This is a genomic window from Pedobacter kyonggii, assembly GCF_004310665.1.
In the GTDB taxonomy this organism is placed as follows: Bacteria; Bacteroidota; Bacteroidia; order Sphingobacteriales; family Sphingobacteriaceae; genus Pedobacter; species Pedobacter kyonggii.
Genome location: NZ_SIXF01000001.1, coordinates 288,358 through 346,028, shown reverse-complemented (window position 1 = coordinate 346,028; position 57,671 = coordinate 288,358). Strand labels below are relative to the sequence as shown.

The following is a 57,671-nucleotide window of genomic DNA, read 5'->3' as shown; positions in this document are numbered from 1 at the left end:
TTAATGCAATACCTTTTAAATATTAATCCAACAACTGGTAAAGTGAGCATGTCAATTTTTGGTTATGTAGCCATGTTTGCACCACTCGGGCTGGTTTTATTAATGGGATTCGGTTTAAGTAGATTATCATTGCCAGCGTTAATTGGCGTTTTTGTACTTTATTCCGTATTAACTGGAGTTAGTTTAAGTTTTATCTTGTTAACTTATACTTCAGGTTCAGTAGTGAGCTGTTTTGCAGGAGCTGCCGGAATATTTGGAATTATGGCATTTATGGGTTACACAACCAATATCGATCTAAGTAAATTTGGGCCGATTTTAATGGTTGGGGTAATTGGTTTAGTGATTGCCAGCGTAATTAATATGTTTATTCAAAGCGAACAGTTCAGTTTGTTTATGGCATTCATTGGTATTGCAATATTTACGGCATTAACGGCCTATGATGTACAAAAAATTAAAAGAATTGGCGAAGGGATCGAAGCTAGCGGCGAACAGGTTCTTCAGATTGAATCTAAAAAAATGGCTATTGTAGCCGCATTGTCTCTATACTTAGATTTCTTAAATATCTTCCTTTTCTTACTTCGTATTTTCGGAAGTAGAAAGTAGTCATTAACAGAACAATATTCTTAAGGCCGTGCAGAATTGCATGGCCTTTGTAATTTTATTTGGCAGCAAAGCGATAAATTTTGGAATTGATGTTGCTTTGTTGCATTTTTGTATGCTTATTAAGAAAGACGGAGGGATTAGACCCAACGAAGTCTTAGCAACCTGTAACCATACAAGGTGCTAAATTCTATTCTGCAAATAGCGGAAACAGATAAGTTTAGGATTACGATTCACGTACCAACTTTTTCAATAGGCCTTTTAGAGACTTGAGACAATAGACTTGAGACAATAGATTTGAGACAATAGATTTGAGATTAGAGACGTAACGTCTAGCCAATCTCATATCTAACAGCTCTTATATCTAATATCTCATATCTCACATCTCACATCTCAAATCTTACAACAAGAATGAGCATAAGAGAAGAATTAGAAAAACGTATTTTGGTGATTGATGGTGCAATGGGTACCATGATTCAGCGATATACCTTAACCGAAGAAGATTTTAGAGGGGAGCGATTTAAAAACCATCCCTGTGATGTAAAAGGCAATAACGATTTGCTCAACATTACACGTCCGGATATTATTAAAACAATACACCTGGAGTACCTGGCCGCTGGTGCCGATATTATCGAAACCAATACGTTCAGTACACAGCGCATTTCCATGGCCGATTACCAGATGGAAGACCTTTCATACGAAATGAGTTTTGAAGGTGCGCGGGTGGCAAAAGAAGCCGTAAACGAGTTCATGGCTGCAAATCCAGACCGTAAATGTTTTGTTGCCGGTGCTATTGGCCCAACCAACCGTACCCTTTCCATGTCGCCGAATGTAAACGATCCTGGTTTTAGGGCCGTTTATTTTGATGAGTTAGAAGAAGCTTATTATGAGCAGGTGCGTGGCTTGGTAGATGGTGGTTCTGATGTATTATTAATCGAGACCATTTTCGATACTTTAAATGCTAAAGTGGCTATTGTAGCCATTAAAAAATACGAAGAGGTAATTGGCCGTAAACTGGAGATCATGATTTCTGGTACCATTACCGATGCATCTGGAAGAACACTTTCTGGCCAAACTGCCGAAGCTTTTTTGAACTCTGTAATGCATGCAAAACCATTAAGTATCGGTTTTAACTGTGCTTTGGGTGCTAAAGAAATGCGCCCGCATATTGAGGAGCTTGCTGCAAAAGCGGGCTGTTATGTTTCGGCTTATCCAAATGCTGGTTTGCCAAACGAGTTTGGTGCTTACGATGAACAGCCGCATGAAACAGCACATTTGGTTGATGATTTTATTGCATCTGGTTTTGTGAACATTGTTGGTGGCTGTTGTGGTACTACACCACAACATATTGGCTGTATTGCTAAAAATGCAAGGAAAGCTGAGCCCCGCAAAATCCCTGTAATCGAACCTTATATGCGTTTAAGCGGATTGGAGCCTGTAACCATCACTCCAGAAAGCATTTTTGTAAACATTGGGGAAAGAACAAATATTACCGGATCTCCTAAATTCTCTAAACTGATTTTGGGCGGCGATTATGAAGCCGCATTGGCCGTTGCTTTGCAACAGGTTGAAGGTGGTGCGCAGGTAATCGACGTAAACATGGATGAAGGGATGTTAGATTCGGAAGCGGCAATGACCAAATTTTTAAATCTCATTGCCTCTGAACCTGATATTGCCAAATTGCCCATCATGGTCGATTCATCTAAATGGTCGGTTATTGAAAATGGCTTAAAATGTTTGCAGGGAAAAGGAATCGTAAACTCTATCTCTTTAAAAGAAGGTGAAGATAAATTCCGTGAAAGCGCTCGCAAAATTATGCAATATGGCGCTGCTGTAGTAGTAATGGCTTTTGATGAGCAGGGACAGGCTGATAATTACGAGCGCAGGAAAGAAATTTGCAAAAGAAGTTATGATATCCTAGTGAATGAAATTGGTTTCCCGGCAGAGGATATTATTTTCGATCCGAATATCTTAACCGTTGCAACCGGATTAGAAGAACATAATAATTATGCTGTCGATTTTATAAATGCTACCCGTTGGATCAAAGAAAACCTACCTCATGCAAAAGTGAGCGGAGGGGTTTCTAATATTTCTTTCTCTTTCAGGGGGAATAATACCGTTCGCGAAGCGATGCATTCTGCATTTCTTTATCACGCCATTCAGGCTGGTTTAGATATGGGGATCGTAAATGCAGGGATGTTAGAGGTTTATCAGGAAATTCCACCCGAATTGTTAGAAAGGGTAGAAGATGTACTCTTAAACCGAAGAGACGATGCTACGGAGCGTTTGGTAGAATATGCCGATACCGTAAAATCGAAAGGTAAAGAGGTGGTTAAAGATGAAGAGTGGAGAAAAGGCGCTGTTGAAGAGCGGTTATCTCATTCTTTAGTAAAGGGAATTGTAGAATACCTGGATGATGATGTGGAAGAAGCCAGACAAAAATATGCCCGCCCGATTCAGGTAATCGAAGGACCGTTGATGGATGGGATGAACATTGTGGGTGATTTATTCGGTGCCGGAAAAATGTTCTTGCCACAAGTGGTAAAATCGGCAAGGGTAATGAAAAAAGCTGTAGCCTATTTATTGCCATTTATCGAACAGGAGAAGCTGGATAATCCCGATCAGGATCAAAGTTCATCTGCAGGAAGAGTTCTAATGGCAACCGTAAAAGGCGATGTGCACGATATTGGAAAAAATATTGTGGGTGTAGTATTGGCTTGTAATAACTTCGAAATTGTTGATATGGGCGTGATGGTTCCTGCACAGGAAATCATCAAAAAAGCCAAAGAAATAAAGGCCGATATTATTGGTTTAAGTGGATTGATTACACCATCATTGGATGAAATGGTCCATTTTGCCAAAGAAATGGAACGCGAAGGTTTTACCATTCCCTTAATTATCGGTGGAGCAACTACTTCAAGAATCCATGCTGCGGTAAAAGTAGCGCCAAATTATTCGGGACCCGCTATCCACGTATTAGATGCTTCCAGAAGTGTTACCGTTTGCAGCACCTTGATGAATCCTGAAACAAAAGACGATTATGTGGCAGGTATCAGGGCAGAGTATGACAAAGCCCGCGAAGCGCATTTAAATAAACGATCGGATAAACGTTTTAAAACCTTAGAAGAAGCGCGTGCAAATAAATTTAAGATCGATTTTCAACCTAACCTACCCGTTCCGGAATTTACGGGTACAAGGGTTTTTTATGATTACCCTTTAGAAGAACTGGTTCCCTATATCGATTGGACGCCGTTTTTCCATACCTGGGAGCTCCGTGGCAGTTATCCTAAAATTTTCGACGATAAAAATGTAGGCGACGAAGCGAAGAAACTTTTTGATGATGCACAGACCTTATTAAAACGTATCCTCGACGAAAAACTGTTAACAGCAAGAGCTGTAATCGGTTTCTGGCCAGCAAATGCAGTAGGAGACGACATCGAGTTGAAAGTTGAGAGTGCTGAGTTGGGAGACTCTAAACTCCAAACCCCAAATTCCAAACTAGTCAAAATTCACACCCTCCGCCAGCAGGCCGAAAAAGTAGATGGGCAGCCTTATTATGCTTTGTCTGATTTCATCGCGCCCAAAGAAAGTGGTATTCAGGATTATTTTGGTGGTTTTGCCGTAACCGCAGGTATCGGGATTGATGAATTGGTAAATGAGTTCGAATCCAATTACGATGATTACAATAGTATCATGGCCAAAGCATTGGCCGATCGTTTAGCTGAAGCTTTCGCAGAACGCTTGCACGAACGTGTACGTAAAGAGTACTGGGGTTATGCACAGGATGAAAACCTGAGCAACCAGGAATTGATTAAGGAAGAATACGCAGGTATACGTCCCGCACCAGGTTATCCCGCCTGTCCGGAACACACCGAAAAGGGAACTTTATTCCAATTGCTTGATGCGGAGAATAAAATTGGATTACACTTAACCGAAAGTTATGCCATGTATCCAACAGCAGCGGTAAGTGGGTTTTATTTCGCACACCCCGATTCGAGGTATTTTGGATTGGGAAAAATTACCAAAGATCAGATTGAAGATTACGCCATCAGAAAGAATATGCCGATTGAAGAAGTGGAGCGGTGGTTAAGTCCAAATTTAGCTTATTAATCCCCAGCCCCTAAAGGGGAGGGAATCGTTTACAAATTAAAATTTAAAGCCCCTTTAGGGGTAGGGGTATGAAGATTACAGACCATATAAAAAACGCAAAGGGTAAAACCTTGTTCTCTTTTGAATTATTGCCGCCTATTAAAGGGCAAAGTATACAATGGATTTATGATGCGATAGAGCCATTATTAGAGTTTAATCCCCCTTTTATTGATGTAACTTCGCTCCGCGAGGATTACATTTATAAAGAACAGGCCAATGGTTTGCTACAAAAGGTATCTTATCGTAAGCGTCCAGGAACCATTGCCATTTGTGCGGCCATTATCCATAAATATAAGGTTGATGCCGTTCCACATCTCATTTGCGGTGGATTTACCAAAGAAGAGACTGAAAATGCATTGATCGACCTACAGTTTTTGGGAATCGATAACGTATTGGCTTTGCGGGGCGATGCCCGTAAGGCAGATGGGAATTTCGTACCAACTCCTGGTGGACACTGTTATGCTACAGATTTGATCGAGCACATCAAGAACCATAACGAGGGTAAATTTCTCCACGAAGATGTAGAAACCTTTAAAAGCGATTTCTGTATTGGCGTGGCTGGCTATCCTGAAAAACATTTCGAAGCGCCTAACATGAGTACCGATTTCAAATTCCTGAAAAAGAAAGTTGAAGCAGGGGCAGAGTTTATTGTTACGCAGATGTTCTTCGATAACCAGAAGTATTTCGACTTTGTAAAAAAATGCAGGGAAAACGATATCAATATTCCAATTATACCAGGTTTGAAACCGATTAGTACCTTATCTCAGTTAAATGTGCTGCCTAAAATATTTCACATCGATTTGCCTGATGAGTTAACGGATGCGCTATCGCACGCAAAAAACAATAACGAGGCAAAAGAAATTGGTACCGAAGCCATGATTAAACAATGTAAAGAACTGATTGATTTTGGTGCACCGGTATTACACTTTTACACCATGGGCCGCCCTGAGCAGACCAAAAAGATCGCGAAGGCTATTTTTTAGTCTAAAAAGCGTCGTCATTGCGAGGCACGAAGATAACCGAACGAAGTGAGCTCATGAATGCCTTTAAAAACAACTGCAAAATGAATAATCCTACAACGATCGCTAATTAACCTAGCGCTTTAAGATTGCTTCGTGCCTCGCAATGACGTATTTTCTTTATTACTTAAAATTATCATCATGAATAATTTAAATATCGACCAACAAAACCTTGATGTCATACTAACAGAAGTTAAACAACAAGGAATAGATTATTTAAACCATATTCATGAACGGTCTACAGCAAGTTCCACTGAAGTAGAGATTATCCGGGATTTAAGTGAGCAGGGTTTTGGTACAGTTGAAGCCTTAAAACAATTTAATCAGCGTTTTGAACCCATTATGGTGGCCTCGTCTGGTCCAAGATACTGGGGTTTTGTAACCGGTGGTACTACACCTGCTGCTATTGCTGGCGATTGGCTGTCGACTATCTACGATCAAAACACGCAAAGTGCAAAAGGTAACGGCGATGTTTCGGCCATCATCGAACTCGAAACCATCCAGTTATTAATTTCGTTGTTTAACCTTCCCAACGACTTTTTCGGAGGGTTTGTAACTGGAGCAACCTTATCTAATTTTACGTGCCTAGCTGTTGCCAGGCAATGGATTGGTAAACAATTTGGGAAAGATTTTGCCAGAGAAGGTATATCAGGTACGGTAAAAGTACTGTCGGCTACGCCACACTCATCAGCCATAAAATCCTTATCGATGCTGGGCTTGGGAAGTGGCAATTTTATTCAGGTAAACGTAATGCCAGGCAACCGCGAAGCATTGGATATTGCCGATCTTGAACTGAAAATCCAAGCCTTAAATGGCCAATCTTTCATGCTGATTTCCAGCGCCGGAACCGTAAATACGGTTGATTTTGATGATTTTGAAGCCATTAATACTTTAAAAGAAAAATATAATTTCTGGTGGCATATTGATGCAGCCTTTGGTGGCTTCGCTGCCTGCTCACCCAAATACTGTCATTTGCTTAAGGGTTGGGGAAACGCCGATAGCATCACAGTTGACTGCCACAAATGGCTAAACGTACCTTACGAAAGTGCGGTGTTTTTGGTGAAAGAAAAACATCAATTGTTACAGGTAGAAACTTTTCAAAATTCTAATGCGGCATATTTGGGCAATCCGATGGAAAATTTCAGCTACTTAAATTTCTTGCCAGAAAACTCTCGTCGCTTAAAAGCTTTGCCCGCATGGTTTACCTTAACAAGCTATGGAAAACAGGGTTATCAGAAAATTGTAGAAAGTAACGTTGAAGTGGCCTTACTGTTTGCCGATTTCATTAATGAAAATCCAAACTTCGAGCTCATGGCGCCTGTACGTTTAAATACTGTTTGTTTTTCGTTAACAGATGAAAGTTTAGTTGCAACATTTCTGAATAAGTTAAACGCGGGCGGAAAAGTTTTTATGACCCCTACATTTTATAACGGGAAGAAGGGGATTCGTGCTGCTTTTGTAAACTGGCGGACCTCAGCGGCTGATGTTGAGTTGGCTAAGGCAGCTATGCTCGAAATTCTTACAGAACTTTAACCTTAAATTATTGTTTTAATGTTGTAGCGTTTTATCTTTGTACCGATGAAATTAGATGGTCTTAAATATGTACTTATTGCCTGCACTGCGATTGCTCTTTTCTTAAAAGTGAGCCATGCAGTTTCGTATTTAAGCTATTCTGACAATAACATTGAAGTTTTATCTACAAATGATGACGCGACAGAGAAGGAAGAAAAGAAAGTAGAAACCGAATATGCGGTGCAGCAAATCGTGTTTCATGGAGCTTTATATTTTCCTCTTCAAACTTCAAAAAAGGTGCTCATTCCTGATCATTCTTTCCAACTGGCTTACTTCCCAGAGGTTTTAACACCGCCACCTTCCGTATAAGCATATCCTTTTATGTTTAAACTCCGTTTCGCAAAAACGGAACCAATTGTCTATTTTAAAAATTACAAATAATATATATGAAACGAGCAATTTCATTTGCAGTGTTATTAATCGCTGCTTCTTTAAAAATCAGTGCACAAGAAGTTGTACAGAACAATGTTAAACCAGTAGAAAATGCCCTTATTCAGGTAACTAAGCTACAGCCGGTAAGTTTTAATTACGATAAAACCTGGGCAGAAAAACTAAAGTTATCCACCAAACCGCAATATGGTTTTGTAGGTACTGAAGCTAAAACAGCTGTTCCTGAAATTGTTTCTGTACAGGCAAAAAGTTATGCATCAGGTAAAAACGCATTTAGAAATGCTACTATTACCAAGGTAGATTACGACAGTTTAGTCCCGCTTTTGGTCGCCAGTATAAAGGAGCAACAGCAACAGATAGAAGCCCTGCAACGCGAGCTTAAAACATTAAAATCGCAAAACACTAAGTAAAAAGGAATCCCGATGAAAGTCGGGATTTTTTTAATCTCTGTTTTTTAAGTTGGTCCGGTATTTTGTTCTAAGTGCTTAAAAGGGAATACACAGAGAAGTATGAAATAGGGACATTATTTTATAGATACGTCATTCCCAACTTGATTGGGAATGACGAACTTTCGAAATAGAAGTATATTTTACTTACTATCCTTTAAGCAAATACTCCTTAAATCCTTCAAAATCCACCCCTAATTGGTCAGCATGTTTTGGTTTGCTTTCTAAAGCTTTTACCTGCTCAGGGATTTCGATTTTAGCAGCAATATCTGTAGGGAAAATATCAGGGAACTTACAGGCGTGTGCTGTAGATAAGAAAACTGCTGCACTTTCATCTGTAGGGTTTTCACTTCTGTATTTTTCAACCGCCAAATAAGCAATTGCAGTATGCGGACAAGCTACATAGTTTAACTTGCTGTCAATTTCTTTGATGCCTTTTAATGTTTCATCATCAGTAAAACGATAAGAAGTAACCACTTTTTTTATGGCCTCTACATCCTGACTAAACAGATCCATAATGCGTACCCAATTGCTTGGTGCCCCTACATCCATGGCGTTCGAGTAGGTTTGTGTAGATGGTTTCGTTTCATATACACCACTTTCCAAAAAGCGTGGAACGGTATCGTTAACATTGGTAGCCGCGATAAACTGTTTAACAGGTAATCCTAATTTATAGGCCAATAAACCGGCGCCAATATTTCCGAAATTTCCACTTGGTATTGAAAACATCACGTCTTTTAAACCTTGCTTTTTCAGTTGGGCGTAAGTATTGAAATAATAAAATGTTTGCGGAATTAATCTCGAAATGTTAATCGAATTGGCAGAAGTCAATCTGAATTTAGCATTCAGCTCATCATCTGCAAAAGCCTGTTTCACTAAAGCCTGGCAGTCATCAAAAGTACCTTTAACTTCAACGGCTCTGATATTTTCGCCATTGGTGGTTAACTGCAGTTCTTGTATCGGGCTCACTTTCCCTTCTGGGTAAAGAATAGTTACCCTCGTATTCGGCACACCTAAGAAACCTAAAGCTACTGCGCCACCGGTATCGCCAGAAGTAGCAACGAGAACATCTAAAAGTTGTTCGCCGTCTCTTAAGAAATAAGCCATCACACGGCTCATAAAACGGGCGCCGAAATCTTTAAAGGCCAAAGATGGACCATGGAACAATTCGAGCACAAAAGTTTTGTCATCAAGTTTAACGGCAGGAGCTTCAAAATTAATGGCATCATCAATTAAAGCCTTTAAATCTTCAGCCGGAATCTCATCTTTTAATAAAGCAGAAGCTACTTTATAAGCTATTTCTGGTAAAGTGTACTGCTCAATATTCTGGATGAATTCGGGATCAAGCTGCGGGATTTCTACAGGCATATATAAGCCTTTATCCTGCGGCATGCTGTTAAAAACGGCTTCTTTGAAAGAAACACGTAAATCCTTATTGTTGGTTGAGTATAGTTTCATTTTGAGGTTTAGGTTTAGGGGTGTAAGGTTTAGGATTATGGCGCCGAGTACAACCCTCAGCCTTTATGCCTTCTACCTTCCAGCCTACTTTAAAGTACTCTCGGTCCTTCCGCGTTAACCGGAGATACAAAAGCTTTGCTGTTAATATTTATCTTATGTAAATGTTGTTGTTGCGATTTGGTTATTTTTCTGGCTGTTTCTTCATCTTGAGTTAGTGCAAAAACAGATGGACCCGAACCTGAAATTCCGAAACCGATTGCACCGTTTTCCATCGCCAGTTTTCTCATTTCTTCAAAACCAGGAATCAAAATCGAACGTGTTGGTTCTACCAGAACGTCTTTCATGCTCCTTCCAATTAAATCAAAATCATTCATGAACAATCCACTCACTAAACCTGCAACATTTCCCCACTGGGTAACCGCATCTTTTAATGCTACTTTACTGCGGATCATTTGGCGTGCATCTTTGGTCGGTACATCCACTTCTGGATAAACAATTGCTGCATACATGCCAGCTGGGGTAGGTAAAGAAATTACATCAAGCGGTTCGTAACTTCTCACCAATACAAAACCACCCAATAATGCAGGGGCAACGTTATCGGCATGGCCATAACCACAGGCAAGTTCTTCACCTTTCATGGCAAAAGGAACCAGCTCTTTAGTGGTTAATAAATCACCCATTAATTTGTTAATGGCAAACAAACCAGCTACTGTACTGGCCGAGCTTGAGCCCAATCCACTGCCAATGGGCATTTTCTTGTGCAGTTCAATTTCTACACCAACATCCAAACGGTTTATATGCTTTAAATAATGTTGAACACTCGAACTTACGGTATTTTTCGCTGCATCTAAAGGCAAACGGCCATCATCGCCAGTAATTCTTTTGATCACCACACCAGGTGTATCGGTAAATCGCATTTCAACTTCATCGCCAGGTTCGTTTACAGCGAAACCCAGTACATCGAAACCGCAAACTACGTTTGCAACGGTTGCCGGAGCGAAAACTTTTATACTATTTTTCATTATTAATTGGCTTAGCTATTTGTTAAGCGTTATTTGGTTTAAATGATATTTCAAATGCACTAAGTAATCATCGATAAAAAAAGAAAGGGTGTGCATTTCTATTTTCCCTTTTCCTGTGTCACAGGTATTTTGAAGCTTTTCCTCTGGAACATTTTCAATAACCCGGCTAATCTGATAGTTTAACAACTTCCAAAGCATTATAACTTCTGCAATAGCTGCCCCCTGGTAGTTTTGGTAGTTTACCCATTCATCCTGATGATAAATAATTTTAACCCCTTCTTCGTATTGTCCAACAACCAAACGACGGATGTTGTTAACTGCACTATCTACCAAATGACCCAACAATTCTTTTTTAGACCATTTTAAAGGCTGTGGTTTATCATTCCAGGCCTCATCCGAAATATTTTCGAAATCAATCATCGCCTGATTAACCAGGTGAAGGATCTCGTTCTTTTTGTCTAAAACCGAATTCATCCCGCTATTTATTTAAAGTACCTACGTTAATGATGTCCGCAAAAACTCCGGCAGCGGTAACTTCTGCACCAGCGCCCGGGCCCTTTACCACCAGTGGACGGGTTTTGTAACGATCTGTAGTAAAAGAGATAATATTATCACTTCCCGAGAGCATATAAAAAGGATGACTGTCATCAACCATTTGCAGACTGATTTCTACATTTCCGTTTTCAAGCTTACCGATGTAACGCAAAACTTTTCCATCGTTGGCTGCGGTATTCTTTAAATTTTCGAAGTAGGCCGCGTTAGCCTGTAATTCAGAATAGAAATCTTCAACCGATGTAGCATTTAAGCAGGCTTCTGGCAAAATGTTGTCGATTTTTACATCACTGGCTTCTAACGGATAACCAGCATCACGGGCAAGGATCAGCATTTTACGCATAAAATCTTTTCCATTTAAATCGTCGCGAGGATCTGGTTCGGTATAACCCAGTTCCTGTGCTTCCTTTACTGTTTCGTAAAAACCGGCGTCACCTTTAAAATTATTGAAGATGTAAGAAATCGTTCCTGATAAAATCGCTTCAATCCGGGCTACCTTATCACCGCTCATCATCAGTTCGCGCAGGGTACGGATGATTGGCAGGCCTGCACCAACATTGGTTTCATAATAAAAATCAACACCAAATTTACGGGCTGTATCTTTAAATGATTTATACTGGGCAAAATCGGCAGAGTTACCTTTTTTATTACAGGTTACTACCGAAATGCTGCTTTCGAATATGCCCTGATAAAATTCTATTGGCGATTCTGCAGCTGTGTTATCCACAAAAACGCAGTTTGGTAAGTTTAGTGCTTTCATTTTGGCAACAAAACCCGCTAAATCTGCCTGTTCACCATTTGTATTCAATTCCGCTTCCCAATTTTCTAACGACAGACCGTCAGTATTGAAAATCATTTTCCGTGTATTACTGATACCCGTTACCTTAACCTGCAGATCGTTGTTGGCCGCTAAGAAAGGCATCTGTTCTTTCAGTTGGTTAAACAAGGTTTTGCCAATGTTTCCAGTGCCCAGGCAGAAAACGTTTAATGTTCTTTTCAGATCAGTAAAGAAAGCATCGTGAACCGCATTAACCGCTTTCGATAAATCGTCTTTGCTGATGATTACCGAGATGTTATATTCTGAAGAACCCTGAGCAATAGCCCTTACATTGATACCGTTGCGGCCTAAAGCGCTAAACAAACGTCCGCTCATACCTGGGGTGCGTTTCATGTTTTCACCAACAATAGCCAATACAGCCAAATTATTTTCAACTTCTGGTAATTCTAGTTTTTTAGCGTCTAATTCCAGTTCAAACTCTTTTTTGATTAAAGAAATGGCCTGTGAAGCATCCGTTGGTTTAACAGCGAAAGTAATGCTATGTTCTGATGAAGATTGGGTAATCAATACTACATTGATCTGTTCGCGCGAAAGCAGTGAGAATAATCTTCCGCTAAAGCCTGCCTTACCCACCATACCACTACCAGTTAGGTTAATAATGCTGATATGATCGATAGAGGAAATTCCTTTTATGGGTAAACTTGATGCTTTAACATCACTTTTGATACAAGTTCCTGCGAAATCAGGTTCGAAAGTGTTTTTGATCACAATCGGAATCTTTTTCATAAAAGCAGGAATCATCGTTGGCGGGTAGATCACTTTTGCTCCGAAATAACTCAGCTCCATGGCCTCGGTATAGCTTAACTCCGGTAACGAGAAAGCCTTTTTCACAATGCGCGGATCAGCCGTCATCATGCCGTTTACATCCGTCCATATTTCTATTTCTTCCGCATTTAAGGCTGCACCCCAAACCGCTGCAGTATAATCAGAGCCGCCACGGCCCAGGGTAGTTACCCGCCCTGCTGCATTGCTTGCTATAAACCCAGTAACAAAAAGCACTTTGCCTTTATTTTCCTGGTAAAAATTGTTGATCAGCATTTCAGTCAATTCGGTATCTACTTTCGCTTGACCGAAGTTGCTGTCGGTTTTAATCAGGTCAGAACCGTTAACATAAAGCGCATCGCCAAAATTTTGAGAAGCAATGTGGCTGATCATAAAAGTAGAGCAGCGTTCGCCATAACTCAAAATCTGATCTTTGGTCTGCAAACTCAGTTCGCGCAGATTGGCCACAGCCTGTAACAGATCTTCCAATTCGTTAAAAAAGATCTTTAGGCGTGTAAACACAGGGTTTTGTGCAGCCGCAGGTAAAAGCGAGCGGATTACAGCAAAGTGTTTTGCTTCGATTTCTTTTAAATGGGCATCGTAATCTTCTCCACGCTCGGCCATTTCGGCCATATCGGTAAGTAAATTGGTTACACCACTCATTGCCGATAATACAACTACCGGACTGTTCTTCTGTTTTTCTTCGCCAACCAGGCGTAAGAGGGTTTTAATGTTCTCGGCCGAACCTACGGATGTGCCGCCGAATTTGAGTACTTTCATTAGTCTATATTGGTTTTAACTGTTTGGTGCTGTGCGGATAATTCATGGTTGCTCGTACAGGTTTCATTCAGCATGGGTTTAAAAAAAAAGCGTCCCGACTTTCATCGGGACGCTTTCTGTGTTTTATGTTTTTTCAATTTACAACAAATTAGCCCCGCTGGTTTATACCGGTGGTAATAATAATCGTTGTAATAATCGAAGTGTTAAAATTCATCTTGTCTTTGTGTACTTTGTACACCGTAAAGTAGGAGATTATTTTTTTAAAATGCAAATGTTTTTTGATTTTTATTTCGAAATTTCTATTAAAACGTTTAAGTGGATGAAATAGCCGCATTTTATGAACCCAAAACCGGTATTGTTTTTACTACGACTGATCCAACTCTCCTCCTTTTTCCAAGGAGGGGCGCCCGTAGGACGGGGTGGTTGATCAGTAAATTTTAATCTTTAGAAAAATGCTGTAGTCGTTCCTTAGATGGTGCAGCCCTGCTAACCGCTATAGTCCCGATGGGAGTGCTGTTTTGTTGTTAGTGAGATCGGGAGCTGCCGCTTTTTTCAGGTTTACTTTAATATGGGCTTGTGCTTCTATTTAAGTGGGTTACCTTCCAGCGTATAATTCCCCTCCTTTGGAGGGGCGCCCACCTGGCGAAGTGGTAAACGAGTATAATTAATTCAAAAAAATATATACTCCATGAATGCAAAAAGCAATACTACCCAAAATAATCACTGGTAAATATTTCTTTAGAAAGAATAATAGAAATGCTATAATGTTAGCAAAAACCAAAACAGAACTGATGTATATATAAGGTTTTGCGAGGTCATAAATAATACTGCTAGGGATAAAATCGCTAACTAACTGCATTCTAGCCTGTATTATTGGAACTATATTCCAGATTAATAACAATAATAATATTGTTAACGAGATAATGGATAAGCTTTTTAAGCTATTGTTGCCTGTCATTTTTTGATATTCAATATTTGCCTCCAATAGGATGATCTGAAAAATCAAGCTCAATTCCGTTTTCATTAACAATAATTAATTTCTTGTCTTCTTCCGAATAATTTTCTGGAGTTAGCATAACTTCTTTGCCTAAGCAGGTAGAAATATCTTTTAAATAATCTACTAACCTGTTATGGTCTTCGATCGAATTAATTTCTGTAGGGGTAATATCATTTTCAATTTCATTGCCACCAAAGAAATGGCATTTAACCAGAATATTTCCTAAATATATAGTAACATTATTAAGTAGGTCGGTTTTTCCATTCCAATAATCAAATACAATGCTTTTATTAATACGGCTTTCAATTTCACCCGAGAGCACATTATAAAATTTCACTTCATATTTGGTGTTGATGAGGTCTATCCATTTTTCCCAATCTCCCATACTTGTATCTTTAACATAGATATCCCTTAAGGAGCCATCAATATAATATATCTTTTTTCTAAGTATTTCCCAGTTCATTATTGATCATGTTACTACATAAAAGTATAATCTTTAATTCATTTCCGAATAGATGTTAATCTTTTAACGCTGCTATTAAAGATTTATGGGCACTTAAAGCCTTATCTATTAAAAGTTTAAACTAGCCAAAACCATTTAGCAGATTTTACTTAGTGTAATTTTTTAATTTTTTTTATACTGTAAAATAGCGTGTAAATAGCTGTAAATAAATTGTTTACATAATAGTGTATTTGCTACAATATGTAAAAAATTACGCTTCAAAACTAGTTTTTGTGGAAGATAAGTATTTACCTTTGCTGTACTAACTAACTTATTGTTATGAGCAAAAAGAAACTGCAAACGCCAGATTTAAGCTATTTAAATCTAGGTGGAAACATTGCTGTAAAGTACCAATTATCTCCAACGGAATTAATTGATGATGCCTTATTAAATAAAGAAGGTACGCTGGCTGCTTCAGGAGCACTGGCGGTTGATACCGGAAAGTTTACCGGACGTTCTCCTAAAGACCGTTTTATTGTATGCGACGAGGTAACCGAAGACCAGGTTTGGTGGGGTGATGTAAACATTAAAATTTCTCCGGAGAAATTCGATCAGCTGTTTTATAAGCTAACAAATTACCTTGAAGATAAGCAAATCTATGTCCGCGATTCTTCGGCCTGTGCCAATCCGGATTACGATATATCCATCCGGGTAATTACAGAAACGGCTTATCAGAATCTTTTTGCTCATCATTTGTTTATCCGCCCGGAAGAGGATGGTTTAGGGAGCACACCAGAGTGGACCATCATTGCTGCACCAGGTTTCTTGGCCGATCCGGCTATTGACGGAACCAGACAGGAAAACTTCTCCATCATCAATTTCACCAGGAAAATGATTTTGATCGGGGGAACTGGTTATACCGGCGAAATTAAAAAAGGAATTTTTTCTGTTTTAAACTTTATCCTGCCAGTAAATAAGAATACGCTATCCATGCACTGTTCGGCCAATGTGGGTAAAAATGGCGATACCGCTATATTCTTCGGCTTGTCAGGGACGGGAAAAACCACCTTGTCTGCCGATCCAGAGAGAGGATTGATAGGTGATGATGAACATGGCTGGGGTAAAGATTCTGTATTTAACTTCGAAGGCGGTTGCTATGCAAAATGCGTAGACTTAACCGAAGAGAAAGAGCCTCAGATCTTTAAGGCGATCAAATTTGGCTCGTTGCTAGAGAATATCAATTTTTTTCCAGGTACGAAGGAGGTTGATTATAGCAACATCAGTAAAACGGAAAATACCCGTGTGGCTTATCCAATAGATTATATTGACAATGCGATTTTACCATCAATAGCGGCTGTTCCGAAAAATATCTTTTTCTTAACTGCAGATGCGTTTGGTGTATTGCCTCCAATTTCAAAATTGAATGTAGAACAGGCCATGTTCCACTTTATGAGCGGATATACAGCCAAGGTTGCAGGAACAGAAACGGGGGTGACAGAACCTCAGTTAACGTTTTCGGCTTGCTTTGGTAAAGCCTTCTTGCCATTGCACCCATCTAGATATGCCGCACTATTGGGCGAGAAGATGGAAAAACATCAGGTAAACGTATGGTTAGTAAATACGGGTTGGAGCGGTGGCGCTTACGGCGTAGGTAGAAGGATGAAATTAAGTTATACCAGAGCGATGATTACGGCAGCGTTAAATGGAGACTTAGATCATAATAAATATAAGCAACACCACGTATTTAAATTGATGATGCCATTAAATTGTCCTGGGGTACCGGACGAAATTTTAGACCCCTCTAAAACATGGAGCAATCAGGAAGAATACTTTTTAAAAGCATACGAACTGTCGGATGCCTTTAAAGAGAATTTCAAGCAGTTCGAACTGACAAAAGTACCAAAAAGCAGACACGAAGCGTTAAAATTATGTTAAATGCACTTTAAAATGCATTTTTTGAGCGAAAAATTTGCAATTCGATTTTTTTTTAGTTTTTATTGTGAAAGAATTGCCTCGGCTGGGGCAATTTTTTTGTTATACACCCTTGGTGATTTACCGAAACTAAATTCTAAGTAACGATTTAATTGCTTATTGATTTATTAATTTGTAATTTAAAATCAATTTATAAATTTGTTTTTCGCAACAATTTCGGATATGAAACGTTGAGTGTAGTACAAAAGAAAAAAACAGCTAAAAATTAAAAACAAGAACTAAAACTAAAATTTCAAAAAAAATGGCAAACGCACCAAAACCAACAACTGTTAAAAAAGAGAGCTCTTCTAGTGCATCTAACATTTTCGCAACATTGGTAATTCCTATCTGTATTATTGTCGGTTTCACTATCTGGAAATTCGTATTAGGGGATCCGTCAAACTTTATCGACAACAATTCTGAAAACCTACCTTTGCCAAATAACTATCCTGGTACAGCTTACAAAGGTGGTCCAATCGTAGCGGTATTGATCGGACTATTATTAACTACTATTGTATTCTCTATTGAACGTATCATCGTTATTGGTAAAGCAAGTGGAAAATCTAGCTTAGATAGTTTCATTCGCAGAGTGCAAGGTTTATTAAGCGCAGGTAACATCGAGGCTGCAAAAGCTGAGTGTGATAAACAACAAGGTTCAGTTGCTAACGTAATTAAATCTGGTTTGAAAAAATATAGCGAAGTTGAAGCTGATACTAATATGGATGTTGAGCAATCAATCGTTGCTATCCAAAAAGAGGTAGAAGAAGCTACAGCTTTAGAAATGCCAATGTTAGAGCAAAACTTAACCATCATTGCTACATTGGTATCAATTGGTACTTTGATCGGTTTATTAGGTACGGTAACAGGTATGATCCGCGCATTCGCCGGTTTAGCAAACTCTGGTGCTCCAGATCAGTCAGCATTAGCGGTAGGTATCTCTGAAGCCTTGATTAATACGATGACAGGTATTGCGGTTTCAACATTAGCAATTATCATGTACAACATTTTAACCTCTAAAATTGATAAATTAACGTATGCTATTGATGAGGCAGGTTTTAGCATCGTTCAAACTTACGCTAGTTCGCATAAATAATTTTTTGAAAATATTTTTACCGGCTTTATGGAAAACCGGAAAAAAGATCATCATTATTAAAAAGTTAAAATATTATGCCTAGAATTAAAGTTAAAAGAACCAGTACCGTAACAGATATGACCGCCATGTGCGACGTAGCTGCACTGTTACTAACGTTCTTCATATTAACTGCTACGGCAAGACAACCAGAACCTCTGGCCGTTTCTACCCCCTCATCTACGTATGAGTTTAAAGTACCGGCAGAAAACAATGCAATTTTAACCATTGGTCAAGGTCAGGTTTTCTTTGAAGTGGCAGGCACAAAAGTTAGGGCTAAAACCTTAGAGTTAATGGGAGAACAATACAAAATGACCTTTACACCTGAGGAGATTAAAAGATTCTCATCGATTGGTAGTTTTGGTGTTCCTGTTGCAAGCCTAAAATCGTTTATCAAAATGGATGGTGGTGAGCGTATGAAACCAGGTGTACAAAGAGGTATTCCTACCGATTCTACAGACAACCAGCTTAACTCATGGGTTTTAAATGCTCGTAAAGCAACTAAAGAAATAAATAATCAGGATATGCGTGTAAGTATCAAAGGTGATGCTAAAGAAGAATATCCGGTTGTGAAAAAGATTATTGATGTGCTTCAGAAGCAAAGTGTAAACAAATTTTTATTGGTTACTAACGCTGAAGCTAAAAAGAAATAAGAAATGGCAGAATTAAATACAGGCGGGAAGAAAGCCACACCAAGGGTTGATATGACTCCAATGGTGGATCTAATGTTTCTTTTGGTAACATTCTTTATCTTAACTACATCAATATCTACTCCACAGGCGATGGATATTGCAAAACCAGATAAAAACGAGAAGTTACCTGAAAACAGATTGGAACTGAAAGCAAGTAAAACCATGACCATCTTATTGGGTAAAAAAGATAAGGTAGCTTGGTACATGGGCGTAGCAGGTGAAACTGCTCCAAATATCGAATCTGTATCACAAGTTGGAGAATCTATTGTTAAAAATAGAAAAACAGCTGATGCTTCGGGTGTTGCTGGAGACTTTGTTGTATTGGTAAAACCAACTTCAGGATCTACTTTCCAGAACTTTGTGGATATTATGGACGAATTGGAAATTCTTAAAGTTAAGGTTCGTCAGATTGATGACGATAATATCCTTGATAACGAGAAGCAGGCCATGAAGGAACAAGGAATTTTATAATCAATAAAAACCAATAGTTATGTCGAAGTTAGATATATTCAGAAAAGAATGGCTTGAAGTGGTTTTTGCGGATAAAAACAAAAGCTACGGTGCGTACCAATTGCGTAAAACCAATGGTGCAAATACCACAAGAGCATTAATTATTGGCTCTGTAATATTTCTAGTGTTATTTTTCTCACCTAAAATCTTTAGCCTGATTAAAGGCTCAATGGACCAGGAAGAAGAGCAATTAAAAGCACAGGAAGTAATTTTAGCGCCACCACCACCAGTAGACCCTAAAACACCACCACCACCACCGGTAGAGCCACCGCCACCGAAAATTGACCAGGTGAAAATGCCACCTCCAATTGTAAAACCCGATATCGAGGTTCGTGATGAACCACCAACGGTTGAAAAGTTGAAGGAAGCAGATCCAGGCCAGAGAGATATTAAAGGTGATCCAACAGCTGATATTGTTATCGCTGAGCCAGTAGGTGAGGGACCAAAAAGAGAAGCTGCTGTTGCGGTTGATGATAATAAAGTTTACGACTTTGTTAGTATCGAGAAACAACCGGAATTTCCAGGCGGTATTGCTAAATTCTATAAGTACTTAGGAAACGCAATTAAATACCCGCCAATGGCACAAGAAAATAACGTACAGGGTAAAGTGTTTTTATCCTTCGTTGTTGAAAAAGATGGTAAATTAACTGATATTCAAGTTACCCGTGGTTTGGGTAGCGGAACTGATGAAGAAGCCATCCGTGTATTAAAAGCTAGCCCACGTTGGAACCCAGGTATCCAAAATGGTAAGCCGGTAAGGGTAAAATACAACATCAACGTTAACTTTACATTGAACTAATAGTAGATGTTAAATTTTGATATCTTTAAGCAAAAATCGCCTAAACAGCGGTTTTTGCTTATTTTAGGCCTTATCATGTTTGTCTTTTATGTGGTATTGGGGCTTGCATTTATCTTTTGGGAGCCAATAGCCCTGCGTTTAGGCGCTATTCCGCAATGGGGTAGAATCGCGATTGGAATACTCTTAATCATTTATGCTTTTGTAAGACTATTAAGCCTAAGCAGGCGAGACTAAATCAATGAGAAATTTCCTTTTTATATTCTTAATCCTGGCTCTTGTAGCTTGTAAGCGTAAAAACAAAACCGAAGCAGTTGAAGAGACCCGCACCAGCGGTACACTCAAAATGCTCGTTGATGAAAGCGTTGGCCCTATTGTGCAAAATCAGATTGATGTATTTAGCCTGGATTATCCGCAGGCAAAATTCGAAACTACGGTAAAGTCAGCCGAAAAACTTTTACCAGCTTTTTTGAATGATAGCGTGAGGGTAATTGTACTACCAAGGTTATTAACCAAGGCTGAAGAAAAATATTATAACCAGCGGAGTATAAGAATAAACACCTCACGATTTGCTGTGGATGGTATTGCTTTAATTACAAATCAAGGCAATATCGACAGTACAATTAACGTTAAAGATGTGATTGATATATTACAGGGGAAGAAATCAGATAAAAAATTGGTCTTTGATAACGCTTATTCAAGTACCTTTCAATATTTTAAAGAATTGGCCAATATCAGCCAATTTCCAGCTACAGGTGTTTATTCTAAAAATTCCAGCAAAGAAGTAATTAAACTTATTGCAGAAGATAAAAATTTTATTGGTATTTTAGGCGTGAATTGGGTCACGGGTAAAAACGCTGAAATGAGTGAGTATCTTTCTCAGATAAAATTGATGGGCGTAAAGAATGTAAAAGGTAAGGTAGGAGACGATCAGTTCTATAAACCAACTCAAGATAACTTAATCAATGGTGTTTATCCTTTCCTAAGGAATATAAATATTATAGATTGCGAAGGAAGAGATGGTTTAGGCACAGGATTTGCAATATGGTTAAGAAGCCAGAGAGGGCAATTGATTGTACTTAAATCTGGACTTGGGCCACATAAATTAATGCCAAGACAAATTAACCTGACAAAAGGAAATTAGATTAAAAATTATAAATTGAACCACGAAGTAAATCTAAAGAGACACTTCATTTTTATTAAATAAAAAAACAGAATATCCGATGAAAATTTTAAAGAAAGCAATAACCTTAAATGTAGGTTTGGTGTTGATGGGTTCTGCAGTTTTTGCTCAAGATTTAAATGACGCGAAAAAAGCCATTGACGCTGAACAGTACCAAAAAGCATCATCAATGCTTAAATCATTGGTGACCTCAAAAGCATCAGATGGTGATAACTATTACAATCTTGGTTTGGTTTACTTGAAAACCGGTTATATCGACTCAGCTAGAGCCGTATTTACCAAAGGTGTTACCGCTGACCCGAAAAATAACCTAAATTTAATCGGTTTAGGTGAAGCAGATATGTTATCTAATAACCCAAGTTCTGCTAAAACTAATTTCGACAAGGCAGTAGCTTTGGCACCGAAAGATTACAAAACTTATTTGTATATCGGTAAAGCCTATTTGGCACAGGATAAACCAAGTGATGATGTATCTAAACCTGATTTCACAAGTGCTTTGGCTAACATTACAAAAGCAGACGAATTAGATTCTAAAGATAAAGATGCTGAAGTTTTCTTGGCACAAGGTGATGCCTATGCTTTACAGAAGAAAAATTCTGAGGCATTAGGTCCGTACATGCGTGTTGGTGATGTTGATCCAAACAACAGAAGAGCTAAAACGCAGATTGGTAAAATGTATAAGGAATCTAGAGCCTTTCCTGAAGGAGAAAAAGAATTACAAGATGTAATTGCTGCCGATGCAAACTATGGCCCAGCTTATCGCGAGTTAGGTGAGTTATATTTACAATGGAGTAGCTTTGGTGTAGATAAAGAAAAAGCAGCTAAAGGAATTGAGAACTATAAAAAATATATGGATTTAACCGATAAATCTTTAGAATCTCAATTGCGTTACATGCAGTTTTTATACTATGCTAAAGATTTTCAAACATTAGAGCAAGTTGCGTCTAGCATTCAAGTTCCAGCGAATGATTCTAAATCAGGTGTTGTTGCGAGATTAAAAGGATGGGCTGCTTATGAAAATAAAAACTATCCTCAGGCTTTAACTTATATGACCGAGTTTTTTGCTAAGGAGAAAGATAAATCAAAGATTTTAGGTAATGATTACCTTTATTTAGGTAAAGCACAATTAAAAGCAGGACAGGATAGCTTAGCAGTTGGTAATATTATTGAGGCAGCTAAACTTGATTCAACAAATGCTGAAGCTTTGGCAGAGGCTGGTAAAAGCTTGTACGATGCGAAGAAGTTTGCAAAATCAGCTGAAGTTTATGAATTAGCGTCTAAGTATAATCCAAATGGTAAAGGATCTTTATATAACTATCTGTACATAGGAATAAATAGATTTATGGAATCTTATACATTAAAGCGTGAAAAGAAACCAATGAATTTGCAAGGTTTAATTCAAGGTGATTCAGCGCTTAGCCATTTGTCGAAAGTAACTCCTGATTTAGCTCAATCATATCTTTTTAGAGCCAGAATTAATGATTATATCGATCAAATTCAGAACGCTGCAACTCCTAAAGGTTTAATGATTCCTTTTTATGAAAAATATATCACCTTAGTAAAACCAGAAGAACAAGCGGCCGCTAAAAATAATTTGATTGAGTCTTACAGATTGCTAGGCTCTTGGTATGCTGATAAAGATAAGGTTAAGGCAATTGATTACTTAAATAAATGTCTTGCTTTAGATCCAACTGACAGTTATGCAACAACTAAATTAAAAGAGTTGACTGGCGCGGGAGCTAAGCCAAAAGGCAAATAATTAAAAAGTTAAATAATTTAGAAAAGGCAGAGTTTGGTTACTCTGCCTTTTTCTTTTACTTTTGCATCATAAAATAAATAATATGCAAGCGCAAAGTTCGGCTATAGATTTTTTACCAATTATATTTCAAGTAATTGTTGCTTTAGGTTTTGTGGTAACCACACTGGTTGCTACCCACTTTTTAGGTCCAAAACGTAAAACAAGCGATAAATTAGAAACTTTTGAGGCCGGTATTAAATCAGTAGGTAATGCACGTCAGCCTTTCTCTATCAAATATTTCGTGGTAGCCATCTTATTTGTGCTTTTCGATGTAGAGGTTATCTTTATGTATCCTTGGGCGGTTAATTTCCGTACATTACGGATGGATGGAATGATCGAAATGTTCATTTTCATGGGTACATTATTGCTGGGTTTCATCTACGTCATCAAGAAAAAAGTCCTGGACTGGAACTAATTCAGTTAGCAGTTCTCAGTTAGCAATTTCAAAACTGCGCACTGATAATTGGGAACTGAAAACTGTATGTGTATCACTTACACTAACTCAGGGCACTTTTGGTTATTTAGAAAGGTTCTAAATCGAGTAAAGCTAGTTTGTTTGCCTTTAAAATATTGTAAATTTGTTGCTCATTCTGCAAAGGGATGAGCATTTTTTGTTTATAAACATGAGTGAAATTAATATAGTTGATGCGCCTCCAGGAATAGAAGGATCTGGTTTTTTTGCCACTTCTCTTGATAAAGTGATTGGTTTGGCCCGCTCAAATTCATTATGGCCATTACCTTTCGCAACTTCTTGTTGTGGAATCGAGTTTATGGCAACCATGGGGTCTCACTACGATTTAGGTCGTTTCGGTGCGGAACGTTTAAGTTTTTCTCCCCGTCAGGCTGATGTTTTAATGGTTATGGGAACTATCGCTAAAAAGATGGCCCCGGTATTAAAACAGGTTTATATCCAAATGGCAGAGCCACGTTGGGTAATGGCTGTTGGTGCCTGTGCAAGTAGTGGAGGCATTTTCGATACTTATTCCGTATTGCAAGGCATTGATGAGGTTATTCCGGTGGATGTTTACGTTCCGGGTTGCCCGCCAAGACCTGAAGCCATTTTAGATGGTTTTCAACGTATTCAGGATTTAGTGAAAAGCGAATCAGGCAGAAGAAGAAATTCTGATTATTACAAAGAACTTTTAGGTCAATACGGCATTAAATAATGGAAGAAACGACACTAAATAACGATATCCACGTTAAGCTGACTGAAAAGTTTGGCGAAAAAGTTACTGCCGTTTCTGAGCCTTATGGTTTACTAACCTTTGTAACTTATAAAGATGTGATCATCAATGTGCTTTCGCATCTTAAAGAAGATTTAAAATTCAATTTCCTTACTGATATCACTGCCGTTCACTATCCAGGTAAAGACCATGGCATTGCTGTTGTTTATCATCTTCATAACATGGTAGAAAAAGTTAGGATTAGGATTAAGGTTTTCATTTCAGAGCAAAATCCAACTATCCCTACAGCAACAACCGTTTGGAAAGGTGCCAACTGGATGGAACGCGAAACTTACGATCTGTTTGGAGTCAAATTTGAAGGCCACCCGGATTTACGCCGTATTTTAAATATGGACGATTTAGGTGTTCACCCGATGTTGAAACAGTATCCATTGGAAGACCCGAACAGGGTAGATAAAAAAGACGAATTTTTTGGAAGGTAAACTATGAATCATAACCATCCGGTATTTACAGATAACGACCCGCAAAGTGAGTTGGTAACCTTAAACTTAGGCCCAACGCACCCTGCAACACACGGCGTTTTTCAAAACGTTTTGCAATTAGATGGCGAACGTATTGTAAGCGGCGTTTCTACCATTGGGTACATTCACCGTGCTTTCGAAAAGATTGCTGAGCATCGCCCATTCTATCAAATTACGCCACTTACCGACCGTTTAAACTATTGCTCGTCGCCTATTAACAATATGGGCTGGCACATGACGGTTGAGAAGTTGTTAAATATTCAGATGCCGAAACGCGTAGATTATCTTCGCGTAATCGTGATGGAGCTTTCGCGCATTGCCGATCACATTATCTGTAACACGATTATTGGTCAGGATACCGGAGCAACTACCACTTTCTTATATCTTTTTCAGTTTCGTGAGCATATTTACGAAATCTTTGAAGAGGTTTGTGGTGCACGTTTAACAACAAATATTGGCCGTATTGGTGGTTTCGAACGAGATTTCAATGATATCGCCTTTGCTAAAATCGATAAGTTTTTAAAAGAGTTCCCTAAAGCGTTAAAAGAGTTCGAAAATCTGCTAACACGCAACCGTATTTTTATTGATAGAACGGCTGGTGTTGCAGAAGTAACCAAAGAAACTGCTTTAGAATACAGCTGGACTGGCCCACTTTTACGTGCTACCGGTGTAGATTACGATGTGCGTGTAAGCGATCCATATTCTTCATATCAGGATTTCGACTTTGAGGTTCCAGTTGGTACAAGTGGCGATATTTACGACAGGTATTTAGTGCGCAATGAAGAGATGTGGCAAAGTGTCCGCATTATCGAACAGGCGCTTGTGAAGTTAAAAACAGAACCAAAAGGTATTTTTCATGCCGATGTTCCTGAATTTTACCTCCCTCCAAAACAAGAAGTTTACAACAATATGGAAGCATTAATCTATCACTTTAAAATTGTGATGGGCGAAATTGATGCACCAAAAGCAGAAGTTTATCACGCTGTAGAAGGCGGAAACGGTGAATTAGGGTTCTATCTGATTAACGATGGAGGCCGTACACCGTACCGTTTACACTTCCGTAGACCAAGTTTTATAAACTACCAGATGTTTGCACCAATGAGCGAAGGCATGTTATTGTCTGACGCCATTATCAACATGAGTAGTATGAATATTATTGCAGGAGAATTAGATGCTTAAAGTAGAAGAACAAACACCTGTAGTGTTTTCATCAGAATTGCTGGCCAAATTTGATGATGTAAAGAGCCGTTATCCCGAAGGTAAGCACAAATCAGCTTTGTTGCCATTATTGCACTTGGTACAGGCCGAATACCTTTGGGTGAGTACACCAGCGATGGATAAGGTTGCCGAATATTTAAATATTCAGCCCATTGAAGTTTACGAAGTGGCAACATTTTATACCATGTACTTTTTAAAACCACAAGGCAAGTATGCTTTGGAGGTTTGTCGTACCGGTCCTTGTTGCTTGGTTGGTGCCGAAAAAATATTAAGCCACTTGGAAAACAAGTTAGGTGTTAAAGAAGGTGAAGTTACTGCCGATGGTTTATTCAGCTTTAGAGGAGTTGAATGTTTAGCTGCCTGTGGTTTCGGTCCGGTGTTACAGATTAGCCCGGAATATACTTTCTATGAAAACCTTACCGAAGCAAGTGTAGATAAATTGATTGAAGATTTGAAAAATAAGTCCTAAGTCGAAAGTCTTAAGTCGAGAGTCGTTTTGACTCATGACTATGGACTGCGGACTACAGACTCTAGACTAATTAAAATGTCTCGAAAACTGTTACTTGAGCATATAAACATACCGGGCATCAATACACTTGAAGTCTATCGCCAAAAAGGCGGGTACCGTGCTGTGGAAAAAGCCCTTAAAACTTTAACACCTGAAGAGATTGTTGAAGAAGTTAAGAAATCGGGCTTACGCGGTCGCGGAGGTGCGGGTTTCCCAACTGGGATGAAGTGGAGCTTTTTGGCTAAACCAGAAGGTGTTGCACGTTATTTGGTGTGCAATGCTGATGAATCAGAGCCGGGAACTTTTAAAGACCGTTATTTGATGACTTATATTCCCCATGCATTAATTGAGGGAATGATTGTATCGAGTTTCGCATTGGGTGCAAAGGTCTCTTACATCTATGTAAGGGGTGAGATGATGCCCCAGATTCGCATTTTAGAAAAAGCAATTGCTGAAGCTAAAGCTGCCGGATGGTTGGGTAAAAATATTTTAGGAACGGGTTACGATTTAGAATTATATGTTCAGCCAGGCGGCGGCGCTTACATTTGTGGTGAAGAAACGGCTTTGTTAGAATCGCTTGAAGGTAAAAGAGGGAATCCACGTATTAAACCACCATTTCCGGCAATTGCAGGTTTGTATGGTTGCCCTACAGTGGTTAACAATGTTGAATCTATTGCTGCAGTTGTGCCTATTATCAACGATGGTGGCGATGAATATGCAAAAATTGGTATCGGTAGAAGCACAGGAACAAAATTGATATCGGCATCGGGTAATCTAGTAAAACCAGGCGTTTACGAAATCGAATTGGGTTTACCGGTAGAAGAATTTATCTACTCTGATGAGTATTGTGGCGGTATTGCCAATGGTAAACGTTTAAAGGCAACGGTTGCAGGTGGATCATCTGTTCCTATTTTACCTGCTAATTTAACCTTGAAATATGCCAACGGCGAACCTCGTTTAATGAGTTACGAATCGTTATCTGAAGGTGGATTTGCTACCGGAACCATGATGGGTTCAGGTGGTTTTATTGCTTTTGATGAAGATCAGTGTATCGTTAGAAATACCTGGAATTTTTCTCGTTTTTATCACCACGAAAGCTGTGGACAATGTTCACCTTGCCGTGAAGGTACCGGGTGGATGGAAAAAGTGTTGCACAAAATCGAACACGGCCATGGTAGCATGGAAGATGTTGATTTATTGTGGGATATTCAACGTAAAATTGAAGGAAATACAATCTGTCCCCTGGGTGATGCAGCTGCCTGGCCAGTAGCCAGTGCAATCCGTCACTTCAGAGATGAATTTGAATGGCACATTAAAGAACCGGTTAAAAGCCAGAGCCAGAACTACGGTATTGCAAATTATGCTACCCCGATTGAGAAAGCTCCGGTAACGGAAGAGAAATAAAATTCTAAGGTCGCAATTTGCGACCAGTTGAATATTTAATTTAAAACCTAAGATCACAATTTGTGATCTTAGAAAATAAACTTGTAAATGCCGAAACAAGAGACATCAATAATTCCTAATGAGGTAATTGTAAACAAAATTATCTTTTTAGAGGAGTTAAAGTAATGTTGGATATAGATTGGCGGAACTTTTTGGTGTGGAAACCATGCAGTTGAAACAACAAGTTAGAAGAAATATAGAGCGTTTCCCAGAACACTTTATGTTTAAGCTAACAAAAGAAGAAAACGATGTTCTAAGGCCACAAATTGTGACCTTAGAACAAGGAAAATACTCAAAATATCTCCCGTTCGCATTTAGCTAACATGGTATTTTGCAACTATCAAACGTTTTAAAAAGCAAACAGGCGGTAGAAGTAAGTATTAAAAATTATTGATGTGTTTGTACAGCTTAGAACAATGGTTTTAAGCAATACAGAAATAAGACTTGAAGTAGAAAAGATTAAAAAGAAAGTAGATAATCAGGATAAAAACATTGAAGTTATATTCAGATATTTTGATGAACTACCAGAACAGAGAGCACAGCCAAGAAAAGAAATTGGTTATAAAATCTCGAAAAAGAAATAATATAAAATAGAATTGGTTCGTGGAGACACAAACCAAGGTGAGATAAAGAAATAAAAAGAATATCATTAACCATGAGTGAAAAAGTTAAGGTTACGATAGATGGGATAACAGTAGAGGTTGATAACGGAACAACCATTCTGAATGCTGCAAGGCAGATCGGAGGGGATATCGTTCCACCTGCCATGTGCTATTATTCTAAATTACAAGGCAGTGGCGGTAAATGCCGTACCTGTATCGTAAAAGTGACCAAAGGTTCGGAAAAAGATCCTCGTCCAATGCCTAAGTTGGTGGCTTCTTGCCGCACAACTGTAATGGATGGGATGGAAGTGCTTAACATTACTTCACCAGAAGTTTTGGAAGCACGTGCAGGTGTTGTAGAGATCTTATTGATTAATCACCCCCTAGATTGCCCTGTTTGCGATCAGGCAGGAGAGTGCGATTTGCAGAATTTGGGCTACGAGCATGGTTTGCAAAAAACACGTTATGAGTTTGAGCGTCGTACTTTTGAGCGTATTGATATAGGTGATAAAATCCAGTTGCACATGAATCGTTGTATTTTGTGCTACCGTTGTGTTTTCACGGCAGATCAGATTACAAACAAACGTGTTCATGGTATCTTGAACCGTGGCGACCACTCAGAAATTTCTACTTACATCACTCAGGCTGTTGATAACGATTTCTCAGGAAACGTAATCGATGTTTGCCCTGTAGGTGCTTTAACCGATAAAACTTTTCGTTTTAAAAACCGTGTTTGGTTTACCAAACCAGTTGATGCACACCGCAATTGTGATCACGAAAAATGTAACGGTAAAGTAACACTTTGGTATAAAGGAGCAGATGTTTTACGTGTTACCGCACGTAAAGATCAGTTTGGAGAAGTAGAAGAATTTATTTGCAATACTTGCCGATTTGATAAAAAAGCAACTGCTGATTGGGTAATTGAACATCCAACGCACATTGATGATACTTCGGTAATTGCATCTAACCACTACGAAACATTAAAACCTTTGCATGTAATTCAGCCAAATGAGGCATTACAAGCTGCAAATGAAATTGAATTACATAAAACAGTTAAATACTAATGGATAGCGCTTTTGTTATAGAAAAATTTATCCTGGTAGCTGTAATTTTCGGCATCAGTTTAGTTATTGCCATGTATTCTACTTATGCAGAACGTAAGGTTGCTGCATATTTACAAGATCGTTTAGGTCCGGATAGAGCCGGCCCTTTTGGTATTTTACAGCCTTTGGCCGATGGTTTAAAAATGTTTATGAAAGAGGAAATTATTCCAACATCATCAAACAGATTTTTGTTTATCGCTGGCCCTGGTTTGGCTTTGCTTTGTGCCTGTATCGGTACTGCAGTTATTCCATGGGGTAGCCCTGTTTTAATTGCTGGCAAAACTATTCCACTGCAGGTTTCAGATATCAACGTTGGTGTTTTATACATTTTTGGAGTCGTATCTTTAGGTGTTTATGGTGTAATGATCGGTGGATGGGCATCAAACAACAAATACTCTTTGTTAAGTGCCATCCGTGCGGCTTCACAGAACATCAGTTATGAAATCGCAATGGGATTATCGATCATCGCTTTGCTTTTAATGACCAATACCTTAAGCTTAAAAGAAATCGTTGATCAGCAGCATGGATGGAGATGGAATGTGTTATATCAACCACTTGGATTTTTAATCTTTATGGTTTGTTCATTCGCAGAAACCAACCGTGCGCCATTTGATTTGCCGGAATGCGAAACAGAACTAATCGGTGGTTACCATACAGAATACTCGTCGATGAAATTAGGTTTTTACCTATTTGCTGAGTATATCAACATGTTTGTATCATCTGCGGTAATGGCGGCTTTATACTGGGGTGGTTATAATTACCCTGGCATGGATTCGATGGCGGTGTGGTTAGGCCCAACATGGGCACCGCTTTTTGGTACAGCAGTTTTCTTCGGTAAAATATGTGCTTTCATCTTTTTCTTCATGTGGGTGCGTTGGACAATCCCTCGTTTCCGTTACGATCAATTGATGAATTTAGGTTGGAAAGGTTTAATACCTTTGGCTATTGCCAATATTATAATAACAGGTGTTGTGATTGCGATTATTGAGAAGTTTTAATTATGGAATCATTAAGTAATAAGAAAAAAGTACTGGAACAAAAGCCATTGAGCTTTATGGAACGGATGTACCTCCCGGCAATAGCTAAAGGTATGGGCATTACCATCAGTCACTTATTTAAAAAAGAGGCTACTATAAGATATCCTGAAGTAGAACGAGAATTCTCTACCAACTTTAGAGGGATGCACTCGCTAAAACGTGATGAGAATGGTAAAGAACGTTGTACTGCATGTGGTTTATGTGCTTTATCTTGTCCTGCTGAAGCCATTACCATGATTGCCGCAGAGCGTAAACCTGAGGAGAAAGATTTATATCGTGAAGAAAAATATGCAGCAACTTACGAAATCAATATGTTGCGTTGCATTTTCTGTGGATTATGTGAAGAAGCTTGTCCAAAAGAGGCAATTTACTTAGATGGGCCGATTGTACCTGCTGATTATTTACGTAAGGATTTTATTTACGGAAAAGATAAGTTGGTAGAAGCGCCATTGGAAATGAAAAAATAAAATAATGGTTCGTGAAGACACGAACCATGGTAATAATCTTAAGCCTCGGTTCGTGTCTTCACGAAACGAAAGATAATTAATGATTTGTGGAGACACAGACCATGGAACATAAATAAATAAACAATTAATGAGTACACAAGTATTCTATTTCGTAGCCACATTAAGTATCATCTTTTCGCTGCTGGTGATTTTTGCAAAAAATCCGATCCACAGTGTATTGTACTTAATCCTTACCTTTTTTACCTTCACCGTTCACTATGTGCTGTTAAACGCACAGTTTTTAGCGGTGGTAAACTTTATCGTTTACATGGGCGCCATTATGGTACTGTTCCTTTTTGTACTGATGCTACTTAACCTGAACAAAGAAACCGAACCGAGTAAATCGCCACTGATCAAAATCGTAGGTGTAATTGCTGGCGGTTGTTTGGTTGTAACCTTAATTGGTTCTTTAAAATCAGCAAGTATTACCAGCCCATTGATTTTGAAAAACCCGGGATTAGGATTGGTAGAAAATCTGGGCAAGGAGCTTTTTGGCCCATTCTTATTGCCATTCGAATTGTCATCTCTGTTACTATTGGCAGCAATGGTTGGAGCCGTTTTATTATCTAAAAGAGATGAGGTAGAAGCATAATGGAAAATTTATTCACACAAGCAGCAGGCGTTCCGCTAAACCACTACATCTATTTAAGTGCCATTATTTTTTCTATTGGCGTAATCGGTGTACTTACCCGCAGAAATGCCATTGTAATTTTTATGTCGGTTGAGCTGATGCTAAATGCGGTTAACTTACTTTTAACAGCATTCTCGGTCCATAACAATGATCCATCAGGACAGGTTTTCGTGTTCTTCATTATGGCTTTGGCAGCTGCAGAGGTTGCAGTAGGCTTAGCGATTATTGTAATGGTTTACAGAAATACGAAATCAGTAGATATTAATGTTTTAAATCGCCTTAAGTGGTAAATATATAATAAGAATGACAATAGAACAATTGATTTGGTTGGTTCCGTTACTCCCTTTTTTAGGTTTTGTAATTAATGGACTAGGCAGAAACTCTTTATCTAAAGGACTTGTTGGTATTATCGGAAGCGGGGTAATCTTAGCCTCCTTCATTATCAGCATAGTTATTTTCTTTAGTTTACATGGCGATACACAAAAATCTCACGAAGTATTTTTATTCGATTGGATCAGCGCGGGTGCACTACACATTCCATTATCTTTCCTGGTTGATCCTTTAAGCTCGATCATGCTTTTGATCATCACCGGAATTGGTTTTCTGATCCATTTATATTCTACCAGCTATATGCACGATGATGCTGGATTCGGTAAATTTTTCTCTTATCTGAACCTGTTTGTATTCTTTATGCTTTTATTGGTATTGGGATCAAACTACATCGTCATGTTTATCGGTTGGGAAGGTGTAGGTTTATGCTCTTACCTGTTAATCGGTTTCTGGTATACGAACAGTGCTTATGCATCGGCGGCTAAAAAGGCATTTGTAATGAACCGTATTGGTGATTTAGGCTTTTTGCTAGGTGTATTCTTAATTTTCAACTTTTTTGGAAGTGTTGAATTCTCTAAAATCTTCCCACAAGCAGCCAATATGTTACCAGGCAATGATACACTGGTTTTAATTACCATATTGTTGTTTATCGGTGCCTGTGGTAAATCGGCACAGTTGCCATTATTTACTTGGTTACCTGATGCAATGGCCGGACCAACGCCAGTTTCGGCTTTGATCCACGCAGCAACGATGGTAACCGCTGGTATTTACATGATTGCACGTTCGAGCGTCTTGTTTGATCTTGCGCCGCTTACACAGCACATTATTGCTATTGTTGGCGCTGCTACAGCTTTAGTTGCGGCAATTATTGCTTTAACACAGACTGATATTAAAAAGGTATTGGCTTATTCAACAGTATCGCAATTGGGATATATGTTTTTAGGCCTGGGCGTTGGTGCTTATACAGGTTCATTTTTCCATGTTTTAACACACGCATTCTTTAAAGCATTATTATTCTTAGGTGCAGGTTCAGTTATTCATGCTATGCACCATGAGCAGGATATGCGTCACATGGGCGGATTAAAGGGAAAACTTAAAACTACTTTTGCCACCATGATGATCGGTACTATTGCCATTGCTGGTTTACCTCCGTTCTCTGGTTTCTTCTCGAAGGACGAAATTTTGGCCCATGCTTTCCAATATAGTCCGGTTCTTTGGGGAATCGGTGTATTAACGGCGTTCCTAACTGCATTTTATATGTTCAGGATGATGTTCCTTACTTTCTCCGGAAAATACCGTGGTACACACCATGCAGAAAGCCATATCCACGAATCTCCAACAGCAATGACTTTACCTTTAATCATTTTAGCTATTCTTGCGGCAATTGGTGGAGCAATCAATCTTCCGCACGTTTTTGGTGGAAACGAGTGGTTGGCACATTGGTTAGCGGGAGCAGGTGTTGCACAACATGAATTAGATTTAAGTCATGCTACAGAATATGGTTTAATGGGTGTTTCGGTAGCCGCTGCCATAATTGCGTTACTATACGCTTATACCCGATATGTAAAAGGTGCACACGTTCCTGTTGCTGATGAAGCGCCGCGTTCTGCACTTGCAAAATTATCGTACAATAAATTCTATTTGGATGAGATTTATGATTTCTTGATCACTAAACCGTTAGATGCACTTTCAAAATTCTTTTACAGAATTATCGATAACAAATTTATCGATGGAATTGTGAACGGACTTGGGTGGAGTACAAACGAAGCCAGTAAAGGTATTCGTTTGCTACAAAGTGGAAACGTGGGTTTCTATATATTTATGATGGTATTTGGTATCATCGCATTACTTGCATATACATTTTATTACATATAAAAAGGGTTCAAAATTAAATAATGGAACAACTTTTACTACTTATATTTCTTCCGCTTGTAGGTGCAATTGTTACTGCATTTGCTGGTAAGTCGGCTAAAATAGTTTCGACCATATTTTCGGTTGTTTCTTTAGGTTTGGCTTTGGTTATCGCCTGTAATTTCATTCCAAATGCAAGTACCCAATTTGAGGTTAATTTGCCATGGATTGCAGATTTAGGCATCAATTTCCACGCAGGTATCGATGGAATCAGCATGCTTGTGGTATTGCTAACCAATCTATTGGTGCCGATTATAATTTTATCGAGCTACAACCACGAGTATAGAAATCCGGCTGCATTTTATGCGTTGATTTTATTTATGCAGTGTGGCCTGTTATTGGTATTTACTGCATTAGATGCGTTCTTGTTCTATATCGGATGGGAAGCAGCATTAATTCCGATTTATTTCATCTGTGCCATTTGGGGAGGAAAAGACCGCATACGGATCAACATGAAATTTTTCGTTTACACTATTGCAGGTTCTTTATTTATGTTGATGGGTATAATTTACCTATATCTCCATAACCCGGTACAAAATTTTGATATTCAGGCTTTTTACGCTTTAAACTTAGATGGTGCACAACAAGGATGGATTTTCTGGGCTTTCTTTATCGCTTTTGCCATTAAGATGCCAATTTTCCCTTTCCACACCTGGCAACCTGATACTTATACCGCGGCACCTACACAAGGAACTATGCTGTTATCGGGTATCATGTTAAAAATGGGTATTTATGGTGTAATTAGATGGTTGCTGCCAATTGTTCCGGCTGGCGTTCACGATTGGGGCCAAGTGGCTATCATTCTATCAATCATCGGTATCGTTTACGCTTCGCTGATTGCTTTTACACAAAAGGATGCTAAACGTTTAGTAGCTTATTCGTCAATTGCTCACGTTGGATTAATCTCAGCAGGTATTTTTGCTTTCAACCAGCAAGGCATGCAAGGTGCAATGGTGCAGATGCTGAGTCATGGTATTAATGTAGTGGGTTTATTCTTTGTTTTAGATATCATCTTCTCCCGAGTTAAAACCAATAAAATTGAAGAGTTGGGCGGGATTGCGAAAGTAGCACCACAGCTGGCACTTACTTTTCTGATCATTGTTTTAGGCACTGTAGCTTTGCCGGGAACAAACGGATTTATTGGTGAGTTTTTATTGCTAATGGGCGTTTACAACTACGGCATTTGGGCAGCAGCTATTGCAGGATTAACCATTATCTTTGGTGCGGTTTACATGTTACGCATGTACCAAAATGTAATGTTGGGCGAAACCAACAGCTTAACCATCACTTTCACCGATATTAAAGGAACCGAAAAATTGGTTCTTTATACAATATGTGCGTTAATTATTGTTTTGGGTGTTTATCCGAAACCAATCTTGCACTTAACAGAGGCATCTGTACAACATTTATTAGAACAGGTAAATCAAAAATTAAACACAGTAAATTAAGCAATGAATATTATTATAACCATTAGTATAACAGCTTTTATAGTGCTTTATGCAGGTTTGTTTAAGGCAAATAAAGCATTACTACCACTTACCGTTGTTGGCTTACTTACTGCACTGGGATTTACTTTTTGTGCATGGAATGGCAATGCTGTTCATTTCGGAATGATGCAGACAGATAACTTCGCCCTGGCATTTTCCGGGATCTGTATTATCGGTACACTTTTAATCTTTTTATTAACACAGAACTATTTCCATGCTAAAAGCGATAACATAGCCGAATATTTTACCTTGATTCTTTTCGCACTTGCCGGAATGATCATGATGGTATCGTATAAAAATATGGCCATGTTATTTGTAGGCTTAGAAATCATGTCGGTGAGTTTATACATTTTGGCTGGTATCCGTAAAAAGGATTTTGCCTCTAACGAAGCTTCTTTAAAGTATTTCCTAATGGGTGCTTTCTCAACTGGTTTCCTATTATTTGGTATCACGTTAATTTATGGCGCTACAGGTTCATTCGATTTAGATAAAATACAAGCTTATCTGGTAAATAGTCAAACAATTTCTCCAATATTCTATCCTGGCGTTATCCTGATGATGATTGGTTTAAGCTTTAAGGTTGGTGCTGCTCCTTTCCACTTCTGGACTCCAGATGTATATGAAGGCGCTCCTTCTTTAATTACCACTTTCATGAGTACTGTTGTTAAAACTGCAGGTTTTGCTGCTTTTTTAAGATTATTTGCTGGTGCACTTGCTCCACTTCACGATTTTTGGGTTGCACCACTTATGGTAATTGTTTGTTTAACCTTATTCATCGGAAACGTAACTGCGCTGTTCCAAAGGAACTTCAAACGCATGTTGGCATATTCGAGTATTTCACACGCGGGTTACCTATTGTTTTCGCTTATTGTGTTAACCAAAAACTCTGAAAACAACGTATTGGTTTATGCCGCGGCTTACACCTTCGCATCAATTATCGCTTTTGCGGTATTAATATTGGTGAAGCAAAAAATGGGTAGCGATAGCTTCGAAAGTTTCAATGGTTTAGCTAAACGTAATCCACTAATAGCATTATGTTTAACCGTAGCTATGCTTTCGTTAGCTGGTATTCCGCTAACAGCTGGTTTTATCGGAAAATATTTAATGTTCCTGAATGTAATGACCGAATATAAAACCTTACTTGTTGCATTTGCTATTTTAAATGCGCTGGTTGGTTTCTATTATTATTTTAGGGTAATTGTAGCCATGTGGTTTAAAGACGGCGCAGAAACAGAGCTTTCAGCCCCTGTACAATACAAAGTTGTGTTGTTGGTTTCTGTAGCAATTACATTAATTTTAGGTATTTATCCTGCAATTATTTTAAACCTGATATAGGTATGCTGTTGTTTAATAATTATTTGTAGTTTTACGAATAATTGAATATGCACGATTTTTGGAATAACCTGCATCAGCTACTTGATCCCGAGAAATTATTGAGGGAGGGTGGTTTCTATCTAGTCGTATTCGTTATCTATGCAGAAACAGGCCTGTTTTTTGGTTTTTTTCTTCCTGGTGATTATTTATTGTTTTTAGCGGGAATGTTTGTTGCAACAGGCAAGCTTGATGTTAACATTGCTGTGCTCTTGGCAGGCTTGTGTTTTGCAGCCATTTCTGGGAATTTTACCGGCTATTGGTTCGGGCGTAAAACTGGCCCTGTATTGTATACCAGAAAAGACAGTTTCTTTTTTAAGAAGAGATATTTAAAGGCAGCAGAAGATTATTATCATAAACAAGGTGCCTTTGCATTAATAATGGGCAGATTTGTACCAATTGTTAGAACTTTTGCACCGATTTTTGCAGGGGTTGTAAAACTAGACTTTAAAAAATTTGCTTTATATAATGTCGTAGGTGGGGTAATCTGGATCTGTTCCTTAACTTTGCTTGGTTATTTTTTAGGCAAAAGATTTGAAAAAGAAATAAACGATTATTTATTATATATTATTATTGGCTTTATCCTTATTACAACTATACCATTATTAATTACCTTTGTAAAAAGTAAAGTAGTGAGTGCTCCTGAAGAGGATAAAACAGATTTAAATTAGAAATGGCAAAAGACGATCATCACGCATGGCATAGCGTATCTCCTGGACACAATGTTCCAGAAATTGTAAACGCAATTATTGAAATTCCAAAAGGATCAAAAGCAAAATACGAAATAGATAAAGAATCAGGTCTGATTAAGTTAGATCGGGTTCTTTTTTCATCAGTAATGTACCCGGCAAATTATGGCTTTATTCCGCAAACTTACTGCGATGATAAAGATCCGTTAGATATTCTGGTGCTTTGCTCGGTAGATGTTTATCCAATGACATTGATCGAAGCGAAAGTGGTAGGTGTAATGCACATGGTAGATAACGGAGAGCAAGATGATAAAATTATCGCGGTTGCAGCTCACGATATGTCGGTAAACTACATCAACGATTTAGATGAATTGCCTCCACACCAAATGAAAGAAATTGTTCGTTTCTTTCAGGATTATAAAGCATTAGAAGATAAAAATGTAACTATCGAACATTTACTTGGTGTTCGTTATGCGCATAAAGTAATTAAAGAAAGCATAGAACTTTATAACACAACATTTAGAGAATTGGCTTAATGGATTTACCCACGGTATGTTTGTTTTTAAATTTTGAGCTAAGTGCAATCCTGCCCGCAAACGTAGTTTTGGTTGCTTTACAAGAATCCGATACTACTTCTGTAGGCTGGCGATTATTCTTTGCATTATTTTTGGTGTTACTTAACGGGTTTTTTGTTGCAGCAGAGTTTGCAATTGTAAAAGTCCGGGCATCACAGATTGAAATTAAGGCAAAAACAGGCAGCCGTGTTGGCAAAATGGCCAAAGGGATTATTCATAACCTTGATGGGTATTTGGCTGCCACACAGCTAGGCATAACCCTTGCATCACTTGGCTTAGGCTGGGTAGGTGAAGGCGTTATGCATACCATTTTCAAAAATCTTTTCGATAGTCTGGAATGGGGTTTAAGCGATGCTTCTATCCATACCGCATCTACAATCGTCGCCTTTTCGCTTATTACCGTTATGCATATTGTATTTGGTGAACTAGCACCAAAATCTTTTGCAATCCAAAGACCTGTAGCTACAACGCTTTTCATTTCTATACCACTTCAAATATTTTATGTGGTATTTAAGCCATTCATTTGGACGCTAAATAGCCTTGCTGCCATTATCCTTAAGCCATTCGGAATCGACACTTCAAGCGGACATGAATCGCTTCATAGTACCGAAGAACTTCAGTATTTATTAGACCAGGGTAAAGAAAGCGGAGCCTTAGATAACAACGAACATGAACTGATTAAGAATGTGTTCGATTTTAATGAGCGCGTGGTTAAGAATATCATGGTACCAAGAACCAAGATTTCGGGCATTGAATTAACTTCTCCAAAAGAAGAAGTGATTGATACAATTATTAAGGAAGGGTATTCCCGTTTGCCTGTCTACGATGATATTATGGATAAAATTGTTGGGATTATCCATGCAAAAGATATTTTACCATTGGTTGCAGCGGGTAATCAGCATTGGACATTAAACGATATCATCAGAAAACCATATTTCGTTACAGAAACCAAAAAAATTAACGATCTGATGAGCGAACTGCAAAGTAACCGCATACAGATTGCAATTGTATTAGATGAGTTTGGCGGTACAGCGGGTATGGTTACCTTAGAAGATATTGTTGAAGAGCTTGTTGGGGAAATCCAGGATGAATACGATGAAGAAAAGCCGCTAGTAGAAAAAGTTTCTGATAATGAGTTTATCGTAAATGCATTTGCTACTGTATATGATGTGAATGAGCATCTGCCTCACGATTTACCAGAGGATGAAGATTTCGATACCATTGGTGGTTTGGTTTCTCACGTCTTTGAACGTATCCCCGAGGTAGGCGAAAGCAACGAATCGTACGGATATCTGTTTACCATCCTTAAAAAAACAGAGCAGAATATCGAAACAATCAAGTTAGAATTGGTGATCAATAAAGCAGATATGGTTGATAATCATTAATTTCAACTATGCATATTTTTTATACGCCAGATATAACCCAAAATACTTATACGCTTAACGAAGAAGAGAGCAAACATTGCGTTAGGGTGCTTCGCCTTAGCATAGGCTCTATCGTTAACCTGGTTGATGGGAAAGGTGGTTTTTACACTGCTGAAATCACTTCCGATAATCCGAAAAAAGTTTCTTTATCCATTTTAAAGGTAGAAACGGAGTTTCATAAAAGAAATCATTACCTGCATATTGCTGTTGCGCCAACTAAAAATATCGACCGCATAGAATGGTTTTTAGAAAAAGCTACAGAACTGGGTATTGATGAAATTACACCAATTATTACCGATCGATCGGAGCGCAGGGTAGTTAAAGAAGACCGCCTCAACAAAGTGATTACGTCTGCAATAAAACAATCCATTAAAGCTTATCATCCCAAGTTGAATGATGCTATTTCTTTTGATACTTTTTTAAAAGAACCATTTGATGGGGATAAATTAATAGCACATTGTATCGATAATGACGAGAAACAATATATATCCAAACTAGTAACTCCACATCAAAAATATTTGATTCTTATTGGCCCTGAAGGAGATTTCACACCTGATGAAGTTAATTTAGCTTTGAACAAAGGCTTTAAAGCATTAACTTTAGGTGATAACAGATTGCGCACAGAAACTGCTGCATTATCTGTTTGTTTTGAAATCAATTACCTTAACCGATAATCAATTTGAAGTTTTCAGTTTTCAGTTTCCAGTTTTCTAGGTTTAAGCTTTGGTCTTTCAGCTTTGGTCTTTTAGCTTTTAGCTTTATGTTTTTTGCTTTTATTCCACCAACCTACCGCATGGCCAAATTGAAGTATAACGGTGGTGGTGATTGGTATGCAGATAGGACAGCTTTGCCCAATTTAATTGCCTACTGTAATGCCAATTTAAAGACTAATTTTTATGCCGAAGAAAGTATCGTAGAAGTAGGCTCGAAAGAAATATTCAATTATCCATTTGTTTATATGACTGGCCACGGAAACGTAGTTTTTAACGATCAGGAAATTAAAAACTTAAGACAGTACCTTACAGGCGGTGGTTTTCTTCATATTGATGATAATTATGGATTGGATAAATTTATCCGCCCGCAGATGAAAAAGGTATTCCCGGAACTTAGTTTTGTTGAATTGCCGGCTAACCACGCGATTTACAATCAGAAATTTAAGTTTCCGGGAGGCCTGCCAAAAATTCATGAGCATGATAATAAAAGACCTCAGGGATTTGCATTGATTTATAAAGGTAGAGTGGTGTGCTATTACACCTTTGAGTGCGATTTAGGGAATGGTTGGGAAGATTTTGGTACATATCCTGAAGATACACAAGAAACGAGGACTAAGGCGCTTAAAATGGGCGCAAATTTAGTTCAGTATGCTTTAACCCAATAACGAATGTATAAAGTAAAAGTAAACGATCAGTTTTTATTCGAGGTTGAAAATAAGGAGTCATCTTTTTTGGTAAACGGAGAACCCATTCAGTTCGATCTGAGTTCCATTGGGAATAATAGTACGCATGTTTTATACCAGAATAAATCTTTTAATACAGAGCTGGTTGAGCTGAATAAAGCAGATAAAACCTGTAAAATAAAGGTTAACGGTAATATTTATCAGATTAGCATCGAAGATCGGTTTGATGTTTTGTTAAAACAGCTGGGGCTGGATAATTTAGCCGCTAATAAAGTTTCAGAGATTAAAGCACCGATGCCTGGTTTGGTGCTAAAGGTTTTGGTTGAAGAGAACGCTGAGGTAAAAAAAGGGGATAACCTATTGGTTCTGGAAGCGATGAAAATGGAAAACATCTTGAAATCATCGACAGATGGTGTGATAAAGAAAGTTTTGATTAAGCAGGGCGATAAGGTAGAGAAGAACCAGATTTTGATTCAGTTTAAGTAGATAGCTTTTACCATTAAGGTATTAAAAGATATTAAGGTTAAGCCGCCAATATTTAATGAGATCACTTTCTTAATGCTCTTAACTTCTTAATGTTGAGCAAAATATGCGAGTCTTTAACCACCTGAGGTCATTTGGGTTTACACAGTGCCTATCTTAATCCTCTTAATGGTATATATCACTAAAAAAGCTACCACGTAAAAATCTAATAAAATACAACACATAAAAAAGTCCCGATTAATGTCGGGACTTTTCTTTTTTATTTACCTCTACTTACCCTATAAGGTTTTTGAGGAGGGTTTTTAAAATTTCTTTTACCTGCAGTATTAATTTCTGGAGCGCCAAGCATGGTCATGGCACAACGGAAACCAACTTCTGCTGATGATTCATCTTGTTGCATAAAACGGCGTGTTGCCGGGTTTAACCAGTAAGCCATATCATTCCAGGAACCACCCTTGTAAACTCTGGATTTATCGTTTACAAGCGTTACACCTTCTTCATTTAATAAAGTATTTTGTCTATCACGGTAACCTCTTTGATCGGCCTGATAACTGGTTGATGCTATTGGAGATTGTGGATCAGTCGATTTTGAAATCGAATCAGAACGTTTGGCCTGTGCCTGTTTTTCTGCCCAGGTTTGTTTTCTTCCAGCGTAAGCATTTTCCTTAATCGGATTACCATATTTATCCAATGCGATTTTCCCGCTTTGTGAATCCTCTAATTTTTTATTGGTGAAATGGTTGCCACGATACGGGTTAAATGCATCTGCATCACTGAATGTAGCCGTTCTGTACACATCATTAACCCACTCGTTAACGTTACCGGCCATATTATATAAACCAAAATCGTTTGGTGTGTACTGAATAACCGGAACAGTTAAATCTCCCTTATCATTCAAAGAACCGCCAACACCCATGTAATCTCCAGGTGCTCTTTTAAAATTGGCCTGAATCATACCTCTGGTTTTCTTTTTGGCTGAACTAACACCTAAACCATTCCAAGGGTAGATTTTATTCTGATTGATGTTCTCGTATTCCGTGTTACCAATTAAACCTAAAGCAGCATATTCCCATTCAGCTTCTGTTGGTAAACGATAAGGTTGCATAATTACACCATCTTCTAGTGTCGCAGTTCTTCTAGGCTGATTGTTTTTACCTCCAGATGCTGGAGCTGCTGTTCCTCCTGCAGTTGATGTTGCTGCGCCAGCTTTGGTATTGTAATCAATAGGTGCATTTTTACCTTTATCATCATACTGATTGTTTAAATATGCATCAGTATTAAACGGTTTGTCTGGTTTTGGAGCTGCTGCCGTAGTAGCCGTGTTTCCTTTTCCATTTCCAGCGAGCGTTTTATAATCAGTTAAGATCCCTTTTTCGCGTAAAATAAATTCGTTTGCCCTGGATGTTCTCCATTCGCAATAGCGGGAAGCTTGCTCCCATGAAACACCTACAACAGGGTAATCGCGATAAGCCGGGTGCCTTAAATAATTGTCTACGTAAGGTTCATTATATGATAATGCCTGACGCCAAACCAAAGTGTCGGGAAGTTCGTTGTAATAATATTCACGGTCTTCAGGGAAGTTGTATCTGATCCAGTGTAGGTATTCTAACCAATCGGTATTCGATACTTCAGTTTCATCCATATAAAATGATGGAACTGTAACCTGTCTTTTATAGTTGTAAATACTTGGTTCAACACCGGGTACTTCGATGGCACTACCACCAACAACTAAAACTCCACCTTCAATTGGAATTAAGCCAGGACCCGGAGCTCTCTTGTATTGAGTAGCTACAGCAAAAGCACCAGATTGGTTGTTTTTGCTTTTCCTATCGGCATAAGGAATACCTGTTTTACTAGAACTGTTACCTCCTTTTGAGCTACAGCTCGTAAGTAATACAGCCAATGAAAAACAAGTAAAAGAATATAGTAACAGTTTTTTCATATAGTTCGTTGGGAAAATCGTCCCTATAGGGATTCAATCGATAAAATTAAACAATTTTAAATGAATATATAAATAATGTGATAATAAAATATTGATTATATTTTTGAGTGATAACGTATTATTTTAAAGCGTATTGTGTCTACTTACTTTTTCAGTTAAATTTAGGTTAAATAATTATAAATAAGCAAGATAAAAAGAAAACGAGATGATTGAGAAGTGTTGTTGGCAAGCCATTAGCTCAATAGGTGGAATTACTTTTATTACAGCTCAGGTCATCTCGATATTAATTTTTTTATGTTTTTAATGACTACTTAAACACCCATATATAAAAATGGTATTGTTATAGTTTATAGAGATTGCAATAAATTAACCATATTTGATTTAAAGATTATTAAGTTGACAAATCGAACTAATAGTTTTTTATAGGAAAAAGAAAACAGCTCAATTATGAATGCTAAATAGTTATTAGTTATGTGTTTACGTTTTTTGTAGTCACACCCGTATGTAAAAATCGTAGGTTTAATTAGTAAATAATCATAGAATTCGTAATTTGGTGAAATATAAGTTTTGGTTTTACGTTACAGAATATATTCTCCAGTTATTGCTAAATACCAAAATCTAAAATTACGTACCTTTAAAGGATGAATTTCAAGTACATCAGTAAACTTGCTTTTTCTGCACTCTCAATGGCCTTGGTGTTTGGTAAAACAAATGCTCAGGTAACCATAGGCAATACACAAACAAATGGTAGCGAGGCAAACAATATTGTAACAGCAGTTCCATTTCTGCTCATTACACCCGATGCCCGTGCTGGTGCGATGGGTGATGCTGGCGTGGCCGTTGCTGGTGATGTAAATTCAGCCAGTATTAATGCTTCTAAACTTGCATTTTTAGATAAACCTTACGGATTTTCTGTTTCTTATAGCCCATGGTTAAAAAGTTTAGTGCCTGATATTAATCTTGCTTATTTAAGTGGCTTTTATAAGTTGGATGATCGTAATACCATTGGTGCCTCATTAAGGTACTTTTCTTTAGGTTCTATTCAGCTTACCGACATCAACCAACAGGACCTGGGAATTTCAAATCCAAATGAATTGGCTTTTGATGTTTCTTTTGCCCGTAATTTTGGTGAGGAATTTTCATTGGGAACATCATTAAGATATATTTATTCAAATTTAGCCTCAGGTCAATTTTCATCATCAGGGCAGGTTCGTAGCGGAAATGCAGTAGCTGTAGATGTGTCGGGACTATACAAAACAACAACTACAATGTTTGGTAGGCAGACTGTTCTTTCTGCAGGCGCTAATATTTCCAACATTGGAACAAAAATGAGCTATTCTGATGGCGGAGAAAATTTCTTTTTACCTACAAATTTTAAAATAGGAGGCGCGTCTACAATTACTGTAGACGATTTCAGTACCTTAACTTTTGCCCTTGATTTTAATAAGTTACTAGTACCAACGCAGCCGATATACGATTCGAACAATAACATTGTAAGCGGAAAAGATCCAAACCGTTCAGTACCCGCCGGAATTTTTGGTTCGTTTAGTGATGCTCCAGGCGGTTTTAGTGAAGAATTAAAGGAAGTAGGAATTTCAACAGGCTTAGAGTACTGGTATAACCAACAGTTTGCAGTGAGAGCTGGCTACAACTATCAGAGCCCAATGAAAGGCGATAGCCGTTACTTTACCTTGGGCCTTGGATTAAAATACAACGTTTTTAATATAGATTTCTCTTATTTAGTTGCAAATGCACAAACAAGTCCACTTGCAAATACCTTACGTTTTGGTCTATTGTTTAACTTTGGCGACAAAAAGATTGTTAAAAAGTAATTTTAAGCTGTCAGTTTATAATTACCGATCAACGTGTTTAAACAATTAACCTAAATACCCATGAAAATTAGAGTAGGTTTCGGATTCGATGTACATCAGTTAAAAGATCAGCATCCTTTTGTTGTTGGTGGAGTTACATTAGATCATCATAAAGGTGCTTTTGGACATTCGGATGCCGATGTTTTGCTTCACGCCATCTGCGATGCACTTTTAGGGGCAGCCAACCTTCGTGATATTGGTTTCCATTTCAAGAACACAGATGATAGATGGAAAGGCATCAGTAGCCTCGTTTTATTGAAGGAAACGGTTAAATTGCTTGCCGAAAAAGGATGGCAAATTGGCAATATAGATGCGATGCTTTGCTTAGAAGCACCAAAAATTAACCCTCATATTCCTGCTATGCAACAAAATATTGCTGAAGCCATTGGAATTTCTACTGAGGATATTTCGATAAAAGCCACTACTAATGAACAGATGGGATTCATCGGCAGGGAAGAAGGTGTTGTTTCTTATGCCGTTTGCCTGATAGAAAAACCTTAATTCGTACTAGAATTTTCGGGCAGTTAAGTAAGAAATCGGTAAGCCTATGCAAAAAATCAGAATTACCGCATTTAAAATTGCTCGTTCGTAATGAAACGGTGCTGCAGGTATTTTGGTTAGTGGAACAATCAATAAGGTCATGATGGTCCAAACGATAATCCCATAAATTATTCCTGATAGGATGATATTCTTTCGTAAAACAGGTGTTTTTGTTGATGCGATAGTAAAAATCAGGGTGAAGCAAAAAGCAATAAAGTAATGGAATGCTAGGCCAATAAGGGCTGTTTTAATACCTCCGGCAAAAGCGTTTGGTCCCATAATAGCGCTGGCGATATATTGAAATACCCCCATGAAATTCATCTTTCCTAAAAATATAACTGCGGCCAATCCATCTAGTGTTCCGGCAATAAGGGCAATCAATAAAACCTTTTTAAAGGACAATGGAGTTTGGTTAGCGTTTTCCATAAACAATAATAATGTTTTTTTAAATAGCTTGTTATGAATTGTTTATGTTTTTTGTTGAGGTGAGGATGGAAAATCAAAGAAGTCAAGTTTTAATGGGCAATGTGTTGTAAAACTTGACTTCTTTTAAATAGTTTTTCCATTAAGACCCTGAAATAAATTACCTTCGGTGAGCTCGCTTAAGGCTCGGTTTACTTCGTAGCTTTCCGCCTCGATACAGGTCAGGGTGACGCAGCGATAAATATTAAGCCAACTGCTCTTTAACATTTCCTGTCCGCTTTAACGTTCCCCAGGTTTCCAGTTCACCTTTTATGGCTTTTCTGAACGAACGGAATAGTACAACATACATTAATTGTCGCCAGAAAAACCGCTGTGGGAATATGTAAAGTAAATGCGTGTATTTTTCTTTTTCCATGCGGAAAGCGATTGCGGCAAAAATCATATCTACAACAATAAAGATAATATAATAGAAAAGTACCTGGCCAAAACCATTATGCAGGCTTAAAATTCCTGAAAATCCTGTTAGGGTTAAATTATTTATAGCACTTAACGAAAATAGACCACTAACTAGCGAGATGAACATAAAAAGATCGGCAAGTGGAGAAAATAGCGGCAAAATAATCTGATAGATCAAAATATTTGGCATTCCTACCATTCCAAAGTAGCCATATTTCTTGTTTAGTAGTGTTTTTCTGTTTTTCCAGAAACTTTGCATTACGCCAAAACTCCAGCGGAAACGTTGTTTAAGTAACATACTCACCGTTTCTGGTGCTTCAGTATAAGCAATTGCAGTATCACAGTTTTTTACGCGATAACCTGCTTTCAAAATACGCATGGTTAAATCGCAGTCTTCGGCAAGCGTATCAATGGTAAATCCGCCGATTTCTAAGATTACATTTTTTCTGAAAGCACCTATTGCTCCAGGCACAACAGTAATTGTATTTAATAAGTCGAAAGTACGCCTATCCATATTCTGTGCAGTAATATATTCAATAGACTGCCATTTGGTAATGATATTATTGGCATTCCCAACTTTCACAGTACCAGCTACTGCCGCAATTTGGTCACTATAAAAATAACGCATCAGTTCGGTAACGGCATCATCTTTTAGCTGTGTATCGGCATCTATACAGACCACAAATTCTGAAGTTGCTTTTGAAATGCCGTAATTTAATGCAGATGCTTTGCCTCCATTTGCTTTACGAAAAACCTTTACCTGAGGATGGTTGCCAAAATGTTCATTAATGATTTCGAAGGTCTTATCTTTGGAACCATCATCAACAAAAATCAGTTCAAAATCGGGATAGGTGATTTTTAAAAGACTATTAATGGTTTGTACAGCAGTAACTTCTTCATTGTAAGCCGGAATGATAATACTCACTTTTTCTGAAGGATTCACTATCAATTTACCGACATTACGTTTCGCTTTTTTTCGCTGTCTGATGGCTAAATAGGCAATAAATATGGTTCTTAAGATAGCAAGTACAATCGCTACAGAAAATACGATGTTTAAAATCATGTTTCCATAGTAAAAGAAATTGATAAAAAAGTAATCGCCAGAACCAGAAAAACCACTATTTGCCATAGATTTCACCGTAGGCATGAGTTCTGATCTTTTTTTGCCCATTAAATCACCAACGGTTGTAAAAGTATAACCTTTGGCTTTAAAGAATTTTATAATCCGGGGCAGGGCTGCAACAGTAGCTTCACGGTTTCCACCAGCATCGTGTAATAAAAGAATATTACCATTGTCCTGTTGTTTTACTACTTCATTAAAAATCTGATCGGCTGTCTTGCCTGGTTGCCAATCTTCAGGATCTATATATTCCCCGATATTGATGTAATTTTCTTTACGGCTTTGTGCAATAGGCAGAATTTCTGAAATATTTTGGGGTTCGGCATCTGCATTAAATGGTGCACGGAACAGGATTGTACTGTGGCCGGTAACCGCTTCAATTAACCTACGGGTGGCATTTAGTTCGAACTTTACCCGTCGTGGCCCAATGGCCGACATATCAGGATGGAAGAAAGTATGGTTTCCAATTTCATAGCCATCATTATATTCCTGTCTTAACAGTTCCATGTTCTGCTCAGCCATTATGCCAACCACAAAGAAGCAGCCAGGTACTTTTTCCTGTTTCAAAATATTTAACACCTGTGGTGTATAAACCGGGTCTGGCCCATCATCGAAGGTTAAGGCGATTTTCTTATCGGCCTCTCCAAACCTTTTAATTACATATTGCTCTGGAAGTCTGATATACTTTTGATCGGCAATAGAAAAGTTATCTTTATTTAAAGTGAACTTTACACTACCAGGTGTAGGGGTAGAAATCAGATCCAAAATTTCACCATCGCCTAAGTATGAGATCCCTCCCATATTTAATGAAGCAATTTTGCGTAAATCGAAGGGTTTTTTCTTTAGTGCATCCAAACTAAGGTCATTAGAAATAAACGACCATAAGCGTTTGTCTTCCGAACCTAAACGCCATAAGGCTACACCAGCAATATTCCAATCATCAGCCTTGCGGATTAAATTAAAATAGGTTGCCGCATCAGTAAAGTAAACTTCATGTTTATTTCCACTGCCATCGTTGTAAGTGTAGTTTAAATTGGCAGAAGCAGGATTGTAGTTTATTTTGCTTTTATAATTAACGGCCATTGTCATCGCCTGCTCGTAAGTAACCGGTTGCCCAATGCTATTTTTTGGCCAATCATAACCGTAGCAAGCCAATGCAAGGATTACTTTGCTGGCATTAACTTTACTGCAGATATCATCAAGCTTTTCTTCTACCCATTCCTGATGGGAAATATCGCCTGCGTTACTTTGTTCAGTATGCTGATCATAAGCCATTAATACGAGGTAATCATTATATTTTTGAAGAATTTCTGGCTTATAATCGTCGTTTTCGGGTGAAATATCCTGAGAAACAATCAGTTTTTCGGCGTGAAACTGAGAGTATAGATTTGTCATAAAAGCGTTAAAACTATAGCTATTTTGGAGGTTGAGCTCTTCGAAATCTATATTAATTCCACTATAACCGTATTTTTTGGTAATCGCTATAAGATCGTAGATCAATTTTTGTTGAGCAGATTGATCATTTAATAATCTTCTTACTGCTGCACCATCCCAATGATCTTTATTGTAATTTGAAACCACTGCAATAGCCGATTTTTTGCCAGTATGTATTACTTTTAATGCTGCAGTATCTACTTGATTTACAATAGAATCATCATTTAAAAAGAACGATTCTGTAGCTACCATATCCAAGTGGCTGATGTTGCGTTTTAAATCTGATATTGATGATTCTTTACTTGCTGTCCAACTTACATAAAAGGCCATGTTGATGCGCTTGCTGTTACCACGATGGCTTAAAATGCGGTTTTCACGATCTTTTTTGATCTTTTGCAGCTTAGATTTTTCGATGGTGAAATCCTTATACTGTTGCGATTTTTTTAACTTTTCTAATTGTTTTTGTGTTAACGGTGTATTCGTGTTGATAAAAGGCAAATTGGGTGCCTGTACCGAAGATAGTGTATACACCACGCAGATGATTGCGATAATGAAGACTAAAAAAAACGTCCGGCTTACCCATGTAAATGTATGCCAGCGTCTTTTGGTCTCAGTTTGAAATATTTGTTTTCCGGACATTTTTCTGTTCTGATTTATTAATCAAATGTCACTAACGAATATGAAGATTGGATGAATGATAAATGGGGAGTGATTGAGATGATAGGTACTGAGATATCGTCATTTCGACCGCAACGGAGAAATCTTTTAACATGGTTCAAGGATTTATCCATTCGCTATGCTTCAGTCGAAATGACGACCGACTTTTAAATCTGTCATTGGTAACTTATTTCAGTATCTATCTCGTTTTGTTTGTTTAGAAAGGGATATTTCAACTGGATTGTCCTGTAATATAAAGTCACAAAAAAGCCGACAAATTTTATAAAAAATGCCGGCTCAAAATATAATTTATTTAAACCGCTTTACTCCTCCAAATAACCGAACCTACCTTGGTTATAATCTTCAATTGCCTGATGGATTTCGGCTTCAGTATTCATTAAAAACGGACCGTACTGAACAATTGGCTCATCTATAGGCTCACCGCTTAAAATCAAAATTACACTGTTTTCTAAAGCTTCGATCTTAATCTCTTCGCCTTTGTTTTTGAAGTGAACAAAATTATCTGCTACAGCCGTTTCGGATCCGTTGATTTTAATCGAACCTTCAATCACCATAAATCCGGTATTAAAATGCTCAGGAAAATTAAAAGTAGCTCCACCACCTTTATTTAGCCTGGCATTATAGAGTTCTATGGGGGTAAAGGTATTTGCATTGCCTTTTATACCCTGATAATTACCGGCAATGATCTCGATTTTTCCTCCATTTTCGGGAAGATCAAAATGAGCCATATCGGACTGCTTAACTGCCTGATATCTTGGTTTACCCATTTTATCTTTAGCAGGTAGGTTAATCCAAAGCTGAACCATTTGAAATGGACCTCCAGCTAAGCTGTAGTTCGCTTCATGGTATTCTTTATGTAGTATGCCACTTGCAGCGGTCATCCATTGTACATCGCCCGGGTAAATCACACCGCTGTTTCCAGAGCTATCATGATGGGCAACCGCACCATGATAGGCAATAGTTACCGTTTCGAAGCCTCGATGTGGATGTACACCAACGCCTCTTGGTTCTTTCCTGGCAGAAAATTCGATCTTTGAGCCATAATCCATTAAGAAAAACGGATTCATGTTGATTTTATATCCACTTGGGAAAAAATTGTGTACCCTAAAGCCATCGCCAACCATATGTGGCGCCGGTGCTTTTAGTACTTTTTCTATTTGTTTTGTTTCCATGATTGGAACCTTTCTGTTATGCGTTTGGCGGATAATCCACGCTTATCGCCAAACGCCTATCACTTATACACTTTTTACAAACTGTAATTCGCCTAAAATGCGAACTTCTTCACTTACCATTACGCCACCGGTTTCTAATGCAGCATTCCAGGTTAAACCGAATTCTGAGCGGTTAATTTTTCCACTTAAAGTAAATCCTGCTTTGGTATTTCCCCATGGATCGGTAGCAATACCACCAAATTCTGCAGTTAATTTTACAGGTTTGGTTTCGCCTTTAATAGTTAAGTCACCTTTAATGATATAATCGCTCCCATCTTTTTCTACTGAATTAGATTTAAATTCGATGTGTGCAAATTTTTCTGCATCGAAAAAATCGCCGCTTTTTAAATGGTTATCGCGATCTGTATTTCCGGTATCGATTGAATTGATATCACCTTTGAAAGAAATTTCTGCATTTTCAAATTCGTCACCTTCAGATGATAACTCTGCTGAGAAAGATTTTAAACTACCAGTTACAGTAGTAATCATTAAGTGTTTTACTTTAAATTGTAATTCGCTGTGGGTTGGATCTAATGTCCATTTTGTAGTTGCCATATCTTTTGTTTTTTGAGATGTTTAATATTTACAACACAAAAGTACAGCGCAGGTTTTTACTACAGATTGATGTATGGTAAGAAAGGGAAATAATTGAATGAGAGAAGGATAGAATGAAGGATTGTTGAAAAGTTGAAAGGTTAGATTTGACAAAGCCATTCAGTCTATGGTCTGAAATGTTTATTGGCCAGTTCCTTTCTTACCCGGCTTAGCGATTCGGGCGTAATGCCCAGATAAGAAGCGATCATCCATTGTGGCACACGGAGCGTAAGGTTAGGGTAAAGTTTTATAAAATCGAGGTATCTTTCTTCAGCAGTTGCACTTAATAACATGTTAATTCTTTTCTGCATAAAGCGGATCGAATTGTTGAGCAGTTTAATTTGCATGGGCTGTAAACATGGTACTTGCCTGGCTGCTTCTTCCATGAAATTGTTAGGCATTAACACCGCTTCGGTAGCTTCAATGGCATCGATAAAAAATATTGACGGCTCATTATTCATGTTGTTGCGATCAGAAACCAACCAGTTTTCTGGGGCGAACTGAAGGATGTGTTCTTTGCCTTTCGCATCAATTGAGTACGCGCGCAACAAACCTTTGCCTACAAAATACCCATGTTTAAAATTATCGCCGGTATATTGAACTATTTCGTTTTTCTCGAATTTTTTAACCTTTAAAACAGATGATATGCTTTCGAACTGCTCATCAGTTATCTCTATTTTTTCCTGTAAGTATTTCTGGAACTGATGAATCATAAAGGCGGAATGTTATTTTTTTACGGGCTTAATATCGGAAAAATCTACACCACATTTACAATTACCGGCACATCCATCTTTTTTTACCTGTAAAGATTTAAAAACCAAACGGCCAACATATACCAATGCTATCGCAAAAAGTAAAAAGACTAAAATCGTTTGAATATCCATAATACAAATATAAAGGGTTTTAGGAGGAAGGTGTTCAGCTAAATGTAAATATATTGAGCACAAATCTTGTTTTACCACAGAGAGAACAGAGTTTTACACAGCGCACATAGAGCGTGTGTTATTCGTTATCGGATCAGGTTCGTATCCATGGGAACTTTTAGTTTTGCCACAGAAACACGGAAAGATTGTATCTCTGTGTTCCTTTGTGTCTTATCCTTAGTGATCTCTGTAGTTAAGGAAAACGTAGTTTATTCCTCCATAAAACCTACTGTACCACCAACCCAATCAAAATCGGCGTTATAACGCACGCCAATCATTTTTCCCTTACTTAACCTTGCCAGATTAATGCAAAGCTGAGGCTCTCCACCATCAGGCCATAAGTACATCATCCTTACTTCTGCCTTTACACCTCCGTCAGGTGCCTGTACAGCTGGCTCGTAATTCACTTTCCTTTGTAAAATCCAGTTTTCGGGATCTTTTATATTGGTAATGTCCGTTTCGTTTACATCGATAATTACACCCATACCAGCGAAAGAGAATAATGGCTTAAGTACGTAATTTTCTAAATCTTTAGGGATTGTATTTAACTCATTTAAAAACCGTGTTTCGGGCACAAATTCGCTTTTCAAGAAAGGCATTGTGTATTTGCTGATGCGGTAAAACCAGTTTGGATGTGTTACCCACTCCACATCGAGTTGATCACGTGGATCGAAACTGTTTTTGAAAATCCCGGTATTATTGGCTACTTCATCAAATATCAGGCGGTTATAAATTCTTTTTAACTGGATCTTTTTGCCATTTTCCTCGTAAAATAATTGCTTGTCTACTTTTTTAATGTCTTCTAGTGCTAAAATTTTAATGCCCAACATTTTTTTTGTCACAAAAAAATCGATAGCCGTTTTTTGGTTAGGTGCATCTATATCCATCAGTGCCACCTCTTCTGGTTGGTGGGAGCCAATAATGACTTCTTTAAGCAGTTTGATGTACTCTTCTTCGTTAAAGCCGTTTAAGAAATGAGCCACAGAACCGTCAATCTCAAAACTTGTCTGGAAAGTTTTAGCCAAATGATGCTGAAAGCCATACAAGGAAGGAAATCCCTGCATTTCGATTAGCATGGGCGTAAGTTCTCCGGCTTGATTTTTACAAATACCAAAATCGAAGGTTAAAAAGTGGGGCTGTTCATTTTCATTAGGCACATTCCAGTCGGAGGGGATTGCCTTTTGAGTAAGCATTTTAAAATTGGGTTGCTTAATCAGGTTTATAATTTCTTCTCCTGCCGCAATCAATTTTTCTTTCAGTGCTTTCGGAATAAATACCGGTGTTTCTGCAACCCTGAAAGGAATTTTAGGATAGCCACTCTGTAGTTGGCTAAGAAAGTTTTGGTACTTCTCTTCTGTAAATTGCTGGTTGTATTTTTGGCGTTGAGCAGGTATCATAAGTTTATATGGTTTTCATCATTGTGCTACACCTCCTGCAAATCCCCGATTGCTTTTTGTAAGAAATTAGGTAAAATAACACTTTGCGTAAGCACAATCCTTGCCGGATCGTCTAAACTGTTTAACATATCCAGGTATTTTTGTTCCCCGTGCATATCAATAATCGCTTTTTTCTTTTCCTCCTGAAGTAAGTACATTTTCATGCCTACCGGATCGGCTTCTGGATGGAATTGTGTGCCGATGATTTCATCCGAAAAGCGGATCGACATCATACAGCGTTCTAAATCGATATGTTTACGTTCTTTTTCGATGGCCAATAATTTTGCGCCTTTTTTCTCGAAAGCAGCAAAATCTGGCTCAATCACTTGCCAATCTCTACTGTCGACCGAAAAGAAAGGATTGGTAATGCCATTAAAAATTTCGTCTTTTTCTCCATCTTCCGTTAAGGTTATCGGGAAAATGCCAAAAGCATTCGATCGTCTTTCGGTTACATTGCCTAATTCATATTTTCTACAAGCCAATTGGAAGGAATGGCAGATCAAAAAAGCATATTTCTTTCTTTCGTTGTTTTTGTGGTTAAAAACTTCTATCTGATCTAAGAGATTAAAGAAGTCATTTTCCCATTGTTCGCCCTTACTTTCAATCGGACTACCTGGGCCACCACTAGAAATATAAGCATCATAACCGATGCCCGGTATTTCTCCTTTTTGCCTTAAATCAAATATATCAAAGGTTAAATCGATATTGTTATCGTTTTTAAAACGGGATAAAATTTCCTGAATTCCCCGCATACCCTGATTAGGTGCACCGTTATTCATGTCAATAACGGCCACCTTTAAGCTACTTTTATCCATTATAAAATTACTTTGCGCCTATAAGTGTTTGAGTAGTAATGTAATCTACCACTGCCTCAAAGTTACCAGTTTGTTGGTAAACTGCCAACTGCCGGTCTGCGCCTGTACCATGTTCCAATATTTTATGCACATAATTAATGTCATCACGGCAACCTAAATCATCCACCACATCATCTACAAAATCCAATAATTCTAAAATAAGATTACGGCAGTTTACTTCCATTTCTTTTCCGAAATCGATTAAATTTCCATCAATTCCATAACGGGCAGCGCGCCATTTATTTTCGTTAATTAGTGCTCTCGAATAACTGATAAACTCCATGTTCTGCAAACGCAATTTGTACAGTTTGGCGCACAAAGCCTGAAATAATGCGGTAAAAGCCATCGTTTCATCAATCAGCATCGGGCAATCGCAAATGCGGAACTCAACGGTGTCGAAAAACGGATGCACACGGATATCCCACCAAATTTTCTTCGCATTATCCATGCAATTGGTTTTGATGAGCAGTTTTACATAATTATCGTAATCCTCAATGCTATTAAAAATATCGGGAATGCCTGTACGCGGAAATTTGTCGAAAATTTTTGTGCGGAAAGATTTGTAACCCGTGTTCCGCGATTCCCAGAATGGAGAATTGGTAGATAAGGCAAAAACATGTGGCAGGAAATACCTTACCTGGTTGGCAATATGAATGGCCAGCTCGCGAGATTGAAAACCTACGTGTACGTGCAGCCCAAAAATGAGGTTAGAGCGAGCGGCTTCCTGCAATTCGTTAACAATTTCATTGTAGCGGGGATGTTCGGTAATTAACTGCTTTTCCCAATGCGAAAACGGGTGTGTACCGGCAGCGCCAATCCGTAATCCCTGTTCTCCGGCAAGTTGCGATACCGTATAACGTAACTGGGAAATTTCTTTACGTGCTTCGGTGGTCGTTTTACAGATGCCCGTTCCAACTTCTACCACAGCCTGGTGCATCTCTGCCTTAACCTGGTCTTTGTGGATTTTTTGTGCGGCTTCTACAATTTTTTGGTCGTGAGAAGTAAGCTCTCTGGTAACGGGATCAATTACCATGTATTCTTCTTCTATGCCCAGCGTAAACTCGTTCATCATTAAATTGATTAAAATTTAAATCCCAATTATTTTTTTGGTGCAGCTTTTTTAGGTTTTGCTGGTGTTTTTTCTGCTGTTGCCGATTTCTTAGGTGTAGCTTTAGCCTTTTCTGTAACGGTAGCTTTCTTTGGAGCGGCTGCTTTAGCCACTTTCGGGGTAACTTGCGCGATTAATGGTTTACCACCAACCGACGATTTAATGTATTCGCCCCAGGTTAAATTATCTTGTCCGTCTTTTTGCACTTTAGCCCTTTCTATGGCATAATTTGCCGTAGTTTCTACTACCCAGTCAAAATTTTCCTGACCAACGCTTTTAATATCAGCATCAGGAGCAGGATTACAGAAATCGATCGCAATGGGCACCCCATCACGCACCGCAAATTCTACCGTATTAAAATCGTAACCTAAATACTTACATAGTTTTAAGGTGTATTCTTCTACAGTTTTAAGCAGCTTTGCATCTGGCGCTTTACCTTCAGTGGCATAACGTAAGTGATGCGGATTACGTGGGTCGTACTGCATAATACGAACGTATTTGCCGCCAATGCAATAACACCTGAAATACTCTTCAAAAATGATTTCTTCCTGCAAAAGCATCACCAGCTGTTGTGTACCGCTGTGTTTATCAAAAAAATCTTCTTTGTCGTGAAGTTTATAAACATCTCTCCAGCCACCACCATCATAGGGTTTCATATAGGCCGGAAAACCAGTGTATTCGAAAATGGCATCCCAATCTAATGGCATGGTTAAATTAGAGAAGGATTCTCCAGTGGTTCCTGTGGGGTGCTCCCGTGATGGTATTAAGGCCGTTTTCGGTACGGGTACGCCAATCTGTTCGGCCAGCGCATTATTAAAAAACTTCTCGTCGGCACTCCACCAAAATGGGTTGTTAATTACGGCAGTTCCGGTAATGGCGGCATTTTTTAGCGATGCGCGGTAGAATGGTACATCTTGCGAAATACGATCGATGATTACCGAATAACCTAATGGTACATTCTGAAATATTTTGTCGATTTTTACAGCCTCGGCGGTAATTCCTTTTTCAGCTTTTTGATTAATTCTTTCGATTACGGCTTCAGGAAAAGAGCGCTCCTGTCCAAATAAAATCCCTATTTTCTTCATTGGTAAATTTTAGTTTAAATGTTTAACTGGTTAATCGGTTAATTGTTTGATAATTATATCCTAAATCGACTAGGGACTTAAGACTGCCGACTTTCGACTAAACTAAAGCTGTGCAATATAATCTGGGAACATTTCTCTCCAGATAGGCCAATCGTGATCTGCATTCTGTCTGATATCAAGCCAGTGGTCGATGCCCTTTTTGTTTAAAATATCAGATAAACGCTCATTGTCAGGCCTGCACATATCGCGGTCTGTTGTACCCAAAACAATTTTCATATAATGCAGTTCGGGGTTACTATTGTTCAGCAGATAATCAACCGGATTGTTAAAATAAACATCATCATTATAAAAACCATCCAACTGGCCAGAGATATCGAAAGCCCCGCTCATACTAAACATATGGCTAACCAACCACGGGTGCCGAAAAGCGAAATTTGCAGCATGATAACCTCCGAAACTACAACCAGCTGT

At 38.3% G+C, this 57,671-nt stretch carries 54 protein-coding genes and 1 riboswitch (2 of these 55 only partly in view); of the genes, 37 read left to right on the top strand and 17 right to left on the bottom strand.

The features are described from left to right. The 6 genes from EYS08_RS01540 to EYS08_RS01515 all read left to right on the top strand — a co-directional run. Positions 1–603 carry the 3' portion of a Bax inhibitor-1/YccA family protein gene (locus tag EYS08_RS01540; RefSeq protein ID WP_131028098.1) on the top strand. Its footprint begins 153 nt before the window's first position, so 603 of the gene's 756 nt are visible here — the last part of the coding sequence; the start codon falls outside the window, past its left edge; the stop codon is at positions 601–603. A gap of 113 nt (positions 604–716) precedes the next feature. After that, positions 717–821, top strand: a riboswitch (SAM riboswitch). A 190-nt stretch (positions 822–1,011) separates the two neighbouring features. Beyond that, the gene (metH, locus tag EYS08_RS01535; protein WP_131028097.1) at positions 1,012–4,710 is read left to right on the top strand and encodes a methionine synthase; all 3,699 of its coding nucleotides are present in this window, start codon (positions 1,012–1,014) and stop codon (positions 4,708–4,710) included. 68 nt (positions 4,711–4,778) lie between these two features. Next, entirely contained in the window at positions 4,779–5,732 is a 954-nt protein-coding gene (metF, locus tag EYS08_RS01530; RefSeq protein ID WP_131028096.1) for a methylenetetrahydrofolate reductase [NAD(P)H], read from the top strand. Positions 5,733–5,909: 177 nt separating this feature from the next. Next, positions 5,910–7,301 (top strand): pyridoxal phosphate-dependent decarboxylase family protein, encoded by a 1,392-nt coding sequence (locus EYS08_RS01525; protein WP_131028095.1) that lies wholly within the window; start codon positions 5,910–5,912, stop codon positions 7,299–7,301. Positions 7,302–7,346: 45 nt separating this feature from the next. Then, positions 7,347–7,649, top strand: a complete 303-nt coding sequence (locus tag EYS08_RS01520) for a hypothetical protein (RefSeq protein WP_131028094.1) — start codon at positions 7,347–7,349, stop codon at positions 7,647–7,649. Between the two features lie 77 nt (positions 7,650–7,726). Then, the gene (locus EYS08_RS01515) at positions 7,727–8,140 is read left to right on the top strand and encodes a tail fiber domain-containing protein (RefSeq protein ID WP_131028093.1); all 414 of its coding nucleotides are present in this window, start codon (positions 7,727–7,729) and stop codon (positions 8,138–8,140) included. 186 nt (positions 8,141–8,326) lie between these two features. Here the strand turns inward: EYS08_RS01515 and thrC are convergent, their stop codons facing one another. From thrC to EYS08_RS01490, 5 genes are all read right to left on the bottom strand, one after another. Further along, entirely contained in the window at positions 8,327–9,634 is a 1,308-nt protein-coding gene (gene thrC / locus EYS08_RS01510) for a threonine synthase (protein WP_131028092.1), read from the bottom strand. Between the two features lie 89 nt (positions 9,635–9,723). Continuing rightward, positions 9,724–10,656, bottom strand: a complete 933-nt coding sequence (locus tag EYS08_RS01505; RefSeq protein WP_131028091.1) for a homoserine kinase — start codon at positions 10,654–10,656, stop codon at positions 9,724–9,726. Between the two features lie 15 nt (positions 10,657–10,671). Then, on the bottom strand, positions 10,672–11,130 hold the full coding sequence (locus EYS08_RS01500; RefSeq protein WP_131028090.1) for a DinB family protein: 459 nt from the start codon (positions 11,128–11,130) through the stop codon (positions 10,672–10,674). A gap of 4 nt (positions 11,131–11,134) precedes the next feature. Further along, a complete protein-coding gene (gene thrA, locus EYS08_RS01495) occupies positions 11,135–13,588 on the bottom strand; it encodes a bifunctional aspartate kinase/homoserine dehydrogenase I (RefSeq protein ID WP_131028089.1) in 2,454 nt (817 codons plus the stop codon). Between the two features lie 968 nt (positions 13,589–14,556). Further along, complete coding sequence (locus EYS08_RS01490; RefSeq protein ID WP_131028088.1) at positions 14,557–15,048, bottom strand: hypothetical protein; 492 nt, start codon at positions 15,046–15,048, stop codon at positions 14,557–14,559. A gap of 318 nt (positions 15,049–15,366) precedes the next feature. Between EYS08_RS01490 and pckA the strand changes: the two genes are divergently transcribed. From pckA to EYS08_RS01345, 29 genes are all read left to right on the top strand, one after another. Next, positions 15,367–16,962: a phosphoenolpyruvate carboxykinase (ATP) gene (gene pckA / locus EYS08_RS01485; protein ID WP_131028087.1), complete on the top strand. Its 1,596-nt coding sequence runs from the start codon at positions 15,367–15,369 to the stop codon at positions 16,960–16,962. Positions 16,963–17,260: 298 nt separating this feature from the next. After that, positions 17,261–18,091, top strand: coding sequence for a MotA/TolQ/ExbB proton channel family protein (locus tag EYS08_RS01480; protein WP_131028086.1), 831 nt, complete (start codon positions 17,261–17,263; stop codon positions 18,089–18,091). A 74-nt stretch (positions 18,092–18,165) separates the two neighbouring features. Further along, entirely contained in the window at positions 18,166–18,780 is a 615-nt protein-coding gene (locus tag EYS08_RS01475; RefSeq protein WP_131028085.1) for a biopolymer transporter ExbD, read from the top strand. Between the two features lie 3 nt (positions 18,781–18,783). Beyond that, positions 18,784–19,290 (top strand): ExbD/TolR family protein, encoded by a 507-nt coding sequence (locus tag EYS08_RS01470; protein ID WP_131028084.1) that lies wholly within the window; start codon positions 18,784–18,786, stop codon positions 19,288–19,290. Between the two features lie 19 nt (positions 19,291–19,309). Continuing rightward, on the top strand, positions 19,310–20,128 hold the full coding sequence (locus EYS08_RS01465) for an energy transducer TonB (RefSeq protein WP_131028083.1): 819 nt from the start codon (positions 19,310–19,312) through the stop codon (positions 20,126–20,128). Between the two features lie 238 nt (positions 20,129–20,366). After that, positions 20,367–21,269, top strand: coding sequence for a PstS family phosphate ABC transporter substrate-binding protein (locus EYS08_RS01455; RefSeq protein WP_131028081.1), 903 nt, complete (start codon positions 20,367–20,369; stop codon positions 21,267–21,269). A gap of 79 nt (positions 21,270–21,348) precedes the next feature. Beyond that, the gene (locus tag EYS08_RS01450) at positions 21,349–23,067 is read left to right on the top strand and encodes a tetratricopeptide repeat protein (protein ID WP_131028080.1); all 1,719 of its coding nucleotides are present in this window, start codon (positions 21,349–21,351) and stop codon (positions 23,065–23,067) included. Positions 23,068–23,149: 82 nt separating this feature from the next. After that, positions 23,150–23,521, top strand: a complete 372-nt coding sequence (locus EYS08_RS01445; protein ID WP_029274758.1) for an NADH-quinone oxidoreductase subunit A — start codon at positions 23,150–23,152, stop codon at positions 23,519–23,521. A gap of 208 nt (positions 23,522–23,729) precedes the next feature. Continuing rightward, on the top strand, positions 23,730–24,272 hold the full coding sequence (locus tag EYS08_RS01440) for an NADH-quinone oxidoreductase subunit B (RefSeq protein WP_057931427.1): 543 nt from the start codon (positions 23,730–23,732) through the stop codon (positions 24,270–24,272). After that, complete coding sequence (locus EYS08_RS01435; RefSeq protein ID WP_131028079.1) at positions 24,272–24,772, top strand: NADH-quinone oxidoreductase subunit C; 501 nt, start codon at positions 24,272–24,274, stop codon at positions 24,770–24,772. Before EYS08_RS01440 ends, EYS08_RS01435 begins: the two co-directional genes overlap by 1 nt. 3 nt (positions 24,773–24,775) lie before the next feature. Further along, the gene (locus EYS08_RS01430) at positions 24,776–25,990 is read left to right on the top strand and encodes an NADH-quinone oxidoreductase subunit D (RefSeq protein WP_131028078.1); all 1,215 of its coding nucleotides are present in this window, start codon (positions 24,776–24,778) and stop codon (positions 25,988–25,990) included. Beyond that, entirely contained in the window at positions 25,983–26,498 is a 516-nt protein-coding gene (locus EYS08_RS01425; RefSeq protein WP_057931424.1) for an NADH-quinone oxidoreductase subunit NuoE family protein, read from the top strand. The genes EYS08_RS01430 and EYS08_RS01425 overlap by 8 nt, the downstream gene beginning before the upstream one ends. Before the next feature lie 75 nt (positions 26,499–26,573). Beyond that, positions 26,574–27,941 (top strand): NADH-quinone oxidoreductase subunit NuoF, encoded by a 1,368-nt coding sequence (gene nuoF, locus EYS08_RS01420; RefSeq protein ID WP_131028077.1) that lies wholly within the window; start codon positions 26,574–26,576, stop codon positions 27,939–27,941. Between the two features lie 205 nt (positions 27,942–28,146). Next, positions 28,147–28,302, top strand: coding sequence for an ORF6N domain-containing protein (locus EYS08_RS26245; RefSeq protein ID WP_244215837.1), 156 nt, complete (start codon positions 28,147–28,149; stop codon positions 28,300–28,302). A 73-nt stretch (positions 28,303–28,375) separates the two neighbouring features. Beyond that, a complete protein-coding gene (locus EYS08_RS26240) occupies positions 28,376–28,564 on the top strand; it encodes a hypothetical protein (protein WP_244215829.1) in 189 nt (62 codons plus the stop codon). Positions 28,565–28,635: 71 nt separating this feature from the next. Beyond that, positions 28,636–29,646 (top strand): 2Fe-2S iron-sulfur cluster-binding protein, encoded by a 1,011-nt coding sequence (locus EYS08_RS01410; RefSeq protein WP_131028076.1) that lies wholly within the window; start codon positions 28,636–28,638, stop codon positions 29,644–29,646. Beyond that, the gene (gene nuoH / locus EYS08_RS01405; RefSeq protein WP_029274749.1) at positions 29,646–30,683 is read left to right on the top strand and encodes an NADH-quinone oxidoreductase subunit NuoH; all 1,038 of its coding nucleotides are present in this window, start codon (positions 29,646–29,648) and stop codon (positions 30,681–30,683) included. The genes EYS08_RS01410 and nuoH overlap by 1 nt, the downstream gene beginning before the upstream one ends. 2 nt (positions 30,684–30,685) lie before the next feature. Continuing rightward, positions 30,686–31,189 carry a NuoI/complex I 23 kDa subunit family protein gene (locus EYS08_RS01400; protein ID WP_025146332.1) on the top strand — a complete coding sequence of 168 codons (504 nt, stop codon included), beginning with the start codon at positions 30,686–30,688 and terminating at the stop codon, positions 31,187–31,189. 127 nt (positions 31,190–31,316) lie between these two features. Continuing rightward, the gene (locus EYS08_RS01395; RefSeq protein WP_108197414.1) at positions 31,317–31,820 is read left to right on the top strand and encodes an NADH-quinone oxidoreductase subunit J family protein; all 504 of its coding nucleotides are present in this window, start codon (positions 31,317–31,319) and stop codon (positions 31,818–31,820) included. Next, complete coding sequence (gene nuoK, locus EYS08_RS01390; protein ID WP_029274746.1) at positions 31,820–32,149, top strand: NADH-quinone oxidoreductase subunit NuoK; 330 nt, start codon at positions 31,820–31,822, stop codon at positions 32,147–32,149. The genes EYS08_RS01395 and nuoK overlap by 1 nt, the downstream gene beginning before the upstream one ends. A 19-nt stretch (positions 32,150–32,168) precedes the next feature. Further along, a complete protein-coding gene (gene nuoL, locus EYS08_RS01385) occupies positions 32,169–34,064 on the top strand; it encodes an NADH-quinone oxidoreductase subunit L (protein WP_131028311.1) in 1,896 nt (631 codons plus the stop codon). A gap of 20 nt (positions 34,065–34,084) precedes the next feature. Continuing rightward, on the top strand, positions 34,085–35,548 hold the full coding sequence (locus EYS08_RS01380; RefSeq protein WP_131028075.1) for a complex I subunit 4 family protein: 1,464 nt from the start codon (positions 34,085–34,087) through the stop codon (positions 35,546–35,548). Positions 35,549–35,551: 3 nt separating this feature from the next. Beyond that, positions 35,552–36,922, top strand: coding sequence for an NADH-quinone oxidoreductase subunit N (locus tag EYS08_RS01375; RefSeq protein ID WP_131028074.1), 1,371 nt, complete (start codon positions 35,552–35,554; stop codon positions 36,920–36,922). Between the two features lie 47 nt (positions 36,923–36,969). Next, complete coding sequence (locus EYS08_RS01370; RefSeq protein ID WP_131028073.1) at positions 36,970–37,629, top strand: DedA family protein; 660 nt, start codon at positions 36,970–36,972, stop codon at positions 37,627–37,629. 2 nt (positions 37,630–37,631) lie between these two features. After that, positions 37,632–38,183: an inorganic diphosphatase gene (locus EYS08_RS01365; protein ID WP_025146339.1), complete on the top strand. Its 552-nt coding sequence runs from the start codon at positions 37,632–37,634 to the stop codon at positions 38,181–38,183. After that, the gene (locus EYS08_RS01360) at positions 38,183–39,607 is read left to right on the top strand and encodes a hemolysin family protein (RefSeq protein WP_131028072.1); all 1,425 of its coding nucleotides are present in this window, start codon (positions 38,183–38,185) and stop codon (positions 39,605–39,607) included. The genes EYS08_RS01365 and EYS08_RS01360 overlap by 1 nt, the downstream gene beginning before the upstream one ends. Before the next feature lie 8 nt (positions 39,608–39,615). Next, the gene (locus tag EYS08_RS01355; RefSeq protein WP_131028071.1) at positions 39,616–40,320 is read left to right on the top strand and encodes a 16S rRNA (uracil(1498)-N(3))-methyltransferase; all 705 of its coding nucleotides are present in this window, start codon (positions 39,616–39,618) and stop codon (positions 40,318–40,320) included. An 86-nt stretch (positions 40,321–40,406) separates the two neighbouring features. After that, positions 40,407–41,024 (top strand): DUF4159 domain-containing protein, encoded by a 618-nt coding sequence (locus EYS08_RS01350; protein ID WP_131028070.1) that lies wholly within the window; start codon positions 40,407–40,409, stop codon positions 41,022–41,024. A gap of 3 nt (positions 41,025–41,027) precedes the next feature. Further along, complete coding sequence (locus EYS08_RS01345; protein WP_131028069.1) at positions 41,028–41,528, top strand: acetyl-CoA carboxylase biotin carboxyl carrier protein subunit; 501 nt, start codon at positions 41,028–41,030, stop codon at positions 41,526–41,528. A gap of 256 nt (positions 41,529–41,784) precedes the next feature. Here the strand turns inward: EYS08_RS01345 and EYS08_RS01340 are convergent, their stop codons facing one another. Continuing rightward, a complete protein-coding gene (locus EYS08_RS01340) occupies positions 41,785–43,467 on the bottom strand; it encodes an SUMF1/EgtB/PvdO family nonheme iron enzyme (protein WP_131028068.1) in 1,683 nt (560 codons plus the stop codon). 641 nt (positions 43,468–44,108) lie between these two features. Here EYS08_RS01340 and porV point away from each other — a divergent pair. Both porV and ispF read left to right on the top strand, forming a co-directional pair. Beyond that, the gene (porV, locus tag EYS08_RS01335; protein ID WP_131028067.1) at positions 44,109–45,299 is read left to right on the top strand and encodes a type IX secretion system outer membrane channel protein PorV; all 1,191 of its coding nucleotides are present in this window, start codon (positions 44,109–44,111) and stop codon (positions 45,297–45,299) included. 60 nt (positions 45,300–45,359) lie between these two features. Next, positions 45,360–45,839, top strand: coding sequence for a 2-C-methyl-D-erythritol 2,4-cyclodiphosphate synthase (ispF, locus tag EYS08_RS01330; RefSeq protein WP_131028066.1), 480 nt, complete (start codon positions 45,360–45,362; stop codon positions 45,837–45,839). A gap of 6 nt (positions 45,840–45,845) precedes the next feature. Here ispF and EYS08_RS01325 read toward each other — a convergent pair whose 3' ends face one another. The 11 genes from EYS08_RS01325 to EYS08_RS01275 all read right to left on the bottom strand — a co-directional run. Further along, positions 45,846–46,304 carry a hypothetical protein gene (locus EYS08_RS01325; protein ID WP_131028065.1) on the bottom strand — a complete coding sequence of 153 codons (459 nt, stop codon included), beginning with the start codon at positions 46,302–46,304 and terminating at the stop codon, positions 45,846–45,848. A gap of 241 nt (positions 46,305–46,545) precedes the next feature. Further along, the gene (locus EYS08_RS01320; RefSeq protein ID WP_244215828.1) at positions 46,546–49,842 is read right to left on the bottom strand and encodes a glycosyltransferase; all 3,297 of its coding nucleotides are present in this window, start codon (positions 49,840–49,842) and stop codon (positions 46,546–46,548) included. A gap of 449 nt (positions 49,843–50,291) precedes the next feature. Further along, positions 50,292–51,161 carry a pirin family protein gene (locus EYS08_RS01315; protein WP_131028063.1) on the bottom strand — a complete coding sequence of 290 codons (870 nt, stop codon included), beginning with the start codon at positions 51,159–51,161 and terminating at the stop codon, positions 50,292–50,294. 63 nt (positions 51,162–51,224) lie between these two features. Continuing rightward, positions 51,225–51,755, bottom strand: a complete 531-nt coding sequence (locus tag EYS08_RS01310; RefSeq protein ID WP_131028062.1) for a YceI family protein — start codon at positions 51,753–51,755, stop codon at positions 51,225–51,227. 164 nt (positions 51,756–51,919) lie between these two features. Next, positions 51,920–52,507 carry a Crp/Fnr family transcriptional regulator gene (locus EYS08_RS01305; RefSeq protein ID WP_029274727.1) on the bottom strand — a complete coding sequence of 196 codons (588 nt, stop codon included), beginning with the start codon at positions 52,505–52,507 and terminating at the stop codon, positions 51,920–51,922. A gap of 12 nt (positions 52,508–52,519) precedes the next feature. Continuing rightward, the gene (locus tag EYS08_RS01300) at positions 52,520–52,756 is read right to left on the bottom strand and encodes a hypothetical protein (RefSeq protein WP_317130067.1); all 237 of its coding nucleotides are present in this window, start codon (positions 52,754–52,756) and stop codon (positions 52,520–52,522) included. Positions 52,757–52,926: 170 nt separating this feature from the next. Continuing rightward, complete coding sequence (locus EYS08_RS01295) at positions 52,927–54,114, bottom strand: hypothetical protein (protein WP_131028061.1); 1,188 nt, start codon at positions 54,112–54,114, stop codon at positions 52,927–52,929. A 26-nt stretch (positions 54,115–54,140) separates the two neighbouring features. Beyond that, the gene (locus tag EYS08_RS01290; RefSeq protein ID WP_131028060.1) at positions 54,141–54,968 is read right to left on the bottom strand and encodes a type 1 glutamine amidotransferase; all 828 of its coding nucleotides are present in this window, start codon (positions 54,966–54,968) and stop codon (positions 54,141–54,143) included. Between the two features lie 7 nt (positions 54,969–54,975). Further along, entirely contained in the window at positions 54,976–56,079 is a 1,104-nt protein-coding gene (locus EYS08_RS01285) for a carboxylate-amine ligase (RefSeq protein WP_131028059.1), read from the bottom strand. 26 nt (positions 56,080–56,105) lie between these two features. Beyond that, complete coding sequence (locus EYS08_RS01280; protein ID WP_131028058.1) at positions 56,106–57,200, bottom strand: ATP-grasp domain-containing protein; 1,095 nt, start codon at positions 57,198–57,200, stop codon at positions 56,106–56,108. A 102-nt stretch (positions 57,201–57,302) separates the two neighbouring features. Then, positions 57,303–57,671, bottom strand: the 3' portion of a protein-coding gene (locus EYS08_RS01275; protein WP_131028057.1) for an esterase family protein. 339 nt of this gene lie beyond the right edge of the window; only the last 369 of its 708 coding nucleotides appear in the window; its start codon lies beyond the right edge, outside the window; its stop codon occupies positions 57,303–57,305.

Coding starts and splice junctions, on each gene's coding strand:
- porV (WP_131028067.1), top strand. CDS start 44,109: ATGAATTTCAAGTACATCAGTAAACTTGCTTTTTCTGCACTCTCAATG.
- EYS08_RS01470 (WP_131028084.1), top strand. CDS start 18,784: ATGGCAGAATTAAATACAGGCGGGAAGAAAGCCACACCAAGGGTTGAT.
- EYS08_RS01280 (WP_131028058.1), bottom strand. CDS start 57,200: ATGAAGAAAATAGGGATTTTATTTGGACAGGAGCGCTCTTTTCCTGAA.
- EYS08_RS26245 (WP_244215837.1), top strand. CDS start 28,147: ATGCAGTTGAAACAACAAGTTAGAAGAAATATAGAGCGTTTCCCAGAA.
- EYS08_RS01290 (WP_131028060.1), bottom strand. CDS start 54,968: ATGGATAAAAGTAGCTTAAAGGTGGCCGTTATTGACATGAATAACGGT.
- EYS08_RS01380 (WP_131028075.1), top strand. CDS start 34,085: ATGGAACAACTTTTACTACTTATATTTCTTCCGCTTGTAGGTGCAATT.
- EYS08_RS01500 (WP_131028090.1), bottom strand. CDS start 11,130: ATGAATTCGGTTTTAGACAAAAAGAACGAGATCCTTCACCTGGTTAAT.
- EYS08_RS01310 (WP_131028062.1), bottom strand. CDS start 51,755: ATGGCAACTACAAAATGGACATTAGATCCAACCCACAGCGAATTACAA.
- EYS08_RS01525 (WP_131028095.1), top strand. CDS start 5,910: ATGAATAATTTAAATATCGACCAACAAAACCTTGATGTCATACTAACA.
- EYS08_RS01455 (WP_131028081.1), top strand. CDS start 20,367: ATGAGAAATTTCCTTTTTATATTCTTAATCCTGGCTCTTGTAGCTTGT.
- EYS08_RS01305 (WP_029274727.1), bottom strand. CDS start 52,507: ATGATTCATCAGTTCCAGAAATACTTACAGGAAAAAATAGAGATAACT.
- thrA (WP_131028089.1), bottom strand. CDS start 13,588: ATGAAAGTACTCAAATTCGGCGGCACATCCGTAGGTTCGGCCGAGAAC.
- EYS08_RS01515 (WP_131028093.1), top strand. CDS start 7,727: ATGAAACGAGCAATTTCATTTGCAGTGTTATTAATCGCTGCTTCTTTA.
- EYS08_RS01370 (WP_131028073.1), top strand. CDS start 36,970: ATGCACGATTTTTGGAATAACCTGCATCAGCTACTTGATCCCGAGAAA.
- EYS08_RS01365 (WP_025146339.1), top strand. CDS start 37,632: ATGGCAAAAGACGATCATCACGCATGGCATAGCGTATCTCCTGGACAC.
- EYS08_RS01360 (WP_131028072.1), top strand. CDS start 38,183: ATGGATTTACCCACGGTATGTTTGTTTTTAAATTTTGAGCTAAGTGCA.
- ispF (WP_131028066.1), top strand. CDS start 45,360: ATGAAAATTAGAGTAGGTTTCGGATTCGATGTACATCAGTTAAAAGAT.
- EYS08_RS01475 (WP_131028085.1), top strand. CDS start 18,166: ATGCCTAGAATTAAAGTTAAAAGAACCAGTACCGTAACAGATATGACC.
- metF (WP_131028096.1), top strand. CDS start 4,779: ATGAAGATTACAGACCATATAAAAAACGCAAAGGGTAAAACCTTGTTC.
- nuoH (WP_029274749.1), top strand. CDS start 29,646: ATGGATAGCGCTTTTGTTATAGAAAAATTTATCCTGGTAGCTGTAATT.
- EYS08_RS01340 (WP_131028068.1), bottom strand. CDS start 43,467: ATGAAAAAACTGTTACTATATTCTTTTACTTGTTTTTCATTGGCTGTA.
- EYS08_RS01325 (WP_131028065.1), bottom strand. CDS start 46,304: ATGGAAAACGCTAACCAAACTCCATTGTCCTTTAAAAAGGTTTTATTG.
- EYS08_RS01440 (WP_057931427.1), top strand. CDS start 23,730: ATGAGTGAAATTAATATAGTTGATGCGCCTCCAGGAATAGAAGGATCT.
- EYS08_RS01445 (WP_029274758.1), top strand. CDS start 23,150: ATGCAAGCGCAAAGTTCGGCTATAGATTTTTTACCAATTATATTTCAA.
- nuoK (WP_029274746.1), top strand. CDS start 31,820: ATGGAAAATTTATTCACACAAGCAGCAGGCGTTCCGCTAAACCACTAC.
- EYS08_RS01355 (WP_131028071.1), top strand. CDS start 39,616: ATGCATATTTTTTATACGCCAGATATAACCCAAAATACTTATACGCTT.
- thrC (WP_131028092.1), bottom strand. CDS start 9,634: ATGAAACTATACTCAACCAACAATAAGGATTTACGTGTTTCTTTCAAA.
- EYS08_RS01375 (WP_131028074.1), top strand. CDS start 35,552: ATGAATATTATTATAACCATTAGTATAACAGCTTTTATAGTGCTTTAT.
- nuoF (WP_131028077.1), top strand. CDS start 26,574: ATGTCTCGAAAACTGTTACTTGAGCATATAAACATACCGGGCATCAAT.
- EYS08_RS01425 (WP_057931424.1), top strand. CDS start 25,983: ATGCTTAAAGTAGAAGAACAAACACCTGTAGTGTTTTCATCAGAATTG.
- EYS08_RS01395 (WP_108197414.1), top strand. CDS start 31,317: ATGAGTACACAAGTATTCTATTTCGTAGCCACATTAAGTATCATCTTT.
- EYS08_RS01350 (WP_131028070.1), top strand. CDS start 40,407: ATGTTTTTTGCTTTTATTCCACCAACCTACCGCATGGCCAAATTGAAG.
- EYS08_RS01315 (WP_131028063.1), bottom strand. CDS start 51,161: ATGGAAACAAAACAAATAGAAAAAGTACTAAAAGCACCGGCGCCACAT.
- metH (WP_131028097.1), top strand. CDS start 1,012: ATGAGCATAAGAGAAGAATTAGAAAAACGTATTTTGGTGATTGATGGT.
- EYS08_RS01435 (WP_131028079.1), top strand. CDS start 24,272: ATGGAAGAAACGACACTAAATAACGATATCCACGTTAAGCTGACTGAA.
- EYS08_RS01505 (WP_131028091.1), bottom strand. CDS start 10,656: ATGAAAAATAGTATAAAAGTTTTCGCTCCGGCAACCGTTGCAAACGTA.
- pckA (WP_131028087.1), top strand. CDS start 15,367: ATGAGCAAAAAGAAACTGCAAACGCCAGATTTAAGCTATTTAAATCTA.
- EYS08_RS01480 (WP_131028086.1), top strand. CDS start 17,261: ATGGCAAACGCACCAAAACCAACAACTGTTAAAAAAGAGAGCTCTTCT.
- EYS08_RS01430 (WP_131028078.1), top strand. CDS start 24,776: ATGAATCATAACCATCCGGTATTTACAGATAACGACCCGCAAAGTGAG.
- EYS08_RS01345 (WP_131028069.1), top strand. CDS start 41,028: ATGTATAAAGTAAAAGTAAACGATCAGTTTTTATTCGAGGTTGAAAAT.
- EYS08_RS01465 (WP_131028083.1), top strand. CDS start 19,310: ATGTCGAAGTTAGATATATTCAGAAAAGAATGGCTTGAAGTGGTTTTT.
- EYS08_RS01410 (WP_131028076.1), top strand. CDS start 28,636: ATGAGTGAAAAAGTTAAGGTTACGATAGATGGGATAACAGTAGAGGTT.
- EYS08_RS01400 (WP_025146332.1), top strand. CDS start 30,686: ATGGAATCATTAAGTAATAAGAAAAAAGTACTGGAACAAAAGCCATTG.
- EYS08_RS01520 (WP_131028094.1), top strand. CDS start 7,347: ATGAAATTAGATGGTCTTAAATATGTACTTATTGCCTGCACTGCGATT.
- EYS08_RS01490 (WP_131028088.1), bottom strand. CDS start 15,048: ATGAACTGGGAAATACTTAGAAAAAAGATATATTATATTGATGGCTCC.
- EYS08_RS01285 (WP_131028059.1), bottom strand. CDS start 56,079: ATGATGAACGAGTTTACGCTGGGCATAGAAGAAGAATACATGGTAATT.
- EYS08_RS01295 (WP_131028061.1), bottom strand. CDS start 54,114: ATGATACCTGCTCAACGCCAAAAATACAACCAGCAATTTACAGAAGAG.
- EYS08_RS01450 (WP_131028080.1), top strand. CDS start 21,349: ATGAAAATTTTAAAGAAAGCAATAACCTTAAATGTAGGTTTGGTGTTG.